At 65.3% G+C, this 57,671-nt stretch carries 46 protein-coding genes and 4 pseudogenes (1 of these 50 running past the window's edge); 24 read left to right on the top strand and 26 right to left on the bottom strand.

Translation table 11 applies throughout. The features are described from left to right. The first annotated feature begins 18 nt into the window (after nucleotides 1–18). Together MYCSM_RS04015 and MYCSM_RS04010 are read left to right on the top strand one after the other, a co-directional pair. Complete coding sequence (locus MYCSM_RS04015) at nucleotides 19–576, top strand: TenA family transcriptional regulator (protein WP_041311286.1); 558 nt, start codon at nucleotides 19–21, stop codon at nucleotides 574–576. Further along, a complete protein-coding gene (locus MYCSM_RS04010; RefSeq protein ID WP_015304858.1) occupies nucleotides 573–1,187 on the top strand; it encodes a TenA family protein in 615 nt (204 codons plus the stop codon). Before MYCSM_RS04015 ends, MYCSM_RS04010 begins: the two co-directional genes overlap by 4 nt. Nucleotides 1,188–1,195: 8 nt before the next feature. On the opposite strand, the gene MYCSM_RS04005 is transcribed toward MYCSM_RS04010, so the two are convergent. Further along, nucleotides 1,196–1,858 (bottom strand): GNAT family N-acetyltransferase, encoded by a 663-nt coding sequence (locus MYCSM_RS04005; RefSeq protein ID WP_015304857.1) that lies wholly within the window; start codon nucleotides 1,856–1,858, stop codon nucleotides 1,196–1,198. Between the two features lie 412 nt (nucleotides 1,859–2,270). On the opposite strand from MYCSM_RS04005, the pseudogene MYCSM_RS04000 reads away from it, so the two are divergent. Then, nucleotides 2,271–3,240 (top strand): annotated as a pseudogene (locus tag MYCSM_RS04000) (DUF3375 family protein); the annotation flags it as partial. A gap of 385 nt (nucleotides 3,241–3,625) precedes the next feature. Here the strand turns inward: MYCSM_RS04000 and MYCSM_RS03995 are convergent. Next, a complete protein-coding gene (locus MYCSM_RS03995) occupies nucleotides 3,626–4,597 on the bottom strand; it encodes a patatin-like phospholipase family protein (protein WP_015304856.1) in 972 nt (323 codons plus the stop codon). Between the two features lie 553 nt (nucleotides 4,598–5,150). On the opposite strand from MYCSM_RS03995, the gene MYCSM_RS03990 reads away from it, so the two are divergent. Beyond that, nucleotides 5,151–6,548, top strand: coding sequence for a DUF7159 family protein (locus MYCSM_RS03990; RefSeq protein WP_442928512.1), 1,398 nt, complete (start codon nucleotides 5,151–5,153; stop codon nucleotides 6,546–6,548). A 30-nt stretch (nucleotides 6,549–6,578) separates the two neighbouring features. On the opposite strand, the gene MYCSM_RS03985 is transcribed toward MYCSM_RS03990, so the two are convergent. From MYCSM_RS03985 to MYCSM_RS03975, 3 genes are read right to left on the bottom strand one after another with little or no spacing between them, the layout of a single operon-like run. Then, nucleotides 6,579–7,745: a glycosyl hydrolase family 8 gene (locus tag MYCSM_RS03985; protein ID WP_015304854.1), complete on the bottom strand. Its 1,167-nt coding sequence runs from the start codon at nucleotides 7,743–7,745 to the stop codon at nucleotides 6,579–6,581. Continuing rightward, entirely contained in the window at nucleotides 7,742–10,816 is a 3,075-nt protein-coding gene (locus MYCSM_RS03980) for a DUF4397 domain-containing protein (protein ID WP_015304853.1), read from the bottom strand. The genes MYCSM_RS03985 and MYCSM_RS03980 overlap by 4 nt, the downstream gene beginning before the upstream one ends. Then, on the bottom strand, nucleotides 10,813–12,429 hold the full coding sequence (locus MYCSM_RS03975; protein ID WP_015304852.1) for a glycosyltransferase: 1,617 nt from the start codon (nucleotides 12,427–12,429) through the stop codon (nucleotides 10,813–10,815). Before MYCSM_RS03975 ends, MYCSM_RS03980 begins: the two co-directional genes overlap by 4 nt. A 943-nt stretch (nucleotides 12,430–13,372) precedes the next feature. Here MYCSM_RS03975 and MYCSM_RS03970 point away from each other — a divergent pair. Beyond that, on the top strand, nucleotides 13,373–14,812 hold the full coding sequence (locus MYCSM_RS03970) for a DUF3375 domain-containing protein (RefSeq protein WP_015304851.1): 1,440 nt from the start codon (nucleotides 13,373–13,375) through the stop codon (nucleotides 14,810–14,812). Further along, nucleotides 14,809–15,021 (top strand): annotated as a pseudogene (locus MYCSM_RS03965) (DUF4194 domain-containing protein); the annotation flags it as partial. The gene MYCSM_RS03970 and the pseudogene MYCSM_RS03965, both read left to right, overlap by 4 nt. A gap of 326 nt (nucleotides 15,022–15,347) precedes the next feature. On the opposite strand, the gene MYCSM_RS03960 reads toward MYCSM_RS03965, so the two are convergent. Beyond that, the gene (locus tag MYCSM_RS03960) at nucleotides 15,348–16,322 is read right to left on the bottom strand and encodes a patatin-like phospholipase family protein (RefSeq protein WP_015304849.1); all 975 of its coding nucleotides are present in this window, start codon (nucleotides 16,320–16,322) and stop codon (nucleotides 15,348–15,350) included. 230 nt (nucleotides 16,323–16,552) lie between these two features. Here MYCSM_RS03960 and MYCSM_RS03955 point away from each other — a divergent pair, with 230 nt between their 5' ends. Next, entirely contained in the window at nucleotides 16,553–18,826 is a 2,274-nt protein-coding gene (locus MYCSM_RS03955; protein WP_015304848.1) for a prolyl oligopeptidase family serine peptidase, read from the top strand. A 36-nt stretch (nucleotides 18,827–18,862) separates the two neighbouring features. Here the strand turns inward: MYCSM_RS03955 and MYCSM_RS35715 are convergent, their stop codons facing one another. From MYCSM_RS35715 to MYCSM_RS03935, 4 genes are all read right to left on the bottom strand, one after another. Beyond that, nucleotides 18,863–19,156 carry an ANTAR domain-containing protein gene (locus MYCSM_RS35715; RefSeq protein WP_083906237.1) on the bottom strand — a complete coding sequence of 98 codons (294 nt, stop codon included), beginning with the start codon at nucleotides 19,154–19,156 and terminating at the stop codon, nucleotides 18,863–18,865. Between the two features lie 484 nt (nucleotides 19,157–19,640). Then, nucleotides 19,641–19,946, bottom strand: a complete 306-nt coding sequence (locus MYCSM_RS03950) for a hypothetical protein (protein ID WP_015304846.1) — start codon at nucleotides 19,944–19,946, stop codon at nucleotides 19,641–19,643. A 507-nt stretch (nucleotides 19,947–20,453) separates the two neighbouring features. Beyond that, entirely contained in the window at nucleotides 20,454–21,200 is a 747-nt protein-coding gene (locus MYCSM_RS03940) for a Mut7-C RNAse domain-containing protein (protein ID WP_015304844.1), read from the bottom strand. 59 nt (nucleotides 21,201–21,259) lie between these two features. Continuing rightward, the gene (locus MYCSM_RS03935; RefSeq protein ID WP_015304843.1) at nucleotides 21,260–22,288 is read right to left on the bottom strand and encodes an alpha/beta fold hydrolase; all 1,029 of its coding nucleotides are present in this window, start codon (nucleotides 22,286–22,288) and stop codon (nucleotides 21,260–21,262) included. A gap of 237 nt (nucleotides 22,289–22,525) precedes the next feature. Here MYCSM_RS03935 and MYCSM_RS37715 point away from each other — a divergent pair, with 237 nt between their 5' ends. Further along, entirely contained in the window at nucleotides 22,526–22,669 is a 144-nt protein-coding gene (locus MYCSM_RS37715; RefSeq protein WP_198344993.1) for a hypothetical protein, read from the top strand. Nucleotides 22,670–22,862: 193 nt separating this feature from the next. On the opposite strand, the gene MYCSM_RS35160 is transcribed toward MYCSM_RS37715, so the two are convergent. After that, entirely contained in the window at nucleotides 22,863–23,126 is a 264-nt protein-coding gene (locus tag MYCSM_RS35160; RefSeq protein ID WP_015304842.1) for a hypothetical protein, read from the bottom strand. A gap of 270 nt (nucleotides 23,127–23,396) precedes the next feature. Here MYCSM_RS35160 and MYCSM_RS03925 point away from each other — a divergent pair, with 270 nt between their 5' ends. Continuing rightward, the gene (locus MYCSM_RS03925) at nucleotides 23,397–24,167 is read left to right on the top strand and encodes an SDR family NAD(P)-dependent oxidoreductase (protein WP_015304841.1); all 771 of its coding nucleotides are present in this window, start codon (nucleotides 23,397–23,399) and stop codon (nucleotides 24,165–24,167) included. 41 nt (nucleotides 24,168–24,208) lie between these two features. Here MYCSM_RS03925 and MYCSM_RS03920 read toward each other — a convergent pair. Then, nucleotides 24,209–24,806 (bottom strand): annotated as a pseudogene (locus MYCSM_RS03920) (gamma-glutamyltransferase); the annotation flags it as partial. 118 nt (nucleotides 24,807–24,924) lie between these two features. On the opposite strand from MYCSM_RS03920, the gene MYCSM_RS03915 reads away from it, so the two are divergent. The 4 genes from MYCSM_RS03915 to ilvA all read left to right on the top strand — a co-directional run bounded on the left by MYCSM_RS03915 (nucleotide 24,925) and on the right by ilvA (nucleotide 29,779). After that, complete coding sequence (locus tag MYCSM_RS03915; RefSeq protein WP_015304840.1) at nucleotides 24,925–25,983, top strand: amidohydrolase family protein; 1,059 nt, start codon at nucleotides 24,925–24,927, stop codon at nucleotides 25,981–25,983. 1 nt (nucleotide 25,984) lies between these two features. Beyond that, nucleotides 25,985–26,716, top strand: a complete 732-nt coding sequence (locus tag MYCSM_RS03910) for an iron-sulfur cluster assembly protein (RefSeq protein WP_015304839.1) — start codon at nucleotides 25,985–25,987, stop codon at nucleotides 26,714–26,716. Nucleotides 26,717–26,751: 35 nt separating this feature from the next. Further along, nucleotides 26,752–27,777 carry an NAD(P)-dependent alcohol dehydrogenase gene (locus MYCSM_RS03905; protein WP_041313152.1) on the top strand — a complete coding sequence of 342 codons (1,026 nt, stop codon included), beginning with the start codon at nucleotides 26,752–26,754 and terminating at the stop codon, nucleotides 27,775–27,777. 838 nt (nucleotides 27,778–28,615) lie between these two features. Beyond that, nucleotides 28,616–29,779, top strand: a complete 1,164-nt coding sequence (gene ilvA, locus MYCSM_RS03895) for a threonine ammonia-lyase (RefSeq protein ID WP_232425775.1) — start codon at nucleotides 28,616–28,618, stop codon at nucleotides 29,777–29,779. Nucleotides 29,780–30,323: 544 nt separating this feature from the next. On the opposite strand, the gene MYCSM_RS03890 is transcribed toward ilvA, so the two are convergent. Next, nucleotides 30,324–31,874: an APC family permease gene (locus MYCSM_RS03890; RefSeq protein ID WP_015304835.1), complete on the bottom strand. Its 1,551-nt coding sequence runs from the start codon at nucleotides 31,872–31,874 to the stop codon at nucleotides 30,324–30,326. 359 nt (nucleotides 31,875–32,233) lie between these two features. Here MYCSM_RS03890 and MYCSM_RS03885 point away from each other — a divergent pair, with 359 nt between their 5' ends. Next, nucleotides 32,234–32,854 carry an antibiotic biosynthesis monooxygenase family protein gene (locus MYCSM_RS03885; RefSeq protein WP_015304834.1) on the top strand — a complete coding sequence of 207 codons (621 nt, stop codon included), beginning with the start codon at nucleotides 32,234–32,236 and terminating at the stop codon, nucleotides 32,852–32,854. A 158-nt stretch (nucleotides 32,855–33,012) separates the two neighbouring features. Next, a complete protein-coding gene (locus tag MYCSM_RS03880; protein WP_015304833.1) occupies nucleotides 33,013–33,303 on the top strand; it encodes a nuclear transport factor 2 family protein in 291 nt (96 codons plus the stop codon). Nucleotides 33,304–33,371: 68 nt separating this feature from the next. Here the strand turns inward: MYCSM_RS03880 and MYCSM_RS03875 are convergent, their stop codons facing one another. After that, the gene (locus MYCSM_RS03875; protein ID WP_015304832.1) at nucleotides 33,372–34,163 is read right to left on the bottom strand and encodes a bestrophin-like domain; all 792 of its coding nucleotides are present in this window, start codon (nucleotides 34,161–34,163) and stop codon (nucleotides 33,372–33,374) included. 113 nt (nucleotides 34,164–34,276) lie between these two features. On the opposite strand from MYCSM_RS03875, the gene MYCSM_RS03870 reads away from it, so the two are divergent. The 4 genes from MYCSM_RS03870 to MYCSM_RS03860 all read left to right on the top strand — a co-directional run bounded on the left by MYCSM_RS03870 (nucleotide 34,277) and on the right by MYCSM_RS03860 (nucleotide 36,325). Then, a complete protein-coding gene (locus MYCSM_RS03870) occupies nucleotides 34,277–34,756 on the top strand; it encodes a hypothetical protein (protein ID WP_041311279.1) in 480 nt (159 codons plus the stop codon). Nucleotides 34,757–34,866: 110 nt separating this feature from the next. Next, a complete protein-coding gene (locus MYCSM_RS03865; protein WP_051073704.1) occupies nucleotides 34,867–35,223 on the top strand; it encodes a hypothetical protein in 357 nt (118 codons plus the stop codon). Next, entirely contained in the window at nucleotides 35,193–35,330 is a 138-nt protein-coding gene (locus MYCSM_RS38995) for an SEC-C metal-binding domain-containing protein (RefSeq protein WP_232425774.1), read from the top strand. Before MYCSM_RS03865 ends, MYCSM_RS38995 begins: the two co-directional genes overlap by 31 nt. 302 nt (nucleotides 35,331–35,632) lie before the next feature. Next, on the top strand, nucleotides 35,633–36,325 hold the full coding sequence (locus MYCSM_RS03860; protein WP_015304830.1) for a DUF4194 domain-containing protein: 693 nt from the start codon (nucleotides 35,633–35,635) through the stop codon (nucleotides 36,323–36,325). 4 nt (nucleotides 36,326–36,329) lie between these two features. Here MYCSM_RS03860 and MYCSM_RS03855 read toward each other — a convergent pair whose 3' ends face one another. Genes MYCSM_RS03855 through MYCSM_RS03845 form a run of 3 tightly spaced genes read right to left on the bottom strand, consistent with a single transcriptional unit; the run spans nucleotide 36,330 to nucleotide 38,857 of the window. Further along, nucleotides 36,330–36,905 (bottom strand): hypothetical protein, encoded by a 576-nt coding sequence (locus MYCSM_RS03855; RefSeq protein ID WP_051073703.1) that lies wholly within the window; start codon nucleotides 36,903–36,905, stop codon nucleotides 36,330–36,332. A gap of 39 nt (nucleotides 36,906–36,944) precedes the next feature. Beyond that, entirely contained in the window at nucleotides 36,945–38,522 is a 1,578-nt protein-coding gene (locus MYCSM_RS35155; protein ID WP_015304828.1) for a putative alpha/beta hydrolase, read from the bottom strand. Further along, nucleotides 38,519–38,857, bottom strand: a complete 339-nt coding sequence (locus MYCSM_RS03845) for a DUF2563 family protein (RefSeq protein WP_015304827.1) — start codon at nucleotides 38,855–38,857, stop codon at nucleotides 38,519–38,521. The genes MYCSM_RS35155 and MYCSM_RS03845 overlap by 4 nt, the downstream gene beginning before the upstream one ends. Before the next feature lie 282 nt (nucleotides 38,858–39,139). Between MYCSM_RS03845 and MYCSM_RS03840 the strand changes: the two genes are divergently transcribed. Both MYCSM_RS03840 and MYCSM_RS03835 read left to right on the top strand, forming a co-directional pair. Further along, nucleotides 39,140–39,967 carry an NHL repeat-containing protein gene (locus MYCSM_RS03840; RefSeq protein ID WP_198344992.1) on the top strand — a complete coding sequence of 276 codons (828 nt, stop codon included), beginning with the start codon at nucleotides 39,140–39,142 and terminating at the stop codon, nucleotides 39,965–39,967. Between the two features lie 228 nt (nucleotides 39,968–40,195). After that, nucleotides 40,196–43,555, top strand: coding sequence for an ATP-binding protein (locus MYCSM_RS03835; protein ID WP_015304825.1), 3,360 nt, complete (start codon nucleotides 40,196–40,198; stop codon nucleotides 43,553–43,555). A 189-nt stretch (nucleotides 43,556–43,744) separates the two neighbouring features. On the opposite strand, the gene MYCSM_RS03830 is transcribed toward MYCSM_RS03835, so the two are convergent. The 3 genes and pseudogenes from MYCSM_RS03830 to MYCSM_RS38990 form a co-directional block, all read right to left on the bottom strand. Then, nucleotides 43,745–43,981 (bottom strand): hypothetical protein, encoded by a 237-nt coding sequence (locus MYCSM_RS03830; protein ID WP_015304824.1) that lies wholly within the window; start codon nucleotides 43,979–43,981, stop codon nucleotides 43,745–43,747. Between the two features lie 190 nt (nucleotides 43,982–44,171). Further along, on the bottom strand, nucleotides 44,172–46,577 hold the full coding sequence (locus tag MYCSM_RS03825; protein WP_015304823.1) for an MMPL family transporter: 2,406 nt from the start codon (nucleotides 46,575–46,577) through the stop codon (nucleotides 44,172–44,174). An 841-nt stretch (nucleotides 46,578–47,418) separates the two neighbouring features. After that, nucleotides 47,419–47,610, bottom strand: a pseudogene (locus MYCSM_RS38990) (adenylate/guanylate cyclase domain-containing protein); the annotation flags it as partial. 55 nt (nucleotides 47,611–47,665) lie between these two features. On the opposite strand from MYCSM_RS38990, the gene MYCSM_RS03820 reads away from it, so the two are divergent. Beyond that, complete coding sequence (locus tag MYCSM_RS03820) at nucleotides 47,666–47,914, top strand: hypothetical protein (protein WP_041311274.1); 249 nt, start codon at nucleotides 47,666–47,668, stop codon at nucleotides 47,912–47,914. Nucleotides 47,915–47,999: 85 nt separating this feature from the next. On the opposite strand, the gene MYCSM_RS03815 is transcribed toward MYCSM_RS03820, so the two are convergent. The 4 genes from MYCSM_RS03815 to MYCSM_RS03800 all read right to left on the bottom strand — a co-directional run bounded on the left by MYCSM_RS03815 (nucleotide 48,000) and on the right by MYCSM_RS03800 (nucleotide 53,824). Beyond that, complete coding sequence (locus MYCSM_RS03815; protein ID WP_041313131.1) at nucleotides 48,000–48,845, bottom strand: polysaccharide deacetylase family protein; 846 nt, start codon at nucleotides 48,843–48,845, stop codon at nucleotides 48,000–48,002. A 355-nt stretch (nucleotides 48,846–49,200) separates the two neighbouring features. Continuing rightward, nucleotides 49,201–49,833 carry an SOUL family heme-binding protein gene (locus MYCSM_RS03810; RefSeq protein WP_015304820.1) on the bottom strand — a complete coding sequence of 211 codons (633 nt, stop codon included), beginning with the start codon at nucleotides 49,831–49,833 and terminating at the stop codon, nucleotides 49,201–49,203. A gap of 150 nt (nucleotides 49,834–49,983) precedes the next feature. Continuing rightward, nucleotides 49,984–51,993 carry a universal stress protein gene (locus tag MYCSM_RS03805; protein WP_041311272.1) on the bottom strand — a complete coding sequence of 670 codons (2,010 nt, stop codon included), beginning with the start codon at nucleotides 51,991–51,993 and terminating at the stop codon, nucleotides 49,984–49,986. 121 nt (nucleotides 51,994–52,114) lie between these two features. Then, nucleotides 52,115–53,824 carry a hypothetical protein gene (locus MYCSM_RS03800; RefSeq protein WP_041313126.1) on the bottom strand — a complete coding sequence of 570 codons (1,710 nt, stop codon included), beginning with the start codon at nucleotides 53,822–53,824 and terminating at the stop codon, nucleotides 52,115–52,117. A gap of 94 nt (nucleotides 53,825–53,918) precedes the next feature. Here MYCSM_RS03800 and MYCSM_RS03795 point away from each other — a divergent pair, with 94 nt between their 5' ends. Beyond that, nucleotides 53,919–55,559 carry a DUF7937 domain-containing protein gene (locus MYCSM_RS03795; protein ID WP_041311268.1) on the top strand — a complete coding sequence of 547 codons (1,641 nt, stop codon included), beginning with the start codon at nucleotides 53,919–53,921 and terminating at the stop codon, nucleotides 55,557–55,559. Here the strand turns inward: MYCSM_RS03795 and MYCSM_RS03790 are convergent. Further along, entirely contained in the window at nucleotides 55,556–55,762 is a 207-nt protein-coding gene (locus tag MYCSM_RS03790) for a DUF3072 domain-containing protein (RefSeq protein WP_015304816.1), read from the bottom strand. The two genes, MYCSM_RS03795 and MYCSM_RS03790, sit on opposite strands and share 4 nt — an antisense overlap. A gap of 49 nt (nucleotides 55,763–55,811) precedes the next feature. Further along, nucleotides 55,812–57,212 carry a WS/DGAT/MGAT family O-acyltransferase gene (locus tag MYCSM_RS03785; RefSeq protein WP_015304815.1) on the bottom strand — a complete coding sequence of 467 codons (1,401 nt, stop codon included), beginning with the start codon at nucleotides 57,210–57,212 and terminating at the stop codon, nucleotides 55,812–55,814. A gap of 104 nt (nucleotides 57,213–57,316) precedes the next feature. On the opposite strand from MYCSM_RS03785, the gene MYCSM_RS35705 reads away from it, so the two are divergent. Beyond that, nucleotides 57,317–57,671, top strand: partial view of a hypothetical protein gene (locus MYCSM_RS35705; protein WP_015304814.1) — the 5' portion only. Its footprint extends 56 nt past the window's final position; the window shows 355 of its 411 coding nt (coding positions 1–355); its start codon is at nucleotides 57,317–57,319; the stop codon falls past the right edge of the window.

Raw genomic sequence — 57,671 nt, 5'->3', positions numbered from 1 at the left:
GTGACTATCCTTCGGGTCGTGCTTGATTCGCTGTGGTCCGCCGCTACCCGGCATCCCTTTCTCGAAGCGGTGCGCGACGGGACGATCACCGATTCTGCGTTTGACCGATGGCTCGTGCAGGACGCGCTGTTCGTCGCTGACCTGCTGACCTTCCAGGCTCGGCTGCTGGCACGAGCGCCGCGAACTGCTCAGACGGTGCTCGCCGGGGGATGCATGGCTCTGGTCGCGGAACTGGACTGGTTCGAAGACCAGGCCGCGCGGAGGGGGATCAACCTGGAACAGCCGGCGCTACCGCCGGCGCTCGGCTACCGCGAACTCCTGGGCCGGCTCGATGCCACGCCGTTTGAGGCGGCGGTGACAGCGCTGTGGGTGCTCGAGCGGGTGTACCTGCTCGCATGGGCCTTCGCCGCGTCGGCCACCTCCCCGTTCGGTGAATTCATCGAGCACTGGTCGGCGCCGGCGTTCGCGGACTACGTCGACGCGCTCGGCGTCCTGGCCGTCCCGGACCGACACGACGAGCTAGTCGCCGATGTGCTGACGCACGAGGTGGCGTTCTGGGACATGGCGCTGGCATGACGCTGTCCGCTCGGCTGTGGGCCGACAACGGCGACTTGGCGGCCGCGGCGCTCGCGCACCCTTTCGTGAGCCGCCTCGGTGACGGCTCCCTACCCCGTGAAGTCTTCGCCGGCTACGTCGCGCAGGACGCCTTCTTCCTCGAATCCTTCGCCCGCGCATACGCATTGGCTCTCGCACGTAGTACAGACACACCCACACTGCTCGCGCTGGCCGATCTGCTCGGCGGGGTGCGCGAGGAACTCGGCCTGCACTCGTCTTACGCCGCCCGGTGGGGCATCGAGATGGCCGGCGTGGTGCCGACATCGGCGACCCTGGCCTACACCGAATTCCTGCTGGCGACCGCCGCCACCGGTGGCCTGGCCCTGGTGTTCGCGGCGATGACGCCGTGCATGCGCCTCTACGCCTGGCTCGGTGCATCGCTTGATGCGGGCGCTGCCGGACCGTACGCGGAGTGGGTGCAGACCTACGCCGACCCGAGCTTCCAGACATTGGCCGCCCGGCTGGAGCAACTGCTCGACGAACAAGACGACGACACCCCCGCCGTGCATACGACCTACCGGCGGGCGATGAGTCTGGAGCTGGCGTTCTTCGAAGCGGCGCTCGCAGGCTGAACGTCGCCTTATTCGGCGGAGCCGGGCGCGCGAATGACCAACGGCACGGCTGGGAAATAGGCCGCCATCTCCGATCGCGCCTTGCGCAGCGCCGCGGTGCCGTAGCCATGCTGCCGGTGGTCGGGATGGATCCAGACCCGCACGTTCACCTCGCCGCCCGCCAACTCACCGAACACCATTCCGACTGCCTGCGTTCCCTTTTCGGCGACCAGCCAGACCGCGTCCTCGGCATCGATGCGTCCGACAGCCGAGCCGATCTCATCGTCGAGGCTGCCTGCCGGCCCGCCGGATCCGTCACCGGCGGCACCGATATCGGTCGTCCTGACTTCGAAGAGGTTCCGGTCCGCCTCACGGGAGAACGGCCGCAGCACCACATGTTCGCCGGAGCTCTCGGGTCGCTCGATCAGGGTGAAGGTCAGCCGGCTGTTGAGATCTTCGAGTTCGGCCGCAATCTGTCGGCGCGAGTCCTTGGTGAGTCGGTGCAACGGCATCGCGACCACCGCTTCCGCGGCCAGCGGCGCGACGCCGAGCAACGCGGTTACCGCCTCGACGGCCGCCGGCCGGTTCTCGGCGTCCACGATCGCATCCAGAACTTCATGACGTCGGTCAAGGGCGGCGATCAGGGCGTCGGTGATCTCCCGGCGCGCGGCGGCGCGGTCATGGTCAGCCATGGCGCCAAGCGTAGACGCTCATCAGGCCCTCTGCGCTGAGGAATCAAGTCCGCAGCAAACACGTTGTGCACCAAGGTTTTCCGTCGCCAGTGGGGCGTCGGGCCCGCGTGACTTGAGCCGTTCCTCGAGCGCAATGAGCGACGTAGTCGACCACACCGTTTCACAGCGTCGTTATCTGCTGGCGCTCTCCAGAAGCATGCCAGTCCTGCTGTAACCATCAGCAACATCATTCACACCGGCACCAAGCCGTCGCGTGCGCAGCGCAAACCCTTCGGCGGAGGGCTATTCCGCTGACGTCGGCAAACGCGTGCGGTGATGAAAATCCCTCCCGACACGGCTCCTCTCGGCACCGCCATGTCGTCCCGTTGGCCTATGTTGGGCCTCCGGACCAATAACGTGAATAGAGGAACGGGTGGACGACAACGTAGAACTGTCGGCCGCCGACCTGCTCGACCTCAACGGTGACCTGCAGGGCTCGCGCGCGATCCGCCTGCTCGCGGCCACCAACCTGTGCCTCTACGCGACCCTGATGGAGCGGCACCTTAGCGATGGTGCCGTGCCTGACTGAGCTCGTGGTGCGGCTGGAACGCGACCTCGACGGCCTTGACGATCCTCAGTCCGGGCTCGCGCTGATCAAGTCCTGGGCCGCCCAGTGCTGGCTGCACCGCATCGTCGACGAACGCCACGACACCAACGTCTGCTACCTCACCCAGGACGCCCGCCGCGCGCTGGACTTCTTAAGGACCATGCGCCGCCAGGACACCATTGCCACCGGCGGCTCCATCACCGGCATCGCCGCGCGCCTCAAGCAGGTCGCCGTCAAAGTCGATAACGACCCCGCCCGCATCCGTAAGCACATCGAAGCCGAAATCGCCACTCTCCATGAGGAACTCAACCAACTCGACGCCGGTCAACGCCCTCAGCCCGACGTCACCGACTGCTACGACGAGGCCCGCGCCATCGCCCTACAAATGGAACGCCTCATCACCGACATCGGCCAATACGGCACCCTGAACGAACAGGCCACCGCCGCCCTCGACGAACCCATCGATTCCAACACCGAATACCGCGACCGCCAGCGCCAAATGTATTCGGACTATCAGGCCGCCTGGGACTCGAAGGGCCGCGACTCGCATCGCGCCTTCCTGCGCATGATCAACGACCCCGACCAACGCGCCGAGTTCGAGGCCGACGTCGCCGCCGTCGCCGAAGCCCTACCCGCCCTCGACCCCGCCCTGCGCAAGGTGATGGCCGGCTTCTTCGAACTCGTCGGCCACCAGATCGACGAAGTCGAACGCATCCAGCAGCGCTGCGCCCAGCGCGTCAAACGCTTCACCGCGTTCGGCACCATGGAGCAGAGCCGCGGCGTGGCCCGCCAACTCACGACGCCAACGCGGCCGCCGAATCGACCAACGTCGGGTTTCGCTCACACGCCCGCGACGGCGAAATCGCCGTCCCCCGTTGGGATTTCACCCAGGACCGCGCAACGCCGCAATCCGTCCCACGACGAATCACGACGATTCGCGATCATGGGTGGCCTGCCCCTCGCTTTTGGCTAACGGCCGTTGGTGCGGGGCGAGTCATCGGGTACTGGTAGACCAGCCGCATCGGCACTGGACGAGACCGAAATATGCGCGCACGCTTGCAGTTACGTTGTGCGAGTAGGTGGTTCGCCTAACCATCGAGCCCACACAGAACACAGAACAGGCGTCACTAGTGATTCGGCGCCTGACATATTCCATTGAGCCACGATGCATCTCGAGGCGCTCATACCTCGGTTGCAGGCGCTGAACCGCTGCGGCACACCCGCAGATATTCAGCGTAATCCCAGGACGCCAGGAAATCCTGGGCCGCATGCACCCCGCGGTTGTATAGCGCGTCGCGCTCCTCGGCGCCGATGTCGAAATCCAGCGATCCGACCGATTCGGCGGGAACGAAGATGGTGCGTCGAACCGTGCACGGGTCATCGATATAGGCCGCGTCCTGGTCGCTGATCAGCGTTTCCAGCGCCCCGAACGCCAGCGAAAGCGGACCCCGGATTTGGTGCGTTGGCGGCATTCCCTGCGGTGCAGAAAGTCGCATGCCGAACGTCGGCCACCGCGGCGCGTCGCGGCTGTCGAATAACTGGACAGGAAAATTCGACAGCAGTCCACCATCCACCCACGTCGCACCGCTGACCCGCACCGGTTCGAACACGAACGGCACCGCCGACGAGGCGCGCACCGCCTTCGGCACCGAAAACTCATCGGGATCAAACCCGTAATTCTGCAGGTCCCACGGGATGCGGACCAATCTGCGCCGCGACAGGTCACTGGCGGTGACCACCAGCGACCACGCATACTGCTGCGCCTGCTCACCGGTGCGCAGGTCACCGAACGTGTGCACCCCAAGATCGCCGAGCAGCCCGGTCAGCAGGTTCTCTAGGTAGTCGCCCTTGTACAGCCCGTCCCTCGCGAGGAGTGACAGCGCCGGGCCCACGATTGGTATCCGCGCGAGCAGAGTGGGGTCGGCGAACTTCGAATAGTCGATGCTCTGAGCGAGCTCATCTAGTCGCGACAGCGGTTCGCCAGCGGCCTGAAGCGCCGCCACCATGGAGGCGACGACCGCGCCCGCACTGGATCCAGCGACCCGCGGAAATCCATATCCAGCCGTTACCAGCGCATGCACCGCACCAACCAAGCCGATGCCCCGAACACCGCCGCCCTCACACACCAGATCCGCCTGGGCCGTCGCGTTCATCCTTCAACCCTCCACCCAATGTCGTTACTCGACATGCGTTTTCATTAGAGTGCCCCCAAATGATCCCGATTGGCCCTGCGGGCCCACCGGGGCACGCGGGTGTGCCGCTGTCCCGTGTCGCGGAGCTCACCGTGGACGTTGCCAGAGCCGGGCTCGCTTCGCTGCCCGCATCGACGATCAACATCGCCGCCGATACGCCCGCGCCAGTGACGCTGGCCGCACTGCCGCCCAACGCGACGCTGGCTATCGACGGGCCAGCCGGCCGGCCCGTCGGTCGGCCGTGCTCGTGCCATCCCGATAACGCCGGGGCCCCAAACTGCAGGATCCGGTCCTCGCCATCGCGGCGGCGGCGCAAAAGCATTGCCACGCAGCGCAATTCATCGGACGGCAGCACCACTTCGGCCACTTGCGGCAGGGTCTCAAAAATCTTCCCGCATCACTCCTCAGCGGTGGACGAAGCGAGTAGCGTACGTGTCACCGGGTAGGTGCGAGAACACGTTCGATGAGACCAGCCGGAAGTGGTCAGCGGCGTTGGGGGACGCACGTTTACGGAGTGCGTGGGACGGGCCTTCCGCCGATAGCCGAACATGCCGAGCAAACCTGTAGGGGGCCGGTGGACATCGTACTTGGGGTGTCGATGACACCCACGACCGTCAGCATCGCCCTCGTCGAGGGCGAAAAAGCCGACGGTGTCATCGTCGAGCACGACGTCTTCGACATCACCGCCATCGACGGCCCGGCAACGTCGAACGCACCCGACCACGTCATCGCCGCGATCCTGGGAACCCAGGAGGGCGCCTTCGGCTCCGGCCATCGTTTGATCTCGACCGGGGTGACTTGGACTGACCGGGCCGACGCAAGCGTGCTCCGCGAGGCATTGATCGCCCGCGGCATCGAAGACGTGATGCTGGTTTCGGAGTTGCATGCCGCCGCGGCCCTCGCCCAGGCGCTCGGGCGGGCGGTGGGCTACGACAGGACCGCGCTGATGTTCGTCGAGCGCGACACCGCGAGCCTGGCGATCGTCGAGACCGCCGACGGATCAGTCGTGAAGGTGCTCAGCCAGCCCCTCGACAGTGCGGACCCGATCCCCGTGCTGGCCGAGATGGCCACCGGCCTCACGCCTGCGAAGTCGATGCCCCAGGCCATCTACGTCGTCGGCTCCGGTGTGGACGTCACTGCGGCCAACGCACAGCTGAAAGACCTGGTGCCGGTACCGGTCGTCGCCCCTGAAGAACCCCACCTGGCCTTGGCGCGCGGTGCTGCGCTGGCCTCGGCGAATGCGCCGCGGTTCGACACATCCACCATCGGCCTGGCTTACTCCCTGGTTCCCGACGGCGAGACCATGCTCTACCCGGTGGCTCCGGCAGATGAGATCACTACGTTCCTTGGCCACGCCGACGTATCCACCGACGGAATCGCTTCGGAGTCCGGCGCGCCGGAACGCAACAAGCCGTTCCTGTTGATCGGCGGCTCGCTGTCCGCCATCTTCGTAGCGGGCGTGGCGGCCCTGACCATCGCGATGGTGAGCAGTCTCGACCCGGCCGAGCAGCCCATCGATCAAAGCATGGGCGGTGTGGCGGTGCCTCCGCCCGCTGTGGCGCCGCCGCCGACGGTGCCGAGTGCGCAACCCGTTGTGCCGCAACCCGAGCCCAACCCGCCCCCGTCCGCGCCACCACAGGCTGCCGCCGCCACGGCGCGGTCGATGGTCCCGCCCGCCTCGCCACCCCCACGAGTCGTAGTGCACAATGCCGCACCCGCCCCGGCGGCACCGCCCGCCGCTGGGCCGCCACCGCCAGTTGTGGTTGTGCCGGTGATCCCGCCGTCAATCCTCCAGTGGCTGCCACCAGTTCCTCAGCCCCCCGTCTTCAACCCGGGCCCAGCATGGGGCCCCGGCGGCCCTCGGCCTGGACACGGCGGCGGCCATGGGGGCAAGCGCGGCCACGGAGATTAGGGCGCAAACCCTATCGCGCTCACCGAACGTTCAACTGGCGGAAGGGCATTCGCCGAGCAGCGACGTGGTCAGCATGATGCGGCCCAGCGCCACCCACGCGGCGCCGTAATAGGTCGGAGACCGCTGCTCGAGTTGCGCTGCCGCGTCAAGGCGCTCGACGGCGCCGTCGGGATTGCCGACCCCCTGTTCGGTGGCCGCTGCGGCGACCAGGCCAACCGGATGCTGCCAACTGCCGGCGGCCGACCCATTCAGGTTGCGCAACGCCGGAACTTCACCCGGCGCCGTCAGCAAGGGTCGCATCGCACCCGCGAGGGCCCGGTCGTCTGGATCGCAGGATTCTGCGAACCGAACGGGTAGGCGCGAGGCGTCGAGACCGAAGCGTACGGGTCCTCCGGTGACGGGCCCGGTGGGCACGGCGTGGCCCACTTCACTGACGGTGGCCCAATCGGGCGGCAGCATCCCGGTTCCGATCAGCTGCCACCCCAGGACCCGCTGGGTGCGGGTGATGTCCGTCCACCGCCGGTCAGCCGATATCTCCAGGAGGTCCCGTTCGGCGCGAGGGCTGAAGTACCCCGGATTGACGACGTACGGCGCGGCGTTGGCCCAATTTCCGCCGACGAGAATGCGCCCCGACCCGGCCACCCACGTACCTGGCGGATTCACATCGCTCGGAGCGGCGACCCCGGTGCCGACGGCGACAGACTCGGTGTCGAGGATCGCCTCGCCCAACCGTTTGCCGTCGTTGGTGAGTTCCGGCGCATTGAAGCGGCGGCCCGCCAACACCAACGCCCGCGCCGCATCGAGATCGGCATCCGCGGCGCTGTTGGCGCCGGTGATCTTGTCATCGGCCCACCGCCAGGAGAGCAGACCGTCAGCGCGGCGTAAGTGAGTTTTCGTCCACTTCCATATCGACCGGAACCGAGTCTCGTCACCGACTGCCGCGGCGATGAGCATCCCGTAGGCCTGCCCCTCGCTCACGACGTCACCGCCCTCGTCACGCCGCACCACCCGGCCGTCGGATTCGACGTACTCATCCAGGAACTGTTGGCCGGCGATACGCGCCGTGTGCTCCCGCAAGGCGGCGATCTCGCCCGTATCCAGCCGCGGATCGATCGCGTTCGCGATCCGCCAGCCGGCGCCGATCATCAACACCAATACGAGCGCAGTTGCGAACGCGGTCCTCCGTCGCATCGTCATCTCGGCCTCCGCGGTTCCGAAGGCTTGATGGCCGCCCGAGGTAGTCGCGCGGTCTTATCAAGATCCAGACGTAAGGGCGCAGTGTTTTCAACCGGGCGCGAAACCTTGTGCACGACAACACCCTTGCGCGGTCTGAGCGGCTGCCGTGGCACCGACGGCTTCATGCCAGCCCGGGGAAGTCGCGCGGTCCTGTCAGGATCCCGATGCAAGGCCGCAGTGTCTTCAACCGGGCGCGAAACCTTGTGCACGACAACACCCTTGCGCGGTCTCAGCGGCTGCCGTGGAACCGACGGCTTCATGCCCACCCGAGCAGGTCGCGGCCGTGGGCGATCCACCGCGCCTGCGCGCTCATGCGCAGGCACCGCCTCATGCAATACACCGGCGCTTTGCCGTCGCGGCCGCCGCGACCTGGCCATCAGAACCGCTGCGCCCACGACGGCCGCTAAGCACAACGCGATGGCAATCCGTCTTCCGTCCGAGCTTTCAGTCACAGGCGTTTTCGCCGCGGTTTTGTCCACCACACCCCCGCTCGCGGGCATCGTCAACGACTGGGGGTCCAGCGCGGCAGGGGCGTCCGGAACATCCACCAGCGTCCGCAGCACGGGACCGTCGGGTCCGTCCGTCAGCAAGAGACTCATCGGCACGCCGGCCAGGAATTCAACGGGTTGGCGCGATTCCCGACCATTTGCCGTCACCACCGCTTCGTACTGCCCCGCGGGCAGCGGGGCATACCCGGTGATGAGCCCGTACCCAGCTTGGTTCGCCAGCACCATCGGCTCGAGCATTCCGGGCTTTACCAGCGCCAGGTAGACGGATCCTGCAGCGCTGGCAGCGTGCAGCATCCGCACGGCGGAGTCGGGGCTTGGCCCGGTGGGCGCGCCGTCCGGTGAGAGTTGGGCTGCGACTTGGCTGGATTCGCCCGCGGAGAACAATGCCAGTGTGTAGGTCACGCCTGGACGGAGCGTGAGCACCTGGCGGATGACCGGGTTGCCTCCGTCGGCGCGGTTGGCCACCACCACGTATGTTCCCGCGGGAACTGACCGATAGCTCGACGGATTCGCGTCGTCGCTCGTCTCGAGCGAACCGGCTGCGGCGCCGTCGATGCGCACCAAGTTCAGTTTCTCGGCCGGCCCACCGCGTCGCAGGTCCGCCATCCGCAGTGCGGCCGGACCGCCCTGCTGCGGCGCTGGACCAACGCCCAAACCAATGTCCTTGGTACGCGACGGGAATCGAACCCTCAGTCCGTCGGAGGTGAGTTTCACGGACTGTACCGCGAACGCACCCACTTGGCTTTCGAGGAATTCCGCCACACCCTGTAGCCGCTGGCGTGTGCCCCCCAGCGTGAAATCACGTCGGGGCGTTCCGGTGTCGTCCTCGCCTCGGATCGTCGAAATCGCCTCGACCCGAACGGGTTGCGTCGCAGCGATCACCGCCAGTGTCGCGAGCACACGTTGATCCACCGTCCGAGACTGCAGGATCGCGAGCACATCCGGATCGGTGGCACCGGCAAGGCGGGTCGCGAGTTGGCCTCCGAACGCCGGCGCCGCTGGCGTCGGGGGTTTCGAGGTCGGTGCGCCGTTGTCGACGCGAAGCACCTCGACTCGCTCGGCGCCCGACTCGAACGCCGCTGCTGGTTGTGAGTGCGCGACCGCGTCGCTGAGTACCGCGTTCGGCCGCATGTTGGTACGCGAGGACTCCCTCGTCACGACCCAGTCGTAGTCGGTCCAACCGTCTGGCGACCAAGCCTGCACCTGCGCGTCGGTGTCGACCTTGTAGGCCCACACGACATTCCGCCGGTCGCGGCCGTCCCGGATCAGGTCCAACCACAACGCATCGTCGACGATCAGCCGGTCGGTCTTGGGCACGTTCTGCTCGATCCAGCGCTGAGCCTGCCGCATCGACGAGTCTCGGTCGGATTCCAGTAAGCCGTGATAGGCGGGCAGCCAGAGCGACACGACTATGGACACGCTCAGCGTCACGGCGGCCAGCGCCGGAATCCGCAAGCGCCGCAAGTCAATCAATGGCTGCTCAACGGCGCGGAAGACATAGCGCAGCGCGACCTCACCGGTGCCCGCGGCCAGAAGTGCTATCAACGGCAGCGCGGAGAGAATGAACGGCGCCGGCAGGTACCCGGGACGGAGAACCGTGGCGATGAGTATCACCAACCCGACCGCGAACGCCCTCAGCCGCCGGACAAACAGTGCGGCCACGACGATCGGGCCGGCCAAAGACGGCAGGGCCGGGTCGAGTCGGAACCACTCGTCAACGGTTTGCCGTTTGAGTGAACCGTGATCATCGAGCGCGCCGCCCGCCGCGCGGTCCCGCAACTGGAACCTGATGCCCTCCCACAGACTGACGTGTCCCGGGCCGGGGACCAGCTCACCACGCAGGACAGCCATCAACAGGTACGTGCTCACCACCACGCCGAACACGGCGACGAAGACGGCGAGTGCATACCGGCGGGTCGCCGGCGCGGTCCTGGTCCAGACCAGCCACGCGAACATCGGCAGGAGCACCAGCATCGTCTCCTTGGTCAACACCGCGATGCCGAAACATGCTGCAGCGCCGAATATTGCCGACAGCCGGTACCGCGGTGAGCACACAAGCACCAGGGCGCCCAGCAACCAAGCGACCGCGAGATTGTCCAGATAGACCATGCGGCCCAACGAGATTGCCAACGGAGACAACGCGAAGACGCCGACCGCGACCGCGCTTGCCCACCGCGACATTTCGATTCGGCGCGCCAGGGTCCACAGCAGGCCGGCAGTGATCACGGCGACGCCGACCATCAGGTATCTCCCGGCAGCGACCGCGTTGCCCCCGAAGTCGGGACCCGAAATCGCCGTCCACAACGCCAACTGCAGCCAGCCGGCCGGCGGATGGTCGTACCAATAGGTGTAGTGGGCGAGTTGTCCCCATTCGGTCACGGCGTAGGCCTGGGCCATGTACGTGCCTTCGTCGTCCATTCGGATGGGCGACCTCGTCAGGTTGATCAACCGTAGTGTCGCGGTGAGCGTCAACAGAATCCCGAGTAGCGGGATCGAGGGATTCAGACGGGACAACCGACTCATACCGGCACCGGAGGCCTGGGTGCGGTAGTGCGGTGGGCGTTGGCGTGCGCGGTCTTTTCCCAGCCTCCTTGGCCGCGGATCTCACGCCACACCGACCGCACGGCGGCGGCCGCAAGTAGCAGCTGGTATGGAAGGGTGCCCAGCAATAGTCGCGCTTGGTCACGGACACGTATTCGGATGCCGAATTCCCGTCCGAACTCACCGAGAGCGGCAGACTCGACCGCCATGGTGACGAGCGTCGGCGCGAGCGGCAAAAACGTCACCAACGCCGTCGGCACGGGAACCTTCAACAGGAACATCGACGCTATCGACAGCGGCATCAACAGGCCCGTTGCCGCCTGCAGCAAGGGCATCGCCAAGGTGTAGCGGGCCAGCCAGCGCTGTCTGCGGCTGGGCAGCTTGCGCCATTCACCCTTGCGGAGCACCTGGAGAAAACCTTGATCCCAGCGCGTGCGCTGCTTCACGAGGCCACGGATCGAACCGGGGGTCTCTTCGCGGGTTACCGCTTGCGGGTCATAGGCGACGGCCACGACGGCATCCCGCGAGGACAACCGCACACCGATCTCGCAGTCCTCCGCCAGACAGTCGGGATCCCAGCCGCCCACCTGCCGCAACAGGTCGGTGCGGGTGAACACGGTGTTGCCTCCGAGCGGGATGAACCGTTTATCCGCGTGAAAATGCAGGCGCGAGCGGAACCAGAAGTAGTACTCCAGGCAGTTGCGCAGTGACCACCAACTCGTCTGGACGTTCATCAACTGCACACCCGCCTGAACCACGTCTGCGCCGGATTCCTCGAAGCGCGCTTCAACCAGACGCAGCAGCCCCGGATGCACCTCGTCCTCGGCGTCGAAGACACCGACGATGTCGCCCTTGCATTTTCGCAATGCTGTGTTGAGCGCCTTCGGTTTGTTCTTGGGCAGGTGGTAGTCCATGACCACCCTGACGATGCGCGAATGGCGTGCCGCCGCCGCACGCGCGACCAACTCCGTCTCCGGATCGTCATGACCGATGATCACGATCACCTCGTACTTCGGGTGATCGAGCCGAGCCATCGCGTCGATCGTGTCCCCGAGGACACTCTGTTCGTGGCGAGCCGGTAACAGTAAGGAGAACGACCGAGGTGCACGCGCGCTGCGACGTCGAAAACCTGTCGCTGCCAACGCGTCCGGACTGTGCCACGCGTGCAGCATCCACCACAGAGTGGTACTGGATACCGTGAACAAGCCCAGCGACAGGAGCACCAGCACGCCGTTGAGAAGTAACTCCAGCCACGACGATGGACGATTCTTGCTCTGCTCGGCCGGTATTGGCTTTGCTTGCTTTTCATTGTCGCCTGAAAACGCTTGCACGCCGGTCGCCGGTGGTAGTGCCCCGCCGGATGAGCCTTCGGGATGCGCACCGGGGCCGGCAGGTGAAGCCGAGCCGGATTCGCGCCCAGACGCCGGTTGCTCTTGGTCCGTCACGGCGGAGGGCACCGACGGCTGCGGCGCGGGGTGCTGGTCGCCGCCGAAGGGATGCCCACTCAAAACGATCAACGCGACGAACAGAAGAACTGCGACGAACGCCGCGGCCGTCCGGCTGACCCGGAGCCCCCAAACATCTGCCTCGCTCATAGTCACAGCGGCATGCAGTGGAGCATTGATCTGCTGCCCCGGCGGCCGCGGTGGAACCAGTCGTGGACGGTAAATAGCCTCACGGCCGCGACGCTGAGCCCGCACCGCGTCGCGCAGCAACGCATCGTTTTGCGGTCTTGGCCGCCGTGCCCGAACCGGATCTAGTCGAGCAGTCTTGTCAACATCGAGATCGAATCGCGCCGTCGCGTCAAGATCGAAACGCGCAGTGGCGCCATCTGATTGAAGGCGACGAACCACGTCGCGGCACTGCGCCCGCACCGCGTCGCGCGGCAGAGCATCGGTTTGCTGTCCTGCCCGAACCGACGGCTCAGCCGGCTTCGTATCCGGATCTGGTCGCGTCGTCGTGTCGACATCAAGATCGACTCGCACGGTCTTGTCGGCGCCGAGATCGAGCCGCGCAGTCGTGTCAAGTGGTTGAAGGCGGCGAACCACGTCACGCCAGTGCGCCCGCACCGCCTCATACAGTGCCGGACCGTTTTGCTGTCCCGACCGCCGCGGCGGAACCGAGGGCTGAAGAGCCACCGCACCAAGACCTAGTCACGCAGTGTTGTCAACTGGTCATGCGCAGTGAACGAATTCGCAGACGCCAGCGCGTCCGCGCCGTTCGCTGCACCTTCGCCAGCGTATTCTCATCGGTCACGTAATGCTGGGGTTTGGGGGCGACTGCGCTGCGGACGCACCACTTCCCATTTCCTCGGTCGGACGGCGCCAGCGGCCGAACACCATCTGCCTCATGCTTCACAAGCGCACCATGCCTGCGCCGGAGTCGGCGCAATGCCTTGGGGGCGCGGACATTCCGCTGACATCGGCAAACAGTTCAGGTGACGGAAATCGCCGCCGACACGAGCCCTCGCCGCGCGGGCGATGTCGCTCGTGTCGCCTATGTTGAGGCGTCCGACCAATTGCAGATTGAGGAACGCAGGTGCACGACGACGACGCGGGAGCAGCCGACCTGTTCGACCTCAACCGTGACCTGCAGGGCTCGCGCGCGATCCGCCTGCTCGCGGCCACCAACCTGTGCCTCTACGCGACCTTGATGGAGCGGCACCTTAGCGATGGTGCCGTGCCTGAGACTGAGCTCGTGGTGCGGCTGGAACGCGACCTCGACGGCCTTGACGATCCTCAGTCCGGGCTCGCGCTGATCAAGTCCTGGGCCGCCCAGGGCTGGCTGCACCGCATCGTCGACGAACGCCACGACACCAACGTCTGCTACCTCACCCAGGACGCCCGCCGCGCGCTGGACTTCTTAAGGACCATGCGCCGCCAGGACACCATTGCCACCGGCGGCTCCATCACCGGCATCGCCGCGCGCCTCAAGCAGGTCGCCGTCAAAGTCGATAACGACCCCGCCCGCATCCGTAAGCACATCGAAGCCGAAATCGCCACTCTCCATGAGGAACTCAACCAACTCGACGCCGGTCAACGCCCTCAGCCCGACGTCACCGACTGCTACGACGAGGCCCGCGCCATCGCCCTACAAATGGAACGCCTCATCACCGACATCGGCCAATACGGCATCATGATCGAACAGGCCACCGCCGCCCTCGACGAACCCATCGACTCCAACACCGAATACCGCGACCGCCAGCGCCAAATGTATTCGGACTATCAGGCCGCCTGGGACTCGAAGGGCCGCGACTCGCATCGCGCCTTTCTACGCATGATCAACGACCCCGACCAACGCGCCGAGTTCGAGGCCGACGTCGCCGCCGTCGCCGAAGCCCTACCCGCCCTCGACCCGGCCCTGCGCAAGGTGATGGCCGGCTTCTTCGAACTCGTCGGCCACCAGATCGACGAAGTCGAACGCATCCAGCAGCGCTGCGCCCAGCGCGTCAAACGCTTCACCGCGTTCGGCACCATGGAGCAGAGCCGCGGCGTGGCCCGCCAACTCAACGACGCCATCGGCGCCGCCCGCGCCCTGCTCAAGTCGAGCTTCACCGACTCCCGCCTCGACATCGACGTCCCGCTCGCCCGCCACACCATCAGTTCCATTGGCGCCCTTGGCTTCCGCATCGGCGACCTGTCCAACCCCAAGCCCGCCAAACCCGGCGACACCGAAGTCGACCTCACCAACTTCGCCGCGCTGACCACCCAGGTCGACGCCCCGGCCATGTCCGACATGCTCAACCACGCCATCACCACCGGACCCGTGAGCCTGCCCGACGCGGTCGCCATGCTCGACACCGCCTACCTCGGCCACGTCATCGTGCTCTGGTCCTGGGCCCTCAAACAGCCCAACCCCGACGACACCGAATCCACCACCGTCCGCTTCCGCTCCCTCGACGGCCGCGACCGCGAAATCGCCGTCCCCCGTTTGACATTCACCGAACCCATCACCACCCTCGCCGGAGCCGCTACGTGACCACCGAAGCCGACATCGACTTCTCCTCACTGCCCCAGGTCGACCAGACCGCCCGCCCACCCGTTCAGCGCAGGCCGCGCTTCTACGGCGACATCGCCGAACTGCCCGACCGCGCCTGCTGGGCCCTGCAACATCTGCTCACCCGCCGCTACACCAGCGCCGAAGCCGACGCCGACATCTACAGCTGGGAGTACTGCAAAGACCTGTCGGCCACCGCGGCGCGGGCGGTGCGGTGCGGTGCGGTGCGGTGAGCAGACCATGCTGGAATTGCTCGCGGACTGCTGGCGGACCGTGAATTTATGCGGGGCACTCCAGCCACGCCGTGACCTTCGATGGGCCGCTCGGGCCACGCTCACACCATGAACGCTCGGGCTGCACGCCTGCGGCACCTACATGGTCGCCTAAAAGCAATCCCGCGCAAAAGACTTCATCGACCGACGTAGGACCCCGACCGCCGCTCGTCCTGCACTCGCGGAGTAACAGGTCACCTCGTGCCGCTGAGCATTTTGCTATCAACTTCCCGTCAGCCGCGTCGTCACACCTCGGGCGTCGACGTCAGCTCACCACGGCACACCCGTAGATACTCGGGGTAATCCCACGACTCCAGGAACTGTTGGGCAGCATGCACCCCGCGGTCGTACAGTGCGTCGCGCTCCTCGGCGCTGATGTCGAAATCCAACGTGCGGACCGAGTCGGCGGGAACGAAGATTGTGCGCCGAACCGTACACGGATCGTCGATATAGGCCGAGTCCTGATCACTGATCAGTGTTTCCAGCGCGCCGAAAGCCAATGACAACGGACCGCGGATCTGGTGAGTCGGCGGCATACCGGCCGGTGCCGATAGCCGGATGCCGAATGTCGGCCACCGCGGCCGGCCGTCTGCGCGGTCGAACAGTTGAACGGGAAAATTCGACAGCAGACCCCCGTCTACCCACGTCGCGCCGCTGACCCGGACCGGTTGGAACGCAAAGGGAACCGCCGAGGAGGCCCGCACGGCCTTCGCCACCGAGAACTCATCGGGGTTCACGCCGTAGTTCGGCAGGTCCCACGGGATGCGCACCAACCGGCGTCGCGACAGATCACTCGCGGTGACCACCAGCGACCACGCATACTGCTGCGCCTGCTCGCCGGTGCGCAAATCACCAAACGTGCGCACCCCGAGGTCGCCGAGCAGCCCAGTCAGCAGGTTTTCCAAGTAGTCGCCCCGATAAATCCCATCCCTGGTGATGAGTGACAGCGCCGGGCCAACGATCGGTATCCGAGCAAGCAGAGTCGGGTCGGCGAACTTCGAGTAGTCAATGTTCTGCGCAAGCTCGTCGAGGCGCGACAGCGGCTCCCCGGCCGCCTGAAGCGCCGCCACCATGGACGCGACCACGGAGCCGGCGCTGGATCCAGCGACCCGCGGGAACTCATAGCCCGCAGCAGCCAGCGCGTGCACCGCACCGACCAATCCGATACCCCGAACACCACCGCCTTCGCACACCAGATCTGCCCGGTTCGCCGCGTTCATTCCTCAAACCTAACGACGGCACGATTCCGACGCCGGCAATCACGGCCGGCTCATGGTGCGCAAGCGGCGGCGTCGGCCCGCGAAGAGCGGGGCAGACGACACAAGCCTGAAAACTCCTCGGAGCCAACAAATTTAGTGCGCCAAACCATTCACTACAGACCGGGTCACTGGGAAACGCCCTAAACCGGCAATCGACTTCCGGCCAGCCGCCAGCGCCTTACCTTGAAGTCATGTCATTGGTCGAACTGGCGCTCCTGCCGATCCGCGTCGGGTTCGGCGTGGCCGACGCGGTGCTCAAAGCGGTCAGGCCAGAAGCGCCGGCCCAACCGTCGGAACTCCTGGTCATCAATGGAATGCCCGAAGGCGTGCCACCGGCAGCGCTGCGGCCAGAACCTAAGCTTCCCGCACCTGCCGGATGGCCGTTCGGTGAGGAGTTCCCGCGCACATGCGGCACCGGCCGCTTCGCCGGGGGCGCCGTGTTCTGGACCGACTTCCTCTACGACGACCACGGCGCAATGGGCTTCCCCGTCGACGCCCTGGTCCCTGGGCTGGAGCTGTCACGCGGCACGTACATCTACCCGGACGGACCCGCGGCCCATAACGGCGCCGACATCTTCCGGGTCGCCATCGGGCTCACCGAGACCCACACCTGGTGGCGGATCGACTGGAACACCATGATCGACGCTTCGGTCCCGATCGGACTGTTCACGTTCGACACCGGCCCCGGCCGAGCCGGCACGGCTGATTGGCCAGCGGGGGCCGGAGTCCGATCCGCAGGAATCGACTGGGCGCTGCTCGTCTCCGGGGCCGGCGCGAAGCTGATCGACCTCGCGACCCAGGCGACGACTCCCGTCGAGCACACCGTCGACATGGCGGCGCGGTCCTTTATGGCACAGGTTCCGCGTTCTCTGTTCGAACCGACCGGTACCTGGACGGTACGGCTCGCCGCTGGGCTGTCCAACGCCGCCGGGGACGGGTTCGCCGACGTCCCGGCCACCCACGGCGCGAAGCCGGGGCAACCCAACGTGTACAACGTGGCTTTCCGCACCGACGAGCAGGAGCCGGAGCGGCTGAACTTCTGGGCGGACAAGGCCCAGGCGGCCGCGCTCACCGACGGTGACGTGTCGCAGTTCTCGCTGGCCGTGCCGTGGGACGAGCTTGCCGAGCGCAAGACCACCGCTGAGCCGATCATCACCGGCACGTCGACGCGTTGGTATGTGTCCTCAGTCGAGTTGGGCCAGGGCGTCGACAAGACGAACGTGCTGAGCACCAAGCCGCAGTTCCTCGGCCGGGTACAGCCCTACTCGGTGTGCCTGCCGGCGACATACGCGCCCGGGCGCAAGCTGCCGCTGACCCTGCTGCTGCACTCACTTGCGTTGGGGCAGAACCAGTTTGCGGCGATCGACCCGCGGCTGCTGCATCAGGTGTGCGATGGGCGCAACTCGGTGGTGGTGACGCCGCTGGCCCGCGGGCCGGCGTGCTGGTACTTCGACGAGGGTGAGCTCGACGTCTGGGAAGTCTGGGCACGGGTGACCGAGCAGATCGGCGCCGACCCGAATCGCACTGTGATATCCGGATATTCGATGGGTGGCTACGGAACGTACAAGTTGGGCCTGGCCTATCCGGAGGTCTTTTCGCAGGCGGTCGTGCTGGCCGGCCCGCCGGTGTGTGGCGTCCGGCTACTGCCCGACATCGAGATTCCGGCGGACCCCGACCCCGATTCACATTGTGCCCGCGAGGGTGACACGTTGCGGCTACTCGTCAATGCTCGGTGGCTTCCGTTCGTGATCGCACACGGGCTGTTGGATGCGCTCGTACCGTTTTTGGGTGTGCTGCATCAGGTGCTCGATCTCGACCGGCTGGGCTACCGCTACCGGTTCACCGTCTACCCGAGCGAGACCCACTTGTCGTTCGCGTTGAAGGACAAGTTCGACGATCCCGTGTCGCACATGGGTACCGGTCTGCGCCAAGGCGATCCCGGCCACATCACGTTCGCGTGGTACCCGCAGCTGGTTCGAGCGGATCTGGGTATCGGCTCGCACCGGGCCTGGTGGATATCGGATCTACGGGCCGCTGCACATGTCACGGGAACCCGCGGGGCCGTCGCCGAGGTCGATGCACGGTCCTACGCGCGGCCGGACCGGAACCGGACGATCCGGCGCCGTGGGGGCCTCATCCTGGATCTGGACCCGTCGCCAGGGCTGTTCAAAGAGCTCACATGGCTGCTGGGCGGGGCTCCCGCCACCCTGCCCAGCCTGACGCTGAATCTTGTTGGAGTCGCTGGACTTACGGTCGACCTCGCGCGGGCGGGCTTGGCCGCCCTGCCCCGGTCGACGATCGCCGTGGCGACCGACACGGCCGTGGAGATCAAGCTCGCGGCGTTGCCGCCCGGGGTCACGGTGCGGCTCGACGACAATCCGACGGATTCCACGGTGCCCGTGCCTCCGGGGCGGCACACGATCACGCTCGCTGCCGAAGGCGAACAACCGCGGTGGTTCAGGTAAGCGACCAACGCACTGGTTCAGTCCATCACGTGGCGTTCAGCGAGCGCGCACGGGAGAGAGGCTGAAAAGGTGACCCCATTCGCGGCGCGCGGCGCACTGAGCCGTGTGAGAGCCTGGCCGCGGTCTTGTTTCACCGTTGGCCAGTTCGACGAGCGCGCATGCAACCGTGAACACCGGGATGCCGTGGCGCTGCGCGGCGCCGAGCAGCTCGTCGAACGCGGCAGCCGTTGAACATCGACGAAGGCCAACTAGAATGCCCTCGGCCGTATCGACTATGCGCCTGGCCTGCGGATCAGAGGAGTTGTGGGCCGGAACCCAGTCTGGCTTCACGTGATGTCCCTTCTCAAGAGCCACGCCGAGGGCGCATCGTCACCCTTTCGGCCCCACCATGCGGGCGCAGGCAGCGCGGTGCTCTCCTAGCACGTTTGGCAATAATTTGCGCTCCAGCGTCCACAGGGCTAGACCACGAAAGGCATTGGTACCAACCCGTGATCGCCTCGCTACGAATCCGCATTCATTCCGTTTTCCCTCGAGCAGGTGCGGCACCGTGGAGCAAACCAGCACGGGACCTTCGCCCGCTCAGGAGGCTGTCATGCGCTGGCCGCGGACCTGGAGGCGCACAAGCAATGGCACTCGCGGCTCGTCCATGACATCGTCACTGCCGTTGATAGGGACGTGAGGCGACGAGTAGGAGCTCAGTAACCGGACCGGCGTCGCCGCCTGGTTACACGGTTGCCTGAGACATCCAGCCAGCCAACAGGATTGGCGGATCGCTTAGCGCCGAAGCCCTATACGTGTGTGTTCGGATCGGGTCTCAGCATGCGACGTCGACGTAAACCGTCTTGTTGGTCACCGTGGTGGTAAGGTCGCCGCCGGCTCCAGGTACACCGGAGTCGGTGCGCGAGAACGTCTGGCCAGGGCGAACCGCGCTGACCGTGCAGTCCACGGCAGCGGTGTCGACGCGGCTCACGATGACTTGGTAGCCCTGCGCCTGCAGTTGGCTGACCGTGGCATCGACGGGCGATGGGCCAGACGGAGCGGCGGTAGCGCTTGCGGCCAGTCCGAGCGCGGCGGAAGCCAATACGCCTGCTGTGAGGGTGGGGACGAAGATCTTCGTCATTTTCGTGCCTTTCTTTGAATGTTGGAAATCGCTGTGCTGGTTCGGTTGTCGTTGGTTCAAGAGGCCGTCGCGTTCTATCCACCAATCCGCCCGTTTGGCGAATTCGTTGCTCATGATGCGGATTCGGTTGTCTTCGAAGGGCGCAACATTCAAGCCGCAGAACCCGTCGGCTCCCGATCGGTGATCATGTGGTTGACCGCGCAACCCCTCGCGCGCGCGGCAGTTGGTTTGCTGCCGAACTATCCTGTTGTGTCTCCGTAGGGTGATTCAGTTACGCGGCGTCGCTAGTTAAACGGTCTGGTCGACGATCTGGTTCACCATGTTGGCGCCGCCTCGGTTCTTCCTGATTCGCCAAAGCTATGCGGTGCCGTCCTGTCGGTCGTGAGTACCGGACTACCTGAATTCGGTTGTAACCGATAGCAAATTCCGAGTAGCGCTGCCCTGCACACGCGGATGCCGGATGGCCGCACGCAGTCGCGTCGCACGCGACCGCGCGCGAGCCGTCGTTCAGAGCTGGTTGCGGAGTCCCTCCACGAAGCTGACCAGCCTCGCGCGATGTGACCCGCGCCAGTAGATCCGCCTGCAATCCGTGCATCGGCTGAAATCGTCGTAGTACAGGCGGGTCAACGGCTCGAGGTGGTCGATCACCTCGTCCTTGGTAACGGCGGCCAGCCTGCCGTTGCACCGCACGCACCGCGTGAACGGCGCCAGCCGTTGCGCCAGGTCGAGTCGCCGTATCACCTCGAGCGTCTGCTCCTTCGGTTGATCGGAGCGGACGAACAGGCCATGCGTGATAGCACGACGCTTCAATAGGCCCCGGTCTCGGGTCAGCAGGATCCGCTGCTGGCCCAGGCTCACATCGGCCAGGGTCTGGTCGTCGGCGTCACTGGACCACCACACGTCGAACCCGAGCACGCGAAGCAGCCGCGCCAACCGACCGAGGTTGACATCGATGACGAAGCGCGGATCACGCAGCGGCACCGGCCGCAGCCGGGCCGTGGACCCGACGTCGAGCGTCTCGAACATCGGGTACACCGCGATGCGGTCGCCGGAACTCGGCCGATGAGCAAAGTCCTCGACATTCCCGTTCACCAGGATGAGGTCGACCTCGGTATGCGGAATGCCCGACGCCTCCAGAACGTCCTTGACCGTCTGATGCGGCCGAAACGGACGGCGCGCCGTTACACCGCGCGACTCGGGTCCCAAGAAGTCGTTGAGCTCGGCGTAGGCCCGGACGTTCACGTAGCCCGCCATTCCTCATGCTCTCCCGGGGCGAGCGCCGAGCGCAACGGCACGGACAGGGCTGATCTCCCTCAGCTCGCGAGGAGCTCTTTGAGGACGTCGTCGATGAATTTGATGTCCTCGGGGTTCGCGCCACCGCCCGCGAAGTGGCCGTAGACGCCCGGGATGACACGCAATTCGGCGTTCGGGATGTGGCTGACCGCGAACTCCTCGTCCTCGGGCGGAAAGTAGAGGTCCTTGAGCGCTGGCAGCACGATCATCTTGGCCTTGATGGTCCTCAGCGCCGCGACCTGATCGCCGTCGAACCCGCGGCCGGGCGTCGCGCCGACGTTGCCGTTCTGCCAGGTCCACAGCATCGTCAGCAGGTTATTCGGGTCGCGGCGGTCGAGGAAGAAGCCCTCCCAGAAGCCGACCAGGAAGTCCTCGAGCGACGAGTAGCCCATCGTCTTGTACTCCTGCTGCCAGTAAAAGGCCTGCGAGAAGCCCCAGCCCGCATACACGCGGGCGGCCGCGCGCAGTCCTTTGACCGGCTTCTCGGTGTACCAGCCCTCCTTGAACGCAGCGTCCGCCGTCAGCGCGGACTTGACGCCCTCGAGGAACACAACGTTGTGCTCGCTCGTCTTGGACGACCCGCAGAACGGGCACGCCCGCTGGACCATGTCCGGATAGCTGACGGCCCACTGGTAGGTCTGCCCGGCGCCCATCGACCAGCCGGTCACGAGCGGGAGCGTCTCGATCCCGAACGAGGTCACGAGCTTGTGCTGCTGCTCGACCTGGTCGTAGAACGTGACGTGCGGGAAGCGCGCGGCGTTGTAAGGCGGCGGCGTATTCGACGGCGAGCTCGAGAGCCCGTTGCCCAGCATGTTCGGGACGATGATGAAGTACTTGGCCGGGTCCAGGGCCATGCCCTCTCCGATCAGCCACTCGTTGTCCCAGTGGCGCCCCGAATACCATGTCGGGTACACGATCGCGTTGCTCTTGTCGGCGCTCAGTTCGCCGTATGTCTTGTACGCGAGCTTCGCGTCGCGCAGCGTCGCGCCGTGCTGCAGCGTCACATCGCCGAGATCGAAGATCTCGTAGTCCTGCGGGAACTCATCCATCGGAATGGCACCTCCTCCTCCTGGAAAGCACCTGCTAGCGCTTCATCGGCGCGTCCCGTGCCTGACGGATTATCTGTAATTCCGGTGTATCCGAAATGCCTTGATGCGTCTGAGGATACGAACCGGGATGAATTCTATTAAAAACCCGCGGTATTCGATCCCGTCACGACGCAGCGATTTGGGCTTTGCGCGGTCCCGGGGGCGCCGAGTCTCAGCTCCAACAAGTGTCCGATCGCGATGTTCGGTGACTACCGGGTGCCCTACTGCCAGAACTCGCCGCACGGAAGCGAACTGGCCACCGGGCTGGGTCGCGAGCTGACCGACACCGACGAGGCGGTGGCCGAAGCCGCGGCCAAAGCACTGCTTTTCGGATACGTTTAGGTGGCGCTGACCAACACACTGCGCGGCTCGAACCCGTTCTCTGTTGCGTGCTGATTGCGATGGACTACGGCCGGGAGAGCATCGCGCGCGTGTCTGATGGATGTTCGCCATCGCGGCGACTGCCGGCCGAGCCGCGGTTGCGGGTGGTCGAGGCCGCGACATCACGACCTCGACCAAGCGCGTTATCCGCCGCTCACCAGCCCCAGGGATGGAACCAAGGCCCCCAACCACCGCGCCAGCCGTCGCCGTGCCAACCGCCGCCGTGCCAACCGCCACCGTGCCAACCACCGCCGTGCCCGCCGCCGTGCCAACCGGCCGCCTCCACGCTGGGGGCCGCGGCGATCGTCGCCGGCTGGGCCGGAGCGGGAGCGGCCGCTGCAATCGGTGCTGCAGCGATCGCGGCCGCGGCAGCGCCCGCCGCCAACATCGGTGTGATGAACTTCAATCCGACTCGCATAATGGAACTTCCTTTCGATGGCCTATCTGCCTTGCCCTTCCAGATTTGCGCTCCATCGGACCGATTACGTCACCGCAGACACCCATTTGGTTCCTCCGGCTAGCCGGTAGCCAATCTGTGAGTGATCGGCGACGGCCACGTTGAAAGTGATTGCGCTGCAGCACCTTTCGTGTCTGCTGCTGTGAGTTGGCTGTCAATGCACGGAAACGCCGCGCCCTGCGGGTGGGTCAAGACGGCGCCCCCCAATCGACCCGGGATAGATTTACATCCGTGGCGCGCTTTGGGGACCGGGTGGCGATCGTGACCGGCGCCGGAGCGCCGGGCGGCATCGGGGCGGCCGTGGCACGCGCGCTCGTCGCCGAGGGCGCCCGGGTGGTGCTGGGCGCCACCTCCGAGCGCGTGCATCAGCGGGCCGCAGAACTCGGCGACGCGGCCGTCGGGGTGATCGCCGACCTGACCGTCGATGGGGCGGCCGACAGTCTGCTGCGTGCCGCGGTGGACCGGTGGGGCCGGGTCGACGTCCTAGTGAACAACGCCGGCATGACGTCGGTAACTGCGGGTTGGGACGCCGACGACGATGTCGCCGAGATGTCGCTCGCCGCGTGGGATGCGGCGCTGGCCCGCAACCTCACGACGGCATTTCTCATGTGTCGCTCGGTGGTGCCGGTGATGACAGCGGCCGGATACGGGCGAATCGTCTCCATCGGGTCGACCACCGGCACAGTCAACGCGATGCCGGGTCAGTCGACCTACACCGCCGCGAAAGCGGGCCTGGTGGGTTTGTCGCGGGCGCTGGCCCTGGAGGTCGTCGGAGACGGCGTCACCGTGAACGTCGTTGCGCCAGGCTACATCTCCACCGATTCACAGTTACCGTTCGAAGCCGCCGCCGCGGCGGCCGGACCGGTCGGGCGCAGTGGCACACCGGAGGAGATCGCCGCGTGCGTGCTCTTTCTCGCCCACGAGTCGGCCTCGTTCGTCACCGGGACGGTAGTGGTAGCTGACGGCGGACATGGTCTGCCGGAGACTTGGCCACGACCCTGACGGTGATCGAACACAAGCTGCTCTGACGCAGCGGGCCGCTACTAGAACCCGACCGCCTGCCCGTCGCGTCGCGGATCGCTCGCCGCGACGTAGCCGCCGTCGAGCCGCCAGATCGCCTGGCAGCTACCGAATTGGTCGTAGTCGGCGATCCGCACCACCACCTGGACGTGGCCATGCGGTTGCATGGTGCCGCCCCTCACCCCGAAAGCTCATCAGCGGCGCGCCGTCCTTCGACATGAATCCGGGAATGATCGTGTGATACGGGCGCTTTTGGGGCCCAACCTGATTCGGATGCCCAGGCGTCGACACGAAACCTGTTCCGCGATTCTGCAACGAGATCCCCGTGCCGGGCACCACGACTCTCGAGCCGAACCCCATGTAGTTCGACTGAATCATCGACACCATCCTCCCGTCCGCGTCCGCGCCAGTCAGGTAGACCGTGCCGCCGGCGGGCGTGCCCGCAGCCGCCGGCAGCGCACGCTTGACGTCGATCAGCTTGGCGCGCTGCGTCAGGCAGTCCTTGTCCAGAAGCTGGTCCACGCGCATCCGCATCGAGTCGGTCTCGGCCACGTGGGCCAGCGCGTCGGCAAAAGCCAGCTTCACCGCCTCGATCTGCAGGTGCACGGACTCGGCCGAATCGGCCACGCGTACGGGAGGTCCCAGCAGAACGGAGCGGACACCCCTCGAATGTGAGCCCCAGCCGCCATAAGCTTTTCCCAACGGTGTGACGACCGTCACACGAAGGGAGAGTCCTGAAATGTACCGCAAGGACGACGTCAGCTACTTCATCGTCGACGCCCATATCGCCCTGTGGGACGGCCGGCCGGAGAACCAACGCAACGTTCATGGCAAGCAGTTCATCGACTGCTTCTACGACTACCACCGCAACCTGTCGCCGGAAGCAGAGGTGTGGTCCTACGAGGAGTACCTCTACTACGGCGCTGAGCGGCTGATGAACGACCTGTTCCGGGACGGCTACATCGACTATGCGATCTTCCAGCCGGTGAAGCTCGGCGAGTTCTACCACCGCGGGTTCGGCCAAACCGAGGAGGCGTTCACCCTGGCAACGGCCAATCCCGACAAACTGACCTACAACCACTATTTCGACTCACGCGACGGCGAGGCAGGCCTGGACCAGCTGCGCGCCGACGCCGAGCGATTCAATCTGCGGGGCGTGAAGCTCTACACGGCCGAATGGCACGGGGAGTCGCGCGGCTGGAAGCTCGACGACCCGTGGGCATACCGGTACTTCGAACTCTGCCAAGAGCTCGGTATCCGCAACATCCATGTGCACAAAGGCCCGACGATCAGGCCGCTCGACCGGGATTCCTTCGATGTAGCCGACATCGATCATGTCGCCACGGACTTCACCGACCTGAACTTCATCGTCGAGCATTGCGGCCTGCCCCGCCTTGACGACTTCTGCTGGATCGCCACGCAAGAGCCCAACGTGCATGCCGGCCTTGCGGTGGCGATGCCGTTCATCCACACCCGGCCGAAATACTTCGCGCAAATCATCGGCGAGCTTCTTTACTGGATCGGCGAGGACCGCATCCAATTCGCATCTGACTACGCAATCTGGACGCCGCGCTGGCTGGTTGAGGCGTTCGTCGACTTCCAGATTCCCGAGCAGCTAGGCGAATACCCACCGCTCACCACCGAGCAGAAGAAGAAGATTCTGGGCCTGAACGCGGCCAAGATGTACGACATCCCGGTGCCGCCGGAGCTGCAGCTGCCCGCGGCGGCAGAACCAGCCGTCGGTCCGCGGGGCGCCGACAAAACCGCCGAGTCTGCCGACCACCTGGTCGGGGCCTGACGTGAATCGGCATGATCAGGCCTATGCGGCCCTGAGCACCGTGGTCGATCCTGAGCTCGACGAACCGATCACCGAACTGGGGTTCGTCCGCTCGCTGGTGATCACCGGCGATGACGTCGAAGTCCACCTGCGGTTGCCGACATCCTTTTGTGCGCCAAACTTCGCATACCTCATGGCGTCTGATGCCAAAGACGTTCTGGTGAAACTGGATTGGACAGAGCACGTGGTGGTTGAACTCGACGACCACCACGATTCGGACGTCATCAACGCCGGCTTGGCCGCTGACGCCGGTTATCGGGGAACCTTTGGCCAGGAGGCCGAACACAGTCTGGACGAGCTGCGGGTGACCTTCCGGCGCAAGGCGCATGCCGCAGCGATGGAACGCTGCCTAACGGAGTTGCTCCGGGTCGACCCCCAACGCGATGTGGCATCGCTGGGGCGGGTGCGGCTGCGCGAGCTGCCGGACAACCAGACCACGGCGGCGTTGCTGCGTCGCCGGGCCGCGCTCGGATTATCCGTTGCGCCAACCGAACTCGTGATGGTGGACCATGAGGGCCACGGCTACGCCCCCGACGATGTTTCCCTAGCGCTGCGCCGCGCCCGGTCCACGCGGATCTCCATTGACGGCAACGCCCACTTCTGCCGCGGGCTGCTGCGCACCCGCTATCCCGAGGCTGACCATGCCGAGACGGCGGCTTTCATACCGCTGTCCGCACTCACCGTGACGCATTGAACCCGGATCGGAAAGGAAGAATACCGATGAGCACCATGCGAGCCGTGCAAGTAACCGGCTACCACCAGAACCTGCAGCTGGCGGAGGTACCGATCCCGACACCGACAGGGCCGTTCGATGTGGTGGTCAAGATCGGCGGTGCCGGTGTATGCCGAACCGATCTTCACATCCTCGAGGGCCAGTGGGCCGAGAAGTCTCAGGTGCCGTTGCCGTACACGATCGGGCACGAGAATGCCGGTTGGGTTCATGCAATCGGGACCGCGGTGACCAACGTCCGCGAGGGAGACAAGGTCATCGTCCACCCGCTGATCACCTGCGGGCTGTGCCGGGCCTGCCGCTCCGGCGACGACGTGCATTGCGAGGCCAGTTCGTTTCCCGGCATCGACACCGACGGCGGGTATGCCGAGTACCTGAAGACATCGGCCCGCAGCGTGGTGAAGATCGATGAAGCCCTGGAACCAGCGGATGTCGCCGCGCTCGCCGATGCCGGTCTGACCGCCTACCACGCAGCAGCCAAGGCCGCGCGGCGTCTCACGCCCCGCGACCGCTGCGTCATCATTGGGGCCGGTGGACTTGGTCACATCGGCATTCAGGTATTGAAGGCGCTGAGTCCCGCCGAGCTCATCGTCGTCGACCGCAACCCGGAGGCCGTCAAGCTCGCGATGTCCATCGGTGCCCACCATGGAGTCGTCGCCGACGGCACCCAGGTTGAACAAGTTCTCGAGCTCACCGGTGGTAACGGTGCGGAGGCTGTCATCGACTTCGTCGGCGAGGGCGGCTCCACCAGCGAAGGGGTGCGGATGCTTCACAGGGCCGGCGACTACCACGTCGTGGGCTACGGCGAAAACATCAACGTCCCAACGATCGACATCATCTCCACCGAGATCAACTTCATCGGCAATCTTGTCGGCTCCTACAACGACCTGTGCGATCTGATGGCGCTGGCCGCCCGCGGCGCCGTCACGCTGCACACCGCGAAATACCGACTCGACGATTTCCAATCAGCCATCGACGACCTCGACGCCGGCAACGTACGCGGCCGCGCCATCCTGATCCCGTAGAGCGGATGCACCGACGCGCACCAAGACAAAACGAGGACGCCGACTGGGTCTTATCGGAACTGTTGGGTTACGACTCGACTCGCATCGAGGTGGTAAGCGAGCCAGCGTCGAGGATGCGGCGGCTGGTCGATGCAGTAAGGCGGCGCCATCGGGCGCCGCGTACGAAACAGCAGCCACGGCTAGCCCGGCCACCCGGGCAGGCCAGCGTTGGTGACGAACAGAAAATGTTGGCGCACAGCGTATTTGAGAATGTGCAGGAGTTTACTGGTACCGTGCACCTTCCGTCGTCGTCGTCCGCGCGTTGGGGGTAAGTGCGCGTTAACGAAACGTTGAGTGCTGAGTGATCCGTCTCGCGGAGAAGTCTCGAAGTGTGGTCGAACTCGCATGCGGTAACACGCTGAGCCAACTCGGGAACAGCAAAGGCATAGTCGAGTTTCCGTTTGCGCACGGAAACCTTTGTCGGAACCTAGTTCTTCGGCCTGACTCCGGAGTACGCTGCGCGGCAGTCGCAGTGACGAACGAGCCTGCCGCCGTTCAGACAGGCTCCGACGATCGGGGTCGTTATGCGGATTGTCATCGACCTGAATCGCTGCCGGTCCGGGGTCTGGAACGGGCACTTCACGGAGTTGAGCTGGCTGCTGCCAGCCGACGAACGGAAACGCTTTCAGGACAGATTCCGGCTACGTTTCACCCTCGGCCACGAAAACGCCGGCTGGGTCAACAAACTCGGGTCCGGCACAACAGGATTCGCGCCGACGGTTCGCGAGCGGAGGGTCTAGCTGTGGAGCTGCTCACGCTCGATCAGATCAACGCGGCGGCGGATCGGCTGAGGCCGGTGATGCGACTAACCCCGGTCATCGCGTCGCGGGTGCTATCGGATCGCACGGGCGAACAGGTCTGGCTCAAGTGCGAGAACCTGCAACGCACTGGGTCGTTCAAGCCCCGCGGCGCCTACAACCGGATCGCCAATCTGAGCGTCGAGGACCGGGCTCGGGGTGTGGTCGCGGCCAGCGCGGGCAATCACGCGCAGGGAGTTGCGTGGGCCGCGACTGTGCTAGGGATCGCGTCGACGGTGTTCATGCCGGTCAACGTCCCGCTCCCAAAGCTGTTGGCAACCAAGGCTTATGGCGCGCAAGTTCATCTGATCGGCGAGACGATCGACGACGCGCTGGTCGCGGCCCGTGAATATTCGGCGCAGCACGGCGCGGTGGTGATCCACCCGTTCGATCACGCCGACATCGTCGCCGGCCAGGCCACCGTCGGGCTGGAGATCCTGAAGCAGATTCCCGATGTCGCAACCATCGTGGTGCCGACCGGTGGTGGCGGGCTGGTCGCCGGAATTGCCGCGGCGGTGCACTTTCTGGCGCCACAAGTCCGGGTCATCGGAGTACAGGCCGCGAACGCGGCGGCCTGGCCACGTTCGTTGGCCGCCGGACAGCCTGTGCGGGCGGAGTCGATGTCGACGATGGCCGACGGGATCGCCGTGGCATTGCCCGGGGCGATCCCGTTCGCCCATGTAAGTGCATTCGCCGACTCGGTTCGGACGGTGAGCGAGGACGCGCTGTCGCGCGCGCTATTGCTGTGCATGGAGCGTGCGAAACTCATCGTCGAACCTGCCGGGGCGGCAGCCGTGGCAGCGCTGATGACGTCGGCACCCGAACTCGGCCGGCACGGCCCCGTTTGCGCGGTCCTGTCGGGCGGCAATATCGACCCGCTGGTGTTGATCCACGTGATCACCCACGGCCTGCGCGCAGCCGGACGCTACCTCGCGGTGAAAGTCACCATCCCGGACCGCCCCGGCGGGCTCAGCAGGCTGCTCGGCGTGGTCAGCGAAAGCGGGGCCAGCGTGCTCGACGTGGTGCACTCCCGCACAGCACCCAAGCTGGCACTGGACGAAGTTGAGGTGATGCTTACCGTCGAGACCCGGGGTCCGGCACACCGGGAGGCGGTATTAGCCGCCTTGGGCAGCGCGGGATTCATCGTCTCCGTCGAGGAAAATTAGTGCACGGCTGCTTGACGGCCGCCGTCTACTCGACCATAAAGCTGGGCGGCAGGAGCTCACGCCGCGGATGCGGCAAGGTAACCGGATGGTGGACGAGGGGTCTGGTTCGTGCCACGGTAGACACGGCCCCTTTCTTCGAGGAGGTGCAACACCGTGGAACAGACCCAGCACGAGACCTCGGCCCATCAAGAATGCCCGGACTGTCATGCGCTAACGGCGAACCTGGAGGCGCACAAGCAGTGGCACTCCAGGCTCGTCCATGACATCGCCACCGCCGTTGACAAGGATGTGCAGCGACGAGTTGGAGCTCGTTAACGCGGTTGACTGAGAAATCCGCGCAGTCAACAGGATTGGATGTCAGCAGGCGACGTCGACCTGGTGGCCCTGCGCCTGCAATTGGCTGACCGTGGCATCGACGGGCGATTACCTCATCCTTGGTAACGGCGGCCAACCTGCCGTTGCACCGCACGCACGGCGCCAGCCGCCCAACCGTGCAGCGCCGCGCGCTTCGCCGCGCGCGCAACGCTTCTAGGTCAATCCACGATCAGGTGGGCGTCGGGGTCGCTCGACGTACCGCCCGCGCCGAGGTCGCATGGCCGAGGAAGTAGATGCCCACCGCGACGAGCAAGGACAACGCGGCGATGCCGGCGACGAGGTAGAACCACGCGCCGTAGGCGATCGTCGCGCCGCCAACCGATAGGGACCCAGAATTGTTGGAGATCAGCGGTGTCCACGATCCGCTCAGCGTGGCGATGACCGCGACCAACGCCGACAACCCACCGATGACCGCGCAGGTGTAGAACACCGCCGGGTGCGCCAGCCTGGTCTCCTCATACCGCGGCAGGAAACGCCTGATGATGATTACCACGTCGACGAACAGCACCACCATCGAGATGCACCAGATCACCGTGACCGCGGCCTGAAGCACGTCATACACCTTGGTCTGGCTGTCGATCGGCCGCCCTCCCCCGATGCCCAGCGACGGGAACACGATGAACGCCACCAACGCGAACAACGCCGCGATCAGTGTCTGCACCCACACCGCGTTGCTGGGCACCTTATGCTTGTTGACCTTCGCCATCGCCGCCGGAAGCTTCTGGTCGAGTCCGGAGACGAAAACCAGTCGCGCGAACGAAAAGTTGTAGACCACAGTGATGAACAGAAAAAAGGCGGCGAGCAGGATCGCGACCAGCTTGCCCACCCAGCCGGCCAACTCGGTGCCGACCGCCGCCGCAAGCGAGGTCACCTGCGCCGATTGACCATCTGTTGCTGGGACCGTCACCATCACCGCCCAGGTTGCCAGCAGGTAGGCCACCATCACGGCCAGCGAGCCCCAGACGAGATAGCGCGTGATGGAACGCTCGTCCTTGATCTCGACGCCCATGTTCAGGGGCACTTCCACGCCTAAGAGCGCGAGCACCACAAGGCCGAAGAAACTCCAGTTGCTCAGGTTGATCCCAGCGTCCGCCGACGGCGCCCACGCCGACCAATCAGTGGGGTTCGTCTCGGGCGCCAGTCCGCCAACCATGTGCAGTACGCCGGCGAGAAAAACGAGCCCGATCGCCAGCCCGTAGAGCACAAACACGACGTTCACGATGTTCTGGGTCAGTCGGAACCGCTGGTTGGCCAGCACCGCCGACAGCACAATGAAGCCGATGATGATGACTCCCTGCACCTGCACACTGGCGGAACCGATCGTCGACGGGAAGACATAACCCAGGTAGCTGAGCACGACGGTGCCGGTCGCGACCATCACGAGCACCCCAGGCCACCACGCGCAGAATCCCGCGAAGAAACCCCAGAACGGTCCGAAAGCCTTTTGGGTCCACAGATAAATCGAACCTTCGCCTGGGAACATGCGGCCCAGTTGACCGGTGACGATCGCCCCGGGAATCAGGAAAGCCAGGAAACCGATGACCCACCAACCGAATGCCGCGGGCCCTGCGCTTTGGATGACCGCCGCATTGGTGATGAACAGGACGATGGAGACGAAGATCGCGACCATGTCGAAGGTGTTCAGGACGCGGGGCAGCATTCCTCCCGCCACGCGCTCGGCGACAGTTTCTTCGGGCCATTCAGGCCTCGTGGTCGCCATATCGTCGTCCTCTCCAGACGCCCAGATCGAGAGTAAGACGGGAACATCCGGACGGTCAACGGAGTGCGGTTATGGCTTACGGGGCACGCATTGGTGAGCGTGCACTTGTCCGTTGCAGTGGTGCACGGCTGCTTGAGCCCACCGCGAGCCGGGTTCAGGACTGGTTGCCCAGCCGTACTATCCGCTACCGCAGAACTCATTAGTTGCGCTTGATTGTGAAGCCCGTATTGTTCGGGCGCGCAGTGAGTTTCAGCGAATCTAACAGCAGCATCCCATTGCCATGCCTTGCCCGCGGGAGGACGATGAAGTAGTCCGGCGGCGCCGTCGAGACGCTGCCCCACATACAACGGAGGCAGATCATGTACGCACGAAGCACCACCATCCAGGGGCAGCCCTCATCCATAGACGCCGGTATCGCCCATACGCGCGATACCGTGATGCCCGCGCTCGAGGGCATCGACGGGTGCGTTGGCTTGTCATTGTTGGTCGACCGGACGTCCGGGCGCTGCATTGTTACCAGCTCCTGGGAGTCCGAGGAGGCGATGCGCGCGAGCGAGGAGGCCGTTCGGCCGATTCGTGACCGGGCGGTCGAGCTCTTGGGTGGTAGCAGGCAGGTCGAGGAATGGGAGATCGCTGCCATGCACCGCGAGCACCACGCGGGTGAGGGCGCCTGGGTTCGAGCCACCTGGGTCAAGGTCGACCCGGATCAAATCGATCGGGGCATCGATTTCTACAGGACGACTGTCCTGCCCGCCCTCGAGGAGCTGGAGGGCTTCTGCAGTGCCAGCCTGCTCGTCGACCGAGCGTCCGGCCGTGGCGTGGCCGCGGCGACCTTCGACAACGCCGAAGCGCTAGAGCGGAACAAGGACCAGTTGGACAGGATCAGAGCCACCGGCAGCCAGGAAGCAAACGCAGAGGTGCTCGACCAGTGCGACTTCGAGTTGGCAGTCGCACATCTGCGTGTGCCCGAGATGGCCTGACCGCGAGACAAGCGCGCTCCAGGTGGCGCGACCGTCGTAAGCACCCGGGAAAGCCGGCCTGACGACGACGTGCGCAACCTATTAAGGAGGACAACGTAATAACGGTGCCCCACATGGTGTCTCGCGAGTGATTTGCCTGCCGCCACTTCGCGTCGCCCATGCAGATACATGACGCATCGAAAATCCAGACCTGGGTCAAGCAGTTCCTCGACCACGTCGACGACCCACACGTTGACACCATCGAGACCTTTCAGGACGAGGACGGCACCCGCGTCAGCTCCCGATGGGTCCTGACCGGGACCAACTACGGCATCCTCGGCACCGAACCCAAGGGCAAGCCCATCGCGCTCACCGGCACCGCCGTCTGGACCGTAGACGACGGAAAGCTACAGCGCGGCTGGGTCGAGCAGGCGTCGTTCGAGCTATATCACTACCTCCCCACGAAGTAGCGGTCCGGTCGACGGTTGGTGGCGGTCACGCAGCCATCGTCAACTTCGGAACCGGCTTCGGCCTAGGGTCAGGTCCCGCGATCGATTGAGTCGAAGACAGTCAGCGACTGCTCGAACGGTTCGGACGTCACACCCAACTGGTTGCCGAATGGATGGTCGAGCCAGAACACCACGAACAGCAGCAAGCCGAGCAGCACGGCGACCGCGCTCAGCAGCCCTAGATGCGCCCGCGTGCTGCCCAGCCGCATGAAACCGCCGAGCCCCAGCAGCACGACACCGCCGAACAGCAGCCCCGTCCACAGCAAGCCGGGTATTCGCGGTTTGGCGTCCAGGATCCGCTGATTGCGCTGCGACGCCAACGTTCCCAGCTGATCTAGAAACTTCTGACTGATCGGACTCGACGCGACACTGGACTTCTCGCTGCCGAGCAGTCGGTACATCTCGTTGAGCGCGTCTCGCGCGCCTTCGGTTCCGGTGCGGGCCCGTATCGCGCTCGCCCATTCAGGCCCAGAGACCGCGTCCGAGTACTTGCGCAGCAATACCCGCATCTGGGTCTGCTCCGGCACCGGCATGCCGACGGTCTGCCGGTACATCGTGATCAACGTCGACGCCTCGTTGGACACATTGGTCTCCGCAGACGAGAACTGCTCCCACGCAACCACGATGACGAATCCCAGCAGCGCGCCATACACCAGGCCGACACAGGTCAGGAACGGCGACAACGCTCCGTTGTGCCCCTCGCTCACCGGGTCTGGGAGCATGCGATGCGCCAGCCAAACACTGGCGGCCGCGACCGCCACCGCCGCGACAAGGGACAGGGCCAGCAGCACCCATAGACCCGCTATCCCGAAGTCGCCCACGGCTTACTCCCCACACGTCAGAAGCATCTGGATACCCCTCAGTACACGCCTGTAGTCGCCTCGAGGCTGGCGAATCGGCCGTCTGCCAACGTGGCCGGTGGTAGGGAAGATGGGTGGATCTTGCGAGTTGGAGCGTGGGCCTTGCGCTCATCGTGCTGACCATCGCGATCCATACCACCGCGGTGGTGGTGATGGCCTTCGGTCTGGAGGCCAGAATTCGGGTTCGTGCCGACAAGCCCACGGCCGAGCGGCTGCGGGCGGTCCCGACCATGATCGGCCACATCGGGGCCGTCGCGCTGATCCTCGCCGCCCTGCACGGGGTCGAGGGCTTCCTGTGGGCACTAGCGTATTGGGGCCTTGGCGCGCTGGACTCGGTGACTAATGCGTCCGTGTACGCCTTGGCCACCATGACGACGTTCGATGTACCGGGATTGGCGGTGCCGGCCCGGTTTCAGATGTTGAGTGCGCTTCAAGCGGTGAACGGCGTGCTGCTGTTCGGCATCAGCACGGCGTTCCTGTTCGCGGCGATACAGGTCCAATGGAGACTGCTCTCCCACCGAGACGAAACTCACCGTGCTCACTCGAGTAGATAACCCGCGGTCGGAAGACGATGTCGTACAACGATCTTCGCTGAGGCCGACCCGCGGCATAAACGATTACCGCAGATGGTGCGCGTCGCAGCTTTGCGAGAGGATGCGAACCGATGACAGGTCCAGAGGAAGAGTTCACGCCGCGACCCACCGGCGGGGTTGGCGCGGTGGCGTTCGCGTGGCTGCCGGCCGGGGACTACGAGCAGGCGACGATGTTGTGGCCTGATTTTGCCGGAAGCGATCGGGTGGCCGGCCCGGACGGGCCGCTGCCGCACCCGCAATACTGCGGAACGATGCAGCACATACTTGTCGAGTACGCGGAAGCCGGCCTGCCGCCGATGGTGATCGCCCCGTGCGGGTGGCGCCGTTCACCGCCTGGTGCGCCGAACACGGGCACCAGCCCGATTCAGCCGGCGCCCGGTCCGAATATGCCGCCCACCTGGCAGCGACCGCCGACCACCCCTCTCTGATCCCTTGGCCACCGGGCCGCAACGACCCGTGCTGGTGCGGGTCTGGACGCAAGTACAAGAAGTGTTGTGCCGCAACGGCATCCGTCGACGCGGAGCCACACGAGTGAAGACCGCGCGTCTGCGGGTGGTGTTGCGTGGCGTCGAACCGGCGGCCGCAGGCCAACAACAGATCGTGGACGTCCTCCAGAGACTCATCGCCGATCAAGGCTGAGACGCCCGCTCAGACACCATATGCCTCATGTATCACAGCGGCACCAGTTGGCCGCGATGCGTTGGGAGCGCGGACATTCCGCTGACCTCGGCAAACCGGTGACGCCCCGAATTTCTGCGCCGACACGGCGCCGTGCCGCCACGAACATGTCGCAACCGTGACCTATGTTGGGACGTCCGACCCACTACAGAGTGAGGAATGCAGGTGACCGCTGAAGCCGACATTGACTTCTCCTCCCTGCCGCAGGTCGACCAGTCCGCCCGCCCACCCGTCCAGCGTCGGCCTCGTTTCGACGGTGACGTCTCCGAACTGCCCGACCGCGCGTGCTGGGCGCTGCAGCACCTGCTCACCCGCCGCTACATCAGCGCCGAGGCCGACGCCGATGTCTACAGCTGGGTCCTCGAATACCGCAAAGAACTGTCGGTTAGGCTCTCCGAACTCGACCTGTTGCTGCGCATCGTCGACGGGACCGACGTCGCGTTCGTCGAACAGGCCCGTTACGAATCTGCAAGGGGCATAAAGCTTCTGCGCCGCGAGCCGCTCGGCACCTACGACTCGATCCTCGCACTGCACCTCGCACAGATGATGCGCGCCAACGCTGGGCAAGCCGTCGTCATCAGTCGCGACGAGATGCACGGCAAGTTCTCCGGTGTGCTCAACGACACCGACCGCGACGCCGTCACCTTCGCCGCCCGCATCGACGGCGCCATCGCCCGCCTCACCGGCCTGGAGATCCTGCGTAAGACCCGCGACGACGAGGACAGCTACACCATCTCCCCCGTCATCACCGCCGTCGTGACCGCCTCGGTCATCACCGAACTCCAGCAGCAGTTCGAACAACTGCTCAACGGCGGCGCGCCGGCAGAAGAAGTTGTGGACGAGGACGACTGAGCCGCTACGCGCGGTCGTCCATGGATTGTCGGTGAGGGCGCGAACGCTGCTTTCCTAGCGCGTAGCCGCCGAAGTACAACACGGTGAACAGGCCCAGCGTCACGAACGATACGACGACGAACTGCGGAAGTTGCCTGCGTGCAATCGAATACCGGGCTCGTCCGTCGCCGTAACCGAAGACGATCGCCACGGCTACGACCGCGACGGCCATCACCGCAGCCAATCGTGGATTCTCTTTGTGGATTACGTACTGGCCAATGTTGAACGCACACAAGGCCATCGCTGGAACCATCAGCCACCACAACTTTCGCGCTGACGTGAAAGCTGCATCCTGGGCTCCAGTTCCGGCATCCGCTGTGGAGAATGCGATGACCTTGCCACCAAATTTGAGGTAGGGGCTAGTGAAGTAGGCGGTCATCAACATCAGCACAGCGACCAACAGCGACAACAGAGTGCCGGATTTCCAGTCCGGCGGGAACGCAATGAAGAACGCGGACACCGACCCGATGAGGAAGCCCGCCCAGAACATCCTGCGGCCCACCGCGTCGTTCTTGTGCGGAGCGAGCATCGGCAGCAGCACGCCGACGAAGGTTGTGACTACGAATGGGACGTTAATGATTTACCCCGTAAGCCATTTGTAAGCCGCCTTCCCCGCTTCCTCACCGCCCATCGCGCCGACCGTGCCAAAGGCGAGCGCGCCGAGGAACACCCCGGGTGGACCGCCCACCGCGCCTACCTCGGCTCCAATCGCTCCGAGCGCCCATGCCCCAGCCATACCACCTGCAGTCTTCGAAGCTACTTCTCCGAGCGGTGCACCATGCTGCCACTCATACAATCCCACTCCCAAATCTATTGCGGTGCCAGCCCAACCAAGTTTTCCGCCGATCTTCTTGAGCGTCTCGACGTCTTCGGCTGAAAATGTCGCTCCTTGCCAGTGCTTGCCTGTGGGCAGCGATTCGCCGAATCGGTCAAAGGCCTCTGCCCCACCGGCGATCGGCTTGCCGGCAGCCGATGCACCCTCAACGAGTTCTTTCGGAACTATTCCGTGGGACATATTCTGGGCGACACCTGCTGCCCCCTGCGGCGTCATTCCCGCCTCATGGAGTTGCTGCTGCAACCTCGTTAGCGCAGTGGACCGGTCGGTCACTTCAATCTGATCCATCAACTGTGTGGCGTCGTCCGGCGTCATGGGTTGTTGATGCCAGGACAAGTTTCCGTTTTCCAGGTCGTGTTGGAGGTTGAGCCTCGCCTGAGCGCGGGTGCGCGCGTCACCGCCGAGGACCACATCTTTCGACACGGGTCCGGACGATGTAGCCGTCATGTAGTCATCGAGCCGTTGACCCGCCAACCGTGTCGGCCGGTCATCACCATGCGCATGCGCCGTACGTACATAGCCGTGTGCAGGATCGGTAATCGCTTGGTAGTCGCGCAAGCGGGCCGCGGCGTCGGCCTCCGCCCTTGTCATATAGCCGGGCTGACCCTCCATGCCTGGCAAATAGGCGTGTCTGCCTTGGGCATTGGCTTTGTCGACCATGGCCTGATCACGCGCCCGCTGTCCCGATTTGTCGTACCGCTGGGCGACTTCTTCAGGTGCGTTACCGGCCACCCCGTCAAGGTCATCGATCACGTCCGGCGCGTACCCTGACGCCATCATCGCTGCCTCCGCTGCGTTGAGCTGCGCAACGTAGGCACCGCGGAACTGCTCAAGTTGTCCGACGCCCGCCCGAGTTGCGGCTTTCGCCGACTCGAGCAACTGAGCCGCCTGCGACGGCGAATCCGCTGCGGCAGCGGTGATTTGGTCGTCAATGGCGTGCAGCTGCGATTCGAGCGCCGAGATCTCGGCGTCGCTGTCGCGCTGTGCGACCGCGAGCGAAGCGGCGACTTGCTCCAAATCCACTGCGATACGCGAAAGTTCTTCCGGATGGCCGGCTAGCTGAGTCGCGGCCCGTTGGACCTCATGCGATTCGTCGATTGGGTATTCGGCGTCATTTCGCCGGTACGCCTCTTTGAATTGGCGCTTGGCCGCGTCGAACTCGTCGTTCGCTTCCCGAACGTGGAAACCGGCTTGGTGAAACGCATCGGCCAGATCATTGATCGCGCCGGCGTCCCCCGCCTGTATTTCTTTGTTCAGCTTCCAAGGGTCGCCTCCCGCGGCCGCGGCCAACTCGGTTTCCGTGAAGTTGACAAATTGGCTCAAGAGCCGACTTCGCCCACGTGGTCGCCAGCCGAACCGATCGTCTCGGCCGCTCCGGTGTCCGTGTCAGCTAGCGCTCGCGCACCGATGTGTCCCTTACTCGAAATATCCGTCAGCCGTGCATCGTGATCGCGCGACCGCGCGACGTGGGTCTCGCGAGCGCTGGTGACCGCGATGTGAAAGGCGTCCGCAGCGGCGAAGTCACCGAATATGCCCTGTGGCAAAGATGCCCCTGATAGCCGATTCGCCGCTTTCCGTGCTGCGGCTCCGGCAAACCCGCTGAAGTCGCTCCCCGAGTGGAGCACACCGGTGTCTACCTCGAACTTTCCGCTAGACATGATCAAAGGCTATATCAACAGCGCACCTGCCAATCACAGGAAATTTGGTGACGATGACGTGGTTAATGACCAGTCACGGCTTAGATGCGACAGTGGAACGTCCCCGTCGAATTCTCGCCACTCCACTGAGACGAAAGTGCAGTCATGACTCTGCCACCGCCCCCTAACCCATGGCCACCGCAGCCCTCGTCTCCTTCACCTCCGACCCGAGGCGGGAAGGCCAAGTGGATGTGGATGGGGCTTGTATTAATAGCCGTCATTGGAGTTACGGTCGCCGCCATCGTGTCCTCTGCCATGCAGCACTCGGAGACGACACTGCCGTCACCGCCCAGCATCGCGCATCCGTCCGGTCCAATCGAGCTGCCCTTCGGCTCGCTTCACGGGCCTCAAGGGGTGGCCGTCGATGGCAACGGCAACGTCTATATCGCTGATGTAGCCACTGACATCGCCGACAACCAAGTTCTGAAGATGTCGGCGGCCCACACCGGCGCGGCGAAGCTGCCCTTCACAGGAGCGGGTCCCGTCAGCGTGGCAGTCGACTCAACTGGAACCCTCTACGCCACTGACTACGTCAATGACCGAGTGCTGAAATTGGCTCCAGGTGCCAGCAACACCACGGAACTTTCTATCGCCGGACTCAATAGGCCAAGTGGCATCGCCGTCGACGGTGGCGGCAACGTCTACGTAGCCGACACGTACAACGATCGCGTGCTGAAGATTTCAGGCGGTGACGCCAACGCCGTCGAATTGCCCTTCGCCGGTCTCAGCAAACCGTTCGGTGTGGCAGTAGATACCGCCGACAACGTATACGTGGCCGACTCACACAACAACCGCGTACTGAAATTGGGAGGGGGCACGAGCGACCCCACCGAGTTGCCCTTCACAGACCTGCACGGGCCGAACGGAATCGCCGTCGACAAAGCCGGAACCGTTTACGTCACCGGCTACGGCGACGGTCGAGTCTCGAAATTGGCTGCAGGTGAAGCAAGTTCGACAGACGTACCCGTGTCCGGACTGAAGAAACCTTGGGGTGTAGCGGTGGGCTCAGACGGCGATGTCTATGTCACTGACTACGGGAATCGTCGGGTGTTGGAACTGAACGCCCCATAGGTCTCATTAGTCGCAGTGACATCGCGGGTCACTCGAAGCGCACGACGTCTCACAAAGCGTGCCTTCGGCTGACATCGGCAAACAGTTCGGGTGACGGATTTCTCAGCCGACACGACCCTTCCCGCGCCGACGATGTCGGGCCCGTCGCCTATGTTGAGGCATCCGACAAATGACAGATCGAGGAGCGCTAGGTGCACGACAACACGGAGCGCGGGGGAATTAGCCGAATTGACTGAACAGTTCCACTTGTCCCGGCTGCAGGTCATCAACTGGGGCGTCTTCGACGGCTACCACTCCATCCCGTTCAGCTCTGGCGGCGCGCTGATCGCCGGCGCCTCCGGTAGCGGCAAATCCTCACTGCTGGACGCAATTTCGCTCGGCTTCCTGCCGTTCAACCGGCGCAACTTCAACGCCTCCGGCGACAACACCGCCGCCGGATCCAGCGCCGGCCGCCGCACCGTCGACAAGTACGTCCGCGGCGCGTGGGGCCAGCGGTCAGATGGCGGCACCAGCCGCGTGATGTACCTGCGCGGCGACGGCACCGCCTGGTCGGCCGTCGCGGTCACTTACGCCAGCGACTCCGGCCGCACCGTCACCGGCCTGGTGCTCAAGTGGCTCACCGGCGAGTCCCGCAACGACTCCTCCAGCCGCTTCGTGCTCGGCGACGGCGACCTCGACATCGAGGACGTCTGCAACCGCTGGGCCGCCGGCCGCTTCGACGCAGGCGTGTTCAAAGAACACTGGCGGTTCTCCACCAAGGTCGAATCGCAATATCTCGCGCAGCTGTACGCCACCATCGGCATTCGCGCCTCCGACGCCGCCCAGCAGCTCCTCGGCAAGGCCAAGTCACTGAAAAGCGTTGGCGGACTTGAGCAATTCGTCCGCGAGTTCATGCTCGACGAACCCGACAGCCTCGCTCGGCTGCCCGAGGCGCTCAAGCAGATCGACCCGCTGGTCGAGGCCCGCGAACTGCTGGCCGTCGCGCAGAAGAAGCGCAAGATCCTCGGTGACATCGAGACCATCCAGCAGCGCTACGCCTCGGAGTCGTCGGACCTCGGCATCATCGACCTCGTCGACGCGCCGATGGTCCGCGCGTACACCGACCACGTCCGCCTCGCGCAGTGCCCCGCCCAGATCGCGACGCTCGATGGCACCATCGACCAGCTCGAGAACGAGTACGAGGACGTCACCCGGTCGCTGAATCTGGCTAAGGCCGAGGCGGATTCGCTCAACTCGCAGATCAGCGGATCCAGCGCCAACATCGCCCCGCTGCAGTCCCAGGTGACCGCCGCCGAGACGGAGGCGGAGCAGGTCGAGCGCCGGCGCGCCGCCTACGAGGACCTGCTCACCGCCCACGACATCGACATCCCGGACACGGCCGACGAGTTCTGGAACCTGCGTGAGGAACTGCTCGCACAAGCCACCGAGATGCTCGCGAAGGTCGAACGCAACCGCGAAGCGTCCACCGACGCGGAATACGCGCAGAAGTCCGCGCGTATCGCCCGCGACGCCGCCGCCAAAGAACTCAAGCGCGTCGAGCTCGTCGGCTCCGCGCTGCCGGAGTTCGCGCTCGCGATGCGCGACCACATCTGCGCCGAAGTCGGTGCCGACGCAACCGAGCTGCCTTACATCGCCGAGCTGCTGGATCTCAAGTCCGACCAAACGCGTTGGCGCACAGCCGTCGAGAAGGTGCTGCGCGGCGCGGGCCTTCGGCTGCTGGTGCCCGACCAGCACTGGGAGAAGGTGCTGCGGTTCGTCAACGACACCGACATGCGCGGCCGGCTGCAACTGCACCACGTACGAGCGAAGTTCCTCGGCGCCGAGCCTGTGGACCCTGAGCCGAATACGTTGGCAGGCAAGCTGTTTGCCGTCGATCCTCAGCATCCATGTGCCGCCGAGGCCGTCGACGTCATCACCAATGCCGGTGACCATGTCTGCGTCGACACCCCCGGCGTGTTCGACCGGTTCCGCCGCGCCGTCACGGACACCGGGCTGTACAAGGACTCCGACCGGCTGGCCGTCAAGGACGACCGGCGTCCGGTCAAGCAGTCCGAGTACCTGTACCAGGGCGACGTCACCGCGAAGATCAACGCGCTGACCGTCGAACTGGCCGCCGCCGAAGAGGCCTACCAAAAAGCGCGGCGGGTCGCCGACGACATCGCCGCCCAGCGTCAGCAGTGGCGCGACCGAGCCGCGGCGTGCAAGGCGATCTGCGAGCAGTACCCGCAGTGGAGCCAGATCGATACCGAGACCGCCGACGGGCACGCCGAGCGGCTGCGCGAGCAGTACGAGTTGCTGATGGCCGAGAACCCCGACCTCGATGCGCTCAACGCCCGCGCCGACGAATGTTGGTCGCAGATCCAGAAATTCATGACGCGCCGCGGTGCGATCCAGACGCGGCGTGACGCCCTCGACGACCGGCGGACACGGCTGATGGATTTGCAGGAGCGGCTGTCTCCGGCGTTCGTCTCCGAGCCGCTGACCGATCTGCTGAACCGCTACGCCGCCGCGCTTCCCGTCACGCTGGAATTGCTCGATCCCGAACCGCATCGCGATGCGCTCTTCACCGCGATCAAGAAGGAACGCGAACAACTGCGCGAGAGCCGGCGCCGCTCTTACGACGAACTGGCGCGCATCCTCAATACGTTCGACACATCGTTCCCGGACGCGATTCCGAACGACTCAGATGACTTTGACGAGCGCGTGCACGACTACGTCGCGCTGTGCAAGCACATCGACGAGCGCGAGTTGCCCGAGGCCTATGAGCGGATGATGCGGCTGGTCACCGAGCAGGCGCCCGACGCGATCTTGACGCTGCACCGCGTCGCCGAGCAGGAGGCGCGGCGGATCAGCGATCAAATCGACCGTGTCAACACGGGTTTGGGTGCGGTGGAGTTCAATCGCGGCACACGGCTGACGCTGCGGGCGACGCCGCGGCAGCTGCCGGCTGTGGCCGAGCTGACCGAGATTGTGCGGTCGATTTCGCGGCGCATCGCCGAGGTCGGGCTGGGCGACAAGCAGGCGATCCTCGATCAGTACGCCGACATTTTGCGGCTGCGTAATCGGCTGGCGTCGACGGCGCCGGAGGACAAGGCGTGGACGCGCGACGCGCTGGACGTGCGCAACCGGTTTACGTTCGACTGCGCGGAGTGGGATGTGACCAACGACGAGTTGATCCGCACGCACAGCAATGCGGGCGACAACTCCGGCGGCGAGCAGGAGAAGCTGATGGCGTTCTGCCTCGCCGGTGCACTGAGCTTCAACCTGGCGAGTCCCGAAAGTGCCGACAACAAGCCGGTTTTCGCGCAGCTGATGCTCGACGAAGCGTTCAGCAAGTCGGACCCGCAGTTCGCGCAGCAGGCACTGCAGGCGTTCCGCAAGTTCGGCTTCCAACTGGTCATCGTCGCGACGGTGCAGAACGCCACCACAATCCAGCCCTACATCGACAGCGTGGTGATGGTGTCCAAGACCGAGCCAACGGGCCGCAACGCCCGGCCGGTCGCCTCAGTGGCGACACGGACGATCTCGGAGTTCGCCTCGCTACGTCAGGAGATGCGGTCGAAGGATCGTGTGCCCGAGTCGGTGTGACGTGGCGACCGGCTACCCATTCGGGCAAGGCGCGGGAATCCACATCGCCCAGCACATGCCGGGAGGCGCAGGCAGGCTGGGAGGAGGCGGAGGGCCGCCCGGCCACCCCATGGGAGGAGCTTGCGGAGGCGGAGGATTGGGTCCCTCATAAATGCCCTGGCCTTGATTGGCGTCCTCGGGCGCCACGTGCTAGTAGGTGTGGCAGACATTCATGTCCCACGTCACCGGGTTGTAGACGTGATTCTGGGTCAGGTGGAACAGGGAATCCCCTGGGCACCAGTGATTTGGGCCGTAGCAAATAGCGCCCACCATTGCGGCTGGCGTGCAGTCATCGCCCGCCTGAGCGGTACCTGCACCCAGGCCGGCGGCGACCGCGCCGCCGGACAGCAAGGCAGCTGTGGCAACGCCCACAAATAGTCGCTTCATAGCCGTCCCTTTCGCATAGCCGGCCCTCGACCGGTACCGAAACGCTGCGACGAATGCCTTGGAGGATCCTTGGGGTGCAGCTCAGCCTGGATCGAGGTTGTCATGATTTGATGACAACCCCGGGTCGCATGCATTCCCAGGATCAGCTGCCGTTGGCGGTGAGCACTCGTCACCCGTCGCCGTGACCACCTCAGCCCGCAGATGCGGTGCCCGGATCCTGTTGCTGCAGAACCGGAACCGCGGCCGTCGAAGCAGAGTCACCATTCTCCGAGTTCTCAGTCGAAGAGATCTGCTGCAATTCACCGTCACCGGCGGAACCGACATCTGGCATCGGCGCGGCCCCGATCACCGCCATCTCCAGGTCCTCAGCCGGCATGGCCCGGGGCTTGCGCTCGTCGGGCAGATCAATCTCGCTGAGCCCCAGCCGGTTTTGCAATCGTTTCATCCACTGCGGCGCCCACCAGCACTCGTCGCGGAGCAACTTCATCACCGACGGAACAAGGAACATCCGGACCACCGTCGCGTCCAGCAGCAACGCCGTGACCAAACCGAACGCCAGGTACTTCATCATCACCAGGTCCGAGAAGACAAAGGCGCCCGCCACCACAACCAGAACCAAGGCCGCCGCGGTGATGAGGCGGCCGGTAGTCGCCGTACCGATGCGGATAGCGTTCGCCGTCGACGCCCCATGCTCGCGTGCCTCGACCATCCGGGACACGAGGAAGACTTCGTAATCGGTCGACAGGCCATAGATCACCACGATGACGAGGCCGATCACCGGGGCCGTCAACGGGGTCGGCGTGAAATTCAGCAACGTGGACAAGTGGCCGTCGACGAATATCCACGTCAACACGCCCAACGTCGAACCTAGTGTCAATACGCTCATGATCGCGGCCTTGATGGGCAACACCATTGACCCGAACGCCAGGAACATCAGCACCGTGCTCGTGCCGATCAAGAGGACCGCCATCAGCGGCAGCCTCGAAAAGATGCTGTGGATGCTGTCCTGTTCGAGCGCGGGCGTGCCGCCCACCCAGACAGTCAGGCCGCGCGGCGCCGTGATTGCACGCAACTCGGTGACCTTCGTGTCGGCGTCATTACGGTTCACAAGGCCGTTTTGGATCACCCGAACCGATGGGTCTTTCGTTGCGCCGTCGAGATAGGGGCGCTCCTTCCACATGTTGGCCGGATTGTTGTCCGCATCGACGAAGCCCGAAATCGTCATCGCCTCGGCGCGGATTTCCTCGACCTGAGCGTTGGTCACCGGGCGGCCGTTATTGCTATGGATCACCAGCGTCAGCGTCTCGGTGCGGAACCCCGGGAAGATCTTGTCGAACTCCTGCTGCGCCTGACGCACCGAATCCGTTGGGGGCAGGTACTTTTCGCTGATACCGCCCAATGACAGATTGCTCAGCGGGACGATCAGCCAAATCATGACTACGACGATCGGCACGGCAAAAACCAGTGGCCGCTTCATCACACGGTCGACGAGCTTGCCCCAGAAGCCGTTCTCGACCTCTTCGCGGGTCTTGGTCTTCTGCACGCGCGCGCCGAGCCAGTGCAACCACCAGTTGGTGGGTTTCCAGTTGCGGAAGAACGGAACCCGCAGGAACGAGTACACGCCCAAGTCGTCGACGTGGCGGCCCAGCATCCCCAGTAATGCAGGGAGCACAGTGATCGACAGTATCGCCGACAACATGACCGAAGCGATCATCGCGTAGGTGAGCGATCTGAGGAAGCCCTGCGGGAACAGCAGCAAGCAGGCCGCGGATGCCACGATGAGCACCGAGGAAAACACCACGGTCCGCCCGGCCGTCATCACGGCACGGCGTACCGCAGTCTCGGTGTCATAGCCCTCGGCGATCTCCTCGCGGAAGCGGCTGACGACGAACAGCCCGTAGTCGATGGCGATGCCCAAACCGATCAGCGTCACAACCGGCTGGGCGAAATAGTGCACCGGCCCCGATATCGCGATCAACCGCATGATGCCCAGCGAGCCGGCGATGCTCAGACCACCGACCATCGCCGGCAGGAACGCCGCGACCACACCACCAAACACGAAGAACAACAACACCGCCACCAGCGGTATGGCCAGAAGTTCGGCCCGCTGCTGGTCTTCGCCGATGGTCCCCATCAGCTCGTTGGCCAACGGCTGCAAACCGGCCAGCTTCACATCGACGCCCGGGATAGCGAAATCGTGCTGGACCGTCCGGTAGTTCTTCAGGATGGTGTCGTCGTCGTCTCCCTTGAGCTGTATCGACATGAACGCGTGCTTTCTGCCGGCGTCAGCCATGTTGCGCAGCAGCTTTGGGTTCTTGAAGTAGCCGACCGACCGAAGGATCTGGTCTGGGCGTTCCTTTTCGACCTTGGCGAGGTTGTCGAGGATCTTCTTGGTGAACGCTCGATTGTCGACGGTCTTGCCGTCCGGAGCCGAGTAGATCGCCACGATGTGGCCTGAGGTATCGCGGCCGTACGCCTCGTCACCAAGGCGCGACGCCCTCGCCGACTCGCTGCCACTGTCGTAGAAACCGCTCTGAGTGAGATGTGCGCCGAGAGTCAGACCGTACGCGCCACCGCCCAGGCACAGCGCAACCATGACTCCGACCACTATGGATCGGTAGCGGTATACCGTCTCACCCCACCAGGCGAAAACGACTGCTCCTAACTGATCTTTGTCCGCAACTCGCGCATCACGTCACTACGTTGTCATGCGCGAAGCATCAGCGCCGAAGACAACGGGCAATCGCTGCAGCCGCGCCTCCCTCATCAGTGGATCCAGGCCGATCTACGATAACGGCTCTCGCAAAAGCCGCAGCAGGAATGCGTTCAGCAAGCGTGTGAAGTCGGCGGCGCAGTTCCGGCGGTGCCGGGCGTCAGGCCTGGTTGTCGAGACGGACGGTCGAGTACGTCTGCTGCCTGTCCTGGTGAAGAGGGCATCCGTCATACCAGCATGACGGTCCACGCCGGGACTCCGGCCGCGAGCCGATGTTCACCACCCTGACGTACATGGGCCGACCGCAGTCACATGTCTCGCCGGTGTATTCGTTTCGCCGGCTCACCGGGCGCATCCGCGTGGCGAGTGAGGCAAGGACATGGCGTGACCTTGGCTTTCGTGGTGGTCCACAACGTCGCGCGACGTGGCGAGCGCCGCAGCGGTCCTCACACCGTTTGCGGCTCCCCGGGCAGTCGTCACCAACACCACTGCGGTCCGCATGATGAGCCGCGAAACCAATCGCACAGCGTCCACGACAATTCCTTTCCCGAAATACGGTTCCTCAATCGGGATTCGTTGCTGTGGAGCGAACGGATGGGGCGATCGGCTCGGCGCGCCGGTCGGCACTCCTTGCGCCAGCGGTCCACGAGTGCGTCGGGCGTGTCCCACGGCCGGGTGCTGCCTCGACGAAAATCGAACCCACGGTCGCAAGGCCCAGTCACGCGGCAAAGGTCGGACGTGAACGTGGGAACGAGTCGCCGATCCCGGTATTGCCGGCTAGCGCTGCCCTAGCCGGCCGCACTGCTCCTTCCCCGAAATTGTGCACGCCGATCATGGCGGTAGTGACTCCTGCGGCGGCACCCACGATCCCGTACTGAATTTGCCGCGACCCGCCAGCTCCCGCAATCACACGGACAGCCACTTCCAGGTGAACGCGTTTCCGCCTGACCACCGCCGGGCATATGAGGCGCATGGACAAGCTCAACCGACTTCGGCGTGCGCAACGGCGGATCGTCAAAGTTCAGCGGCGCGTGTGGCTGGCGCAGGCGCTGATCTGGCCCACACTCATTGCCGCCGTTTCCGCGTCCGGGGCTCTGCTCTACCTCCTGTGGCGCCGGTCGCCCGGTGGACGGCATGTGCTGCCGCCGACACCGGGGGTTCACGAGACGGGCACGCTGCACGTTGAGCCCGACGGCCGACTTTCGGCGGCTGAGGCATGAGACCAGGCGTGGTCGCCTAGCCGGAGAGCGGCGACACCCGTCCGGCGGGCATTCGGCACCGGGTGGGCGTGACGGCGCCACATCGCTACAACGCGGGCGGACGGATGAACACGTCATCGAGGGTCACGGTGCGCAGCCCCCGGCTGCGGATCAACTCGTCGAGCTGGTCGAAGACTCGAGTGACCGGCAGGTGGTTGAGGTGGCCGAGCACGATGTTGTGCGGCCGAAAGTAAGTGTCGGCCATCTTGAGCAAATAGTCCTCGGTGATGACTGTCGAGTCAGCAAGCGAGCCAGACCACATCGTGGTGATGGTGTAGCCGAGGTCTGCGGCGACCGCCTCCGTCGCGGCATTGTGTTTGCCGTAGGGCGGGCGCAGGTAGGGGCGGGCGTCGACGCCAAAGGTGTTGGTCAGAAATGCGTCGTTGCGGCGGATCTCGTCGGCGACCTCGGATGGCGCCAGCTTGGTCAGGTCAGGGTGAGAGAAGCTGTGGTTGCCCAGTTGAATCTGTCCGGCTTCGACCAGTGGCCGCAACAGCGTCGCGTTGTCCGTCCACGAGCGGTAGGTGCCGTTGACGAAGAAGGTCAGCCGCTGTCCGGTCCTCCTGGCGAACTCCGCGTAGAGGCGAACGACGTCGGTGTTCACGCCGTCGTCGACGGTCAGTGCGAGCAGATCACCCTGGCCAGGCAGTGTGCTCACCACGCCGCGGTCGGGCAGGGCGGACCGCGAGATGGGCGCTGCCGAGTGCAGTGGCTGGGGTGCCTGCCCCGTCGCGCCCACCGATGCCGCTGCCGGGGCGGTTTCCGCGCGAGCCGCCGCCGCGGCGTTCTGCGGAGTGGCGTTGAGCAGCGACCGCGCAACCTCCGCGGTAGCCGCCGTCGGCGGCAGAACCACCGCAGCGGTCAAACCCACGAGGAAGCCTCTGCGACTCAGCAGGGACACAGCAATCTCCGAGGTTCATTCAGCCACAAGCGGTTACAGGTGACTGGCGATGCGCCCAGCATTGTCACCGGCGCGCAACGTATCACCCTTCCCTGGCAGCCTTGACGCGCCGCTTTAGTGTTTGCTTCGTCGTAACCGCGGGTTAGCAATCGGCCCACTTGCCACCGCATCCGGTATTGCAGTGGGGTCGGCGACCGCAGCCAGCTCGAAAACCCATGCCCCGTCTATAAATTGGTCGGCCAATCTCGTGGCGACATCCTCTTCCGACCGACGCAGCTGTGTGTCATCACTCATGCGGCGGTATATCCCTCGCACGCTTGTTCGAAACGCCGGCCTCTTCCGCGGACTATGCGATCGGCACCACGATCTCGTTCCGACGACGAAACGGGAGGGTCCACGGCGGGTCGTACAGCCAGGTCGCAGGCGGCCCCGCCGTCTCGAACCCATATGCCTGCAGTTCCCGTTGCAACTCCGCGGTCCGCGCCGCCACCGCGGCCGGGCTCGCAACGCCGCTGAATCTCAGCACCGCCACCGATTCACCCGCCACCGGCACCAACCGGACGCGCTCGTCGTCGGGTACCGGCAGCGACTCCATCGTGGAGTCTGCGGGCATGTAGAACCGGATGACCCAGCCCGATGACGATGACGTACTGGTCACCGGTGCCGTCATCGCGATCTGTTGACCGACCGGAGCGGTCATGTCGATGTGAGCGTGGCTCCGGTTGCCTCCGAAGATGTAGCCGGCCAGCCGGCGGAAGCCCGCGCTGCGCGCCGATATCTCGTCACCGCTCACGATCGTTTCCGCGGCAATCCGCCGACCGTACCGGCGGATCTGCACCTGCTTCGTCAACTGTTGTGAACTGTGCGCCGGCTCCTCGACGGTACGGATGCCCACTACCGACACCGCCGACTCAGCCACCTGGACAAGCGTTTTCGTCAATCTGCCGGAGGGCGAGGCGTGGGATTTGGGCATGTTCATCTGCGGATTCCTCCTGGTGTGCGGCGGTGACGGTGTGTACCCGCCGGAAGTGATTCGATGCAGAATTGATGCAGGATGGGTCAGAAATTTTCACTTTCGTGAAATGAGGACCGGGTAGGTAGGCTAGCACCGTGCTGATCGACTTCTCGCTCAGCGTTGGGCTGGTTCGAAACCATTTCTCGCTGAACTAGTTTCGGGCTTCACCAAGCGGCCGTTGCAGCCCTCGGGAACGACGAACACCGGCTTGTTGGTGTGCGCGATCACCGCAGACGCCACGCTGCCCTGCAGGTGACCCAGCACTCCGCTGCGCCGGTGCGGGCCGAGCACGAGCACACTCGCGTCGAGGTCATCGGCGGCCCGCACGATGCCCTTCCATATCGGCGCCGCTTCCACCACCATGCTCTGCGTCTCGAAACCGGCGCGCTCTGCCAGTGACGCCCCGTGCGCGGCCGTCCTCTCGGCGGCCTGCCGTACCTGCGTGGCCTTGTCGGCGTCGAAGTGCGTGGAGTCGGTCGGGGTGAAGCCGACGTCGGCGGTCTGCCAGACGCAGACGACGACCGCGCATCGGCCTGGCGCGAATTGATCCGCCGCGTGTTCGATGGCGCGTTGCGCGAGATCGGTTCCGTCGTAGGCGAATACCACTGGTCCGGTGGACGTCGGCTGAAGCGTCGGCGGCGGTGCAGCGCGACCAATGGGCGCGGCCGCCGACGGTAGACCCCTGATCCGCGCCAGCAGCGGCGGCGAATACCAGGCAGGCGAATCGCCGTCGAGGAACTCGTCGAGGTCCGGTGTCTGAGGCCGTGCACCACTCAGCAGATAGATCATCACGCCGAACACCGCTCCACCGATCGCCAACCCGAAACCGATCCACAGCGTGACGCGCGTGCCCGCATTCAGATCTCCCGGCAGCGCGTCGGCGATGTGAGCCAGGATCGGGGCCACCATGAATGCGGCCACCGCCCTTAGCAATTCGATGATCGCGAACACCCTCTGCAGGCTCGCCGACTGCAGCGAGAATCCCGCAACGAACAGCGCTGGCGCCACCGTCGCCCCCAACGCTAGGCCCGTCAATCCCGAACCCACCAGTGCCAGCGGCACATTCGCGGGAAGCGCGAACCAGAACACCACGATCCCCGCCGCCAGCAGCACCATGCCCACCAGCGGCAGGTAGTGCATCGCGCGGCGGGTGATCACGAACCCGAACACCACGGCCATCACGACGGCCCCGCCGAGTTCGGGCAGATACAGCAGCCCCACCTCGACCGGGCTGAAGCTCTGCAACAACACGTTGGCCGTCAGCGCTGTCGCCGCGATCGACGCCGCGGCGGCGAACAACGCCACTCCGACACCGGCGACAGGAATGGCGCTCGTCAACATCGTGCGGATCGTCAGCAGCGGCTGCGACGCCTTGAACTGGTAGACGATCAACACCACGATTAGCGCCAGACCACCGAGCATGGGCGCCGTCGCGGCGATGTCGTGAAGTCCGTGCGTGGTGAGCTGAGCGGCGCCGACGAACGCCGCCGTACATCCGACCGCCGCCAATGCGATGGCCGTCAAGTCCGTTGGCGCGTCGCGATCCGCGGGCGGCGCGTCCTCGAACGTCAATGCCGCCATGACCAACGCCAACATCGCGATCGCGGCGATGATCCAGAACAGCGGCCGCCAGGCGTGCGCTTCAGCCTGCGCACCCCCGATGAACGGACCGATCGCCACGGCCCCGAACACGCACATGTTCATGATCACCGCGGTGTTGCGCAGCTTGTCCCTCGGGAAGCCGATCGTCAGCGGCGGCGCAGCGGCGATCAGCAGCATGCTCGTCGCCAGCCCCTGCAGCACGTGCCCGCCGATGAACAGGCCGGCGCTCGGCGCGGAGGCGGTCAATACCGATCCGATGACAAGCACAACCGCATAGCCGAGCAGCATCCGTCGCTGCGGCAGGTGCTGGGCGAACTGGACCGCGAGCACCGTGCCCACTGCATACGCCGCGTTCCCCAACCCCGAGCTCAGGCTCATCGTCTGTGCCGTCATGTGCAGGTCCCTGCAGATGATCGGCACGAGCGGGTCGATCGCTGCCGACAGCGCCAGGTAAGGAATCAAAGCGAGGGTGACCATGGCGGCCACGGCCGGATATCGCCCAGCTAGAGGTCCCTGTCGCATCAGCGCTGCCCGAAGACGGCTGACGACAAGGACGCGGGGTTCGCTACTGGTCTGGGCACGTGCTCCGGAAACCCAGATGCGCGAGCTTCTATTCCCCGTCCAGCAGATTCACAGGAACGAACTACGGCGACACCGGGATCGTCGTCACCGGCGCCGAGCCGGAACCTCCACTGCCGCTTGACGATCCGCCGCCACTCGAGGGCGCCTGGATCACCGGGGCAGGCGCAGGTGCGACCGGCGCTACAGGTGCGGGCGCCACGGCCGGCGGCGTGTAGGCGGGCGCTGCCGGTGGGACGTACGCGGGCGCCTGCGACACCGGCGACTCGGGTTGCGGCGCAGCCGTCACCGGTGGCGCGGTCTTCTCAATGACCGGAGGCGGTGCCTCCGACGACGTCGTGGTTGTCGTCTGTGTGGTCGTGGTCGTGGTTGTCGGCGTCGTGGTGGTCGTTGTCGGTGTGGTCGTCGTCGTTGTCGGTGTGGTCGTCGTCGTTGTCGGCGTCGTGGTGGTCGTTGTCGGCGTCGTCGTGACCGTCGTCGGCGTCGTCGGGAACGTCGGCGGCGGGAACGGATTGAACGGCGGGAACGGGATCACCGGCGGAATCGGGACCACCGGCACCTCCGGCGCCGGACCCGGCTCGGGCGGTGGCGCCTGCGGAGCCGGGGCTGGGGCCTCCGGCGCGACACTGTTCGGCCCCCGGTTGATCCGCACGCTCGGCCCGGCCGGAGCTGCAGGCGGCGGCGACACCTCCGCGATCGGCAACGCCACCGGATCCGGCTCATGCGGCACCGGCGGCAGATACCGCCCGGGCACGGTATCCGACTGCACATTCGGCGCCGGCTGCGCTTCGACCGCAGCCGCCGGCCTGACGTTGATCGCCACCGTGACCGCCAACGTCGCGAAGCTCACCACCACGAACGCCAGCGCACTGCCCATCAGCACTGTCCTCGGCGGCGGCGGCGCGATCATCGCCGTGTACGCCTCTTCGTCCTCCAGCTCCGGAACGAACTCCTCGAGCTGTTCGAACGGCAGTTCGTATTCGCCCGGCTCCTCCTGCGAGTACGCCAACTGCGGCCCGACCGCCGCCGGATCCGCCGTCGGCGCCATCTGCGTCGCCTCCGCAGCTGCGGGCGCCATCATCGTCGCCTCCGCGGCTGCGGGCGCCATCATCGTCGCCTCCGCAGCTGCGGGCGCCATCATCGTCGCCGCGCCGGCCGGATACCCGGACTCCTCGGCCGTCTGCGCCGCACCCCGCGCAATCGCATAGCTCGCATCGGGGGGCACCTCTATCGGCGCCGTCGAACGCAGTTCTGCCGCAATCGAATCCAGATCCAGACGCTGCCCCACCAACATGATCCGGACAGCCTCCGGGTGCGCCTGCTGCAGCACGGCCGCGCACGCCACGGCCGCACCGGCGGCGCCGATCGGCAGCGACGCCAGCACCGACGTCGACTCCTCGTCCTCGCCGACCGTCGTCAGCGACACCGTGTCGTCGTCGGCCAACAGCAACGCAGCATCCGCGCCCATCCTGCGGGCCAGCGCCGCTGCCGCATCGGCCTCCGCCACCACCTCGACGTTCGGCACTCCCGCGCCCGACACCGTCTGCCGCAGGGTCTCGGCAGTCGATGGGTCGGGCAGGCAGAGTCGCGTCGCGGCCACCCGGTTGCCCGAGTCAGCCACTTCGCGGTAGGTGCCGACGATGGTCTCCGCCAGGTCGGTCATCGCGTCATCGGGCAGGTCAAGCGCGTACTGGTCGAATACCTGACCACCGGCGCCAACCATCGCCAGGCGCGCCACCCGTCCGGTGACCGCCACCCCGACGACTACATCCACCACTCCACCCTTTCACAGCGTTGCTTGTGCACGAGAGCAAAAATGAGCACGCTGAGTGACGACCCCTCTCGTCACTCAGAAGGGAAATCGCCACGTGAGCGACCCACGTTACGACGCGCAGGCCACCGTCGCGGTGGCCACCACTGCCGCGCCCGCCGTCGGCCGGTCGCCCCGCGTCGGCTACGTGCCCGCCCGCACCAACAACGTGCGCGACAGCGTCGCCGTCGGTCTGTTGGTGCTGGCCCTGCTGTTGCCGTGGAGCCTTGACTTCGGCCTCGGTGTCCCCGGCAGCAACGGCCTGCTTTTCGTCCTCGTCGGCGTCGTGACGCTGCTCGCGCTCGGCGCCGCGCTCGCGCCACACGTTGGGCCGTTTCGGCTTGACGGACAGCAGTCCGACGTCCGCCGCATAAGCCGAATCCGCTTGCTGCTCAGCATCCCCTACCCCGTCGTCGCCGCGTGCTTCGTCGGATACCACCTGGTGCAAACGGTTCGCGACGGCGGAACCGGGTTGACGCCACCGGGTATTGGGCCGGGCCTGATCGTGGGCCTCGGCGGCGCAACGCTCGCCGCGCAACCGCCGATCACCAGTATCACGCTCGAGGACAACGGTTTTCGGCGCTGGTACGGCCTCGCGCGCCTGCTGGGAGCTGTATCGATTGCGCTTGCGACCCTGTCGGTTGCATTTAACCTGTACTGGCGGCTGCGCTATCTGTTCGTCACTGACATCGGCTTGGGCGGTCGGGATGTCGCCGTCATCATCACCACGCTGCTTTACGGCGCCGAGGCGATGATCGCGTTGGTCATCGCCTCGCGGTGGCTGATCGAAAAGTCCGCCGCCGCACGGCTGGCCACGACCGCGCTAGGCGCTTCGGCCGCAGTCGCCGCCACGCTGGTGTGGCTTCTGCCCGTCGGCCGCGACATCGACGCCTTCCACGGCATCGCACAGAACACCTCAACCGCCGCCGTCGGCTACGAGGGTTATCTGTTCTGGGCCGCCGCCGCGGCGATCGTCGCACCGACAACGCTCTATGCCGTCTTCCTGATCAAACCGCCGACCTTGGGCGCCTACCGCTCGGCGGCTCAGAAATGTCTTACGCTCATTGCGTTTTGGGCATTCGCCGCAGCTGCACTGCGCGTCGTCGATTACCTGATCGCCCTATCGCTGGATCTGCCTCGCGCCCTGTTCGACAGCGTGGCGATGACGGCGTTCAACATGATCGCCGGTTTGATTGCGTGGTGGCTGCTACGCCAACTCGGTAAGAGCGAGGTTTCGGCTACGGTCGTCGCGGCCTTCAGCGGGGTGCTGTTCGTGTTCACGGTCGCGAACCTTGCCATCGGCCTCGCGCTCGCCCCGCGGTATGCCGCACCGCCGCCTGACGCGATCTATGGCAACAACCTGGCCCAGCAGATCACCAGCACATTTGACGTGCTGATCTGCGCGCTGAGCCTCGCCGTGCTGGTTGCGATGCTGTTCACCGGACCGCTGGCCGGCCTTCTGGGACGCCGCGGGGAGACCAAGGGCACTGCTGAGCCACCAGAGCCGCCCGCGCAGCCGTCCCCGCAGTCTGAGCCATCCGCGCCGCCGACGATCGCACGGCGCCCCCAATCGTCGCAGATGCCGAGAATCGCTCGGATCAAAGAGGATTCGACGACGGTGCTCGCGGCTCCTCCGACGGAGGAATTCTCTGCGCCCACCGCCACGCTCCGGATCAAGCGCCGCGACGAGGAGCACTAATCCCTGCCGCGACCGGTTTCCTTCTGCAATTGGTCGATTGCCTCTGAGGCCTCCGCTTTGGTCAAGTCGTCAGGCACCTGCTTCTTGGCCTCCTGCGCAAGCGTCTGCAGGTAGCTGTGCTGCGGACCGGTCATCGGCTCATCGCCGGTCACCCAGTCCGACGTGTCTTTTTCAGGATTTTGCAGCTGTTCCGCGTTACTCATGCGGGCAGAATGCCCATCGCACATGTGTTCGAAACACACGCCTGGTGTGCTACCCGGGCTCGCCGGTCCGACAAGCGACAAGTGCGTCCAGTTCCGATTGGAAACGGTCAGCCAGCGGCCAAAGATCGTCCACCAGCCTCCGGCACGAGATGATGCCTACGTTCAACTTGCCGCCCAGCGACATCACCGTGACGTTCAATCCGGAGCCATGAAAGATCGGGCCCAGCGGATACAGCCCTTTGATTTCCGCGCCCAACCCATACAATTTCTCTTGCGGCCCAGCCACATTCGAGATGACCAAATTGTGCACCGGCATGTGTCCCAGCGGCGTGCGAGCCACCAAGCCCAACATGAAGCTGAGCACTCCACGCGCAGCGACCTGGGTCTTGTCGAGCACTAACGACGGCGCGATCGCTCGACTGTGCTCCTTTGCCCTCGCATTCGCTTCCGCGATCGCGCATAGCCGGTCCGCGGGATCCTCGACGTCGGTGTGCAAATTGACGAACATCCCGGACACCTGATTGCGCCCCGGTCGATCACACGCGTCATGCACCGACATCGGCACCACCGCCACCAATGGCTTGTCCGGAAGCTCACCCCGATCCGCCAAGAACTCCCGCAGCGCACCGGCGCACAACGCCAGCACCACGTCGTTGATCTTCACGTTGAAGCGGCTCTTCACGTTCTTGATGTCGTCAAAGTCCAACTGCGCCAATGCGATATTGCGCTCGGCCGTAACGTCGGCATTGAACACCGTCGGCGGCGCAGTGAACGGCGCGGCCATCGCCTGGCCGCTGAGCGCCCGATTCACGGTATCGACCACCGTCGACACCGTTGCCGGCACGGCTCGTGCCATCTGCAGCGGACGCGCCATGAACCTCACCAATCCGCCCGCTGCGATCTCGAACAACGACGCGTCGCCCGGCCCCGGCACCGGGTCCGGCGGCGGTGCATCGGGTTCAAGGCTGCACAGCTGGTTGAGCAGATTCGTCGCCGTCACCCCGTCCACTGCGGCGTGGTGCACCTTGATCATCATCGCGAGCGGCCCGCCCTGATGCGCGTCCTCGCCGGCGACGCCTTCGATCACCCACATCTCCCACACTGGCTTGCTTCGATCCAACGGAATCGACGCGATGTGGCCGCACACTTCGGACAGCTCCCTGCGCCCTCCCGGCGACGGCAAGGCAATCCGGTGCACATGCCGCGACAGGTCAAAATCCTTGTCCTCTACCCACACCGGATGATCGAGATTCAACTGACTGTCGGCGATCTTGGACCGGAACTCCGGCAGCGCCTGGACCCTTGTCGCCAGATCGTCCATCAGTCGATCAAAGCTGTAGCCCCCAGGGATGGTCGACGTGTCCAACTCGATGATCGAGCACACGTGCAACGGCACGCTGGGCGATTCGATGTATAGGAAGCTGGCATCCAGCCCGCTCAGCCGTTCCATTGCCGACGCGTACCCGGGCTGACAGTCGCGTCAAACCCGCAGGCGGCCCTTTGCCACCAAGAATCAAAGTTTCGAAGTACCCAATGCGTGGTACATCGCCCGACATGCTGGTCAACCTGACGAAGATGTCGCCCGTCCTTCTCGCCGGTGCGGCGGCCGCCGCGATTTCCCTGGCTCCCGCAGCCTTTGCCTCGCCCATGAGCTTCCCCGCGGGCGGTCCCCCCGGCTGCTACGACCTCACAGGGACGGGGTGTGCAGCGCCGCCTCCGCCGGCACCGGTCGCTCCCGGCGGTGTGGCCGGTCCTGAGGGTGCAGCAGGCGCGGTTCCCGGTGGGCCGGGTGGTGTGGCCGGGCCCGAAGGCGCAGCGGGCGCTATCCCCGGCGGACCGAGCGGCGCCGCAGGACCCCAGGGCGCAGCAGGCACCATCCCCGGCGGACCCAGCGGCGTCGCAGGCCCCG

It is taken from the genome of Mycobacterium sp. JS623, from assembly GCF_000328565.1.
In the GTDB taxonomy this organism is placed as follows: domain Bacteria; phylum Actinomycetota; class Actinomycetes; order Mycobacteriales; family Mycobacteriaceae; genus Mycobacterium.
Note: the sequence above shows the minus strand (reverse complement) of the source record. Positions and strands in the feature narration are given on the sequence as shown.

Excerpts from the sequence above, each read along its gene's own strand:
- MYCSM_RS04010 (WP_015304858.1), top strand. The coding sequence starts at position 573 with ATGACGCTGTCCGCTCGGCTGTGGGCCGACAACGGCGACTTGGCGGCC.
- MYCSM_RS04005 (WP_015304857.1), bottom strand. The coding sequence starts at position 1,858 with ATGGCTGACCATGACCGCGCCGCCGCGCGCCGGGAGATCACCGACGCC.
- MYCSM_RS03995 (WP_015304856.1), bottom strand. The coding sequence starts at position 4,597 with ATGAACGCGACGGCCCAGGCGGATCTGGTGTGTGAGGGCGGCGGTGTT.
- MYCSM_RS03985 (WP_015304854.1), bottom strand. The coding sequence starts at position 7,745 with ATGACGATGCGACGGAGGACCGCGTTCGCAACTGCGCTCGTATTGGTG.
- MYCSM_RS03980 (WP_015304853.1), bottom strand. The coding sequence starts at position 10,816 with ATGAGTCGGTTGTCCCGTCTGAATCCCTCGATCCCGCTACTCGGGATT.
- MYCSM_RS03975 (WP_015304852.1), bottom strand. The coding sequence starts at position 12,429 with ATGAGCGAGGCAGATGTTTGGGGGCTCCGGGTCAGCCGGACGGCCGCG.
- MYCSM_RS03960 (WP_015304849.1), bottom strand. The coding sequence starts at position 16,322 with ATGAACGCGGCGAACCGGGCAGATCTGGTGTGCGAAGGCGGTGGTGTT.
- MYCSM_RS03955 (WP_015304848.1), top strand. The coding sequence starts at position 16,553 with ATGTCATTGGTCGAACTGGCGCTCCTGCCGATCCGCGTCGGGTTCGGC.
- MYCSM_RS03950 (WP_015304846.1), bottom strand. The coding sequence starts at position 19,946 with ATGACGAAGATCTTCGTCCCCACCCTCACAGCAGGCGTATTGGCTTCC.
- MYCSM_RS03940 (WP_015304844.1), bottom strand. The coding sequence starts at position 21,200 with ATGGCGGGCTACGTGAACGTCCGGGCCTACGCCGAGCTCAACGACTTC.
- MYCSM_RS03935 (WP_015304843.1), bottom strand. The coding sequence starts at position 22,288 with ATGGATGAGTTCCCGCAGGACTACGAGATCTTCGATCTCGGCGATGTG.
- MYCSM_RS37715 (WP_198344993.1), top strand. The coding sequence starts at position 22,526 with ATGTTCGGTGACTACCGGGTGCCCTACTGCCAGAACTCGCCGCACGGA.
- MYCSM_RS35160 (WP_015304842.1), bottom strand. The coding sequence starts at position 23,126 with ATGCGAGTCGGATTGAAGTTCATCACACCGATGTTGGCGGCGGGCGCT.
- MYCSM_RS03915 (WP_015304840.1), top strand. The coding sequence starts at position 24,925 with ATGTACCGCAAGGACGACGTCAGCTACTTCATCGTCGACGCCCATATC.
- MYCSM_RS03905 (WP_041313152.1), top strand. The coding sequence starts at position 26,752 with ATGCGAGCCGTGCAAGTAACCGGCTACCACCAGAACCTGCAGCTGGCG.
- ilvA (WP_232425775.1), top strand. The coding sequence starts at position 28,616 with ATGCGACTAACCCCGGTCATCGCGTCGCGGGTGCTATCGGATCGCACG.
- MYCSM_RS03890 (WP_015304835.1), bottom strand. The coding sequence starts at position 31,874 with ATGGCGACCACGAGGCCTGAATGGCCCGAAGAAACTGTCGCCGAGCGC.
- MYCSM_RS03885 (WP_015304834.1), top strand. The coding sequence starts at position 32,234 with ATGTACGCACGAAGCACCACCATCCAGGGGCAGCCCTCATCCATAGAC.
- MYCSM_RS03880 (WP_015304833.1), top strand. The coding sequence starts at position 33,013 with ATGCAGATACATGACGCATCGAAAATCCAGACCTGGGTCAAGCAGTTC.
- MYCSM_RS03865 (WP_051073704.1), top strand. The coding sequence starts at position 34,867 with ATGACAGGTCCAGAGGAAGAGTTCACGCCGCGACCCACCGGCGGGGTT.
- MYCSM_RS03860 (WP_015304830.1), top strand. The coding sequence starts at position 35,633 with ATGCAGGTGACCGCTGAAGCCGACATTGACTTCTCCTCCCTGCCGCAG.
- MYCSM_RS03845 (WP_015304827.1), bottom strand. The coding sequence starts at position 38,857 with ATGTCTAGCGGAAAGTTCGAGGTAGACACCGGTGTGCTCCACTCGGGG.
- MYCSM_RS03830 (WP_015304824.1), bottom strand. The coding sequence starts at position 43,981 with ATGAAGCGACTATTTGTGGGCGTTGCCACAGCTGCCTTGCTGTCCGGC.
- MYCSM_RS03825 (WP_015304823.1), bottom strand. The coding sequence starts at position 46,577 with ATGGTTGCGCTGTGCCTGGGCGGTGGCGCGTACGGTCTGACTCTCGGC.
- MYCSM_RS03820 (WP_041311274.1), top strand. The coding sequence starts at position 47,666 with ATGGACAAGCTCAACCGACTTCGGCGTGCGCAACGGCGGATCGTCAAA.
- MYCSM_RS03810 (WP_015304820.1), bottom strand. The coding sequence starts at position 49,833 with ATGAACATGCCCAAATCCCACGCCTCGCCCTCCGGCAGATTGACGAAA.
- MYCSM_RS03805 (WP_041311272.1), bottom strand. The coding sequence starts at position 51,993 with ATGCGACAGGGACCTCTAGCTGGGCGATATCCGGCCGTGGCCGCCATG.
- MYCSM_RS03790 (WP_015304816.1), bottom strand. The coding sequence starts at position 55,762 with ATGAGTAACGCGGAACAGCTGCAAAATCCTGAAAAAGACACGTCGGAC.
- MYCSM_RS03785 (WP_015304815.1), bottom strand. The coding sequence starts at position 57,212 with ATGGAACGGCTGAGCGGGCTGGATGCCAGCTTCCTATACATCGAATCG.